Origin of the sequence: Actinoplanes sp. NPDC048796 (assembly GCF_040650035.1) — a bacterium.
GTDB lineage: Bacteria > Actinomycetota > Actinomycetes > Mycobacteriales > Micromonosporaceae > Actinoplanes.
Map to the genome: position 1 here is coordinate 547,655 of NZ_JBEZGO010000002.1, position 57,671 is coordinate 605,325.

Below are 57,671 nucleotides of genomic sequence, written 5' to 3' on the forward strand. Positions count from 1 at the left end.
GCCCGGCACTGCTTTACCGGCCCGGCACTGCTTTACCGGCCCGGCACTGCTTTACCGGCCCGGCACTGCTTTACCGGCCCGGCACTGCTTTACCGGCCCGGCACTGCTTTACCGGCTCGGCGCTGTTTACCGGCTCAGCGCGTCAAAGGCTTTGCCGTACGGCGTCGACCTCGGCCAGCGCGGCATCGTCGCCCCCGCCGGCAGCGAGCAGATCGTCGGCCACCACTCGCAACTGGTCGGGCAGAACCAGGTCAGACTCACGCGGCACGGTACGCCGCGGCCGCCCTTCGGCGTCGGCCCCCAGATCAGCCAGCCGCTGCACCAACGCGTAAACCCGGTCCCCGCGCCCTTCGGCCCGCCACCGCGGCGCCTCCCAGTGCCGCACCTGGTTGAGCAGCCGCTCGATCGACGTAGCGAAGTCAGTCACCGCACGAGCCTAAAGCGTGCCCCGAACTCACAGCCCACCCTCCCAAGGGGGCCCCCGTCCTGCCCCAGTGTTCCGGAAAACCGAAGGCCACGCCCAACCCCCTGTGGACAACGTTCAGCCTGTGGATAAAGCCAGACCACGGCGCGACACGTGACAGGAGAGACGCCCGGAACGCGGAAACGCGCTGAGCCCACAACGCGAAGCAGCGCGGCGCGGAAAGCTGCGCGGCGTAGAACGGAAGCGGAGCGGCGCGGCGTAGAACAGGAAGCAACGCGGAGCGGCGTGGAGCGGAAAGCGGAGCGGAACAGAAAGCGGGGCGGAACCAAGAGAGCGGAGCTGCGCCGAACGGGAAGCGGCGCGGAACCAAGGAAGCGAAGCGGCGCGGAACCAAGGAAGCGAAGCGGCGCGGAACCAAGGAAGCGAAGCGGCGCGGAACCAAGGAAGCGAAGCGGCGCGGAATGGCGCGAACCGGGAAGCGGCACCGCACGGAAGCGACGCGGAACGAAAGCGGCGCGGAACGGGGATGGACCGCGCGGAGTGGGTGGAGGGCCAAAAAACAGCGCCCGGGCCGAGGGGAGTCGGTCCGGGCGCTGTCGGTCAAGCGTGGAGATCAGTCGTCGCCCTGTAGGAAGCTCAGGAGGCGCAGGATCTCGAGGTAGAGCCAGACGAGGCTGACCAGGATGCCGAAGGCGGCGACCCAGGAGTAGCGCTGCGGAAGACCCATCCGCACGCCCTCCTCGACCTCGTTGAAGCTCAGGATGAAGCTGAGCGCGGCCACCACGATGCAGACGAGGCTGAAGATGTAGCCGAGCGGGCCGTTGTCGCGCAGGCCGGTGTTGAAGCCGAACAGCGACAGCACCAGGTTGATCAGGATGACGGCGAACAGGCCGCCCATGACCGCGATGAGGCCGCGGGTGAATTTCGGCGTCGCCCGGATGACCCGGGTCTTGTACAGCACCGCCATCAGGAAGAAGACGCCGAACGTGGCCGTCACCGCCTGCAGGATGATGCCGTCGTAGCCGAAGAACTCCTGGTACGTCTTCGAGACCATGCCGACGAAGACGCCCTCGACGACCGCGTAGGTCACCACGAGCGCCGGGTTGGCCATGCGCGAGAACGAGATGACGAAGCCCAGGATGAGGCCGACGATGGCGGCGCCGATCCAGGCGGCCCCGGTGGCCGAGTCGGGCACCACGTTCCACGCCACGACGGCGGAGATGCCGGTGATGCCGAGCAGCGTCACCGTCTTGACGACGACGTCGTCGACCGTCATGGGGCGCACGGCGGGCGGAGCGGCGGGGTAATCCGGCGTCGTCGGGTACGGCTGACCGTAACCCGGGGCGCCGGCGGGGCCGTATGCCCCGTACCCGGCCGTACGCTCGCGCTCGGCCGCCTGGCCGAGGCGTGAGAGCACCGGGTTTGAAGTCTTCACTGTGTCCAGCCTCCCTTGAGGTTGAGGCACGAGGTAATGGCACCTTGACGTGCTCTTCCAGGGTACGGGCAAGAGTCACTTCTCGGCGCGGCGCGAGCCTGTGAACCAGCTGAAGGTGAAACTGTGAAGTTACTGAAAGCGGTCGATGGCAGACAGGGCGAGTTCGGTGAAACCGTTCGTCAGGAGCACGACGGCGATGGCAGTCAGCAGGATGCCGGCGATCCGATCGAGGATGCCGGCCGCGGCCCCGGAGATCCTGCGCTCGACATGGCCGGCGGCATAAAGAGTCAGACCCGTGACTATTGCGTACGCCAGGGCGGCGACCGACAGGAACAGGCGGCCCGTGACACCGCCGACGTCGGCCGAGGCCGCCACCCCGAAAGCGAAGGTCGTCCCACCGACGGTCAGCGGAAACGTGATCGGCGTAAACAAAACGGACTTAAACGATTTGTCCGGCTGGGAAGCAAGGGCCGAGGCGGGCGCGGCGGACACGGGCACGGCAGAGATAGGCGAGGCGGACGCGGGGGCGGCGGACGCGGAGGTAGACGCGGCCGAGGTAGGCGAGGCGGAGGTAGGCGAGGCGGAGGTAGGCGAGGCGGAGGTAGGCGAGGCGGAGGTAGGCGAGGCGGACGCGGGCACGGCGGAGGTAGGCGAGGCGGACGCGGGCACGGCGGAGGTAGGCGCGGCGGAGGTGGCGGCGATGGAGCTAGGGGCGGCGGCTGGGGGCGGTGGTGTGGCTTTGCCGGTCATCAAGGGGACGGCGGCCAGGATCAGGGCTATGCCGCCGGTCGCGGTCAGGGCCGCCGTGCTGATGCCGAGCAGCTCGAGCAGCGGCTCACCCACCCAGATCGCCAGCAGGACGAAGACGGCCACGTTGACGACCAGGCCCAAAGCGAGCCGCAGCTGCTCGGCGTGCGAGAACGGGCGGACGATCGGCAGGTACGACGACAGCGCCGCCACCGGGCTGTACAGGGCGAACAACGCCAGGAACAGGACCAGGGCGTCGTACTTGAAGGACATGTCAGAAGTCGACCGCGTCGCGGATCAGCGGGCAGGTCATGCAGTGCCCGCCGCCCCGGCCGCGGCCGAGTTCGGCGCCGACGATCGTGATGACCTCGACGCCGGCCTGGCGGAGCAGGGTGTTGGTCTGGGTGTTCCGGTCGTAGGTGAAGACCACGCCCGGCTCGACCGCCACCGCGTTGTTGCCGCTGTCCCACTGCTGGCGTTCGGAGGCGTACACGTCGCCGCCCGTCTCGATCACGCGCAGCTGTTTGAAGCCCAGCGACTCGGCCACCACGTCCACGAAGCGCTGGCCCTCGTTGTCGATCACGTCGACGCCCCAGGAGCCGGGCACCAGCGTGAACGGGTGGATGCCGTCGACGATGTTCGGGTAGAGGGTGACCACGTCGCGGTCGGCGAAGGTGAACACCGTGTCCAGGTGCATCGCGGCGCGCAGCTTCGGCATGCCGGCCACGACGACCTTCGAGGCCGCGCCGTTGGCGAACAGCGACTGTGCCACCTGGGTGATCGCCTGCCGTGACGTGCGCTCGCTCATGCCGACCAGCACCACGCCGTTGCCGACCGGCATCACGTCGCCGCCCTCGAAGGTGGCCAGGCCCCAGTCCTTCTCCGGGTCGCCCCACCACACCTTGGAGCCCACGTAGTCCGGGTGGAACTCGTAGATCGCCTTCATCAGCAGGGTCTCGTCGTGCCGGGCCGGCCAGTAGAGCGGATTGAGCGTCAACCCGCCGTACAGCCAGCAAGTGGTGTCTCTGGTGTAAAGGGTGTTGGGCAGCGGTGGCATGAGGTATTCGCGGACGCCGGTCGACTCGCGGGCCAGCGACACGTAGGCCGATTTGCGGAATTCCGGTGGCAGGTCCGACGTGGCGAGCCCGCCGATCAGGAACTCGGCCAGTTCGCGCGGCTTCAGTTCCTCCAGGAAGGCGCGGGTGTCGTCGAGCAGCCCGAGACCCACCTCGTTGGCGATGATCTTGCGGTCGAGCAGCCACGTGCGGGCTTCCGGGATCGTCATCGTCGCGGCCAGCAGGTCGTGCAGCTCGACCACCTCGACGCCGCGGTTGCGCAGCTTGTTGACGAAGTCGGCGTGGTCGCGCTGGGCGTTCTCCACCCACATGACGTCGTCGAAGAGCAGGTCGTCGGCGTTGCCGGGGGTGAGCCGGCGATGCGCCAGCCCGGGCGCGCAGACGAGCACCTTGCGCAGCCGGCCGACCTCGGAGTGGACGCCGTGTTCCATGACAACTCCCTGGTGAGTTAGATGGAGATCCAGCCCGCCGCGAGCGCCACGACGCCGAGGACGGCGCCGAGGACCGAGACGGCCAGGATGACGAGCTCGCGGCCGGAGAACAGCTGCCGGCCCTGCTCCCGGCGCGCTTTGATGAACAGCAGGGTGGCCGGGGCATAGATGATCAGTGAGACCAGCACGAACTTCGGGCCGGCGGCGAAGAGCAGGAAGAGGGTGTACGCCACGGCGAGCACCCCGACCACGAGCTCGCGCCCGTGTCCGCGCGGCTGCTCCACATAGGTATCGCGGGTCAGGGCCAGTTTCAGGGCGTACGCGGCGGCGAGCAGGAACGGGATCAGGGTGAGCGCGCTCGTGAGGTCGAGGGCGAAGTTGAACGCGTCCTCGGAGAAGTAGGTGACGATCAGGACGGCCTGGATCAGGATCGAGGTCAGCAGCAGCGCGTTGAACGGCACGTCGCCGCGCTTGGTGCGCCGCAGGAAACGCGGCATGTCGTCGTCGGCGGCCGCCACGAACAGGACCTCGGCCGCCATCAGGGTCCAGGCCAGGTAGGCGCCGAGCACCGAGATGATCAGGCCGACGCTGACGAAGACCTTGCCCCAGGTGCCGACGGCCGCCTCGAGCACCCCGCCCATCGACGGCTGCCGCAGTTCGGCGATCTCGGAGCTGGGCAGGATTCCGTACGACACGATGGTGACCGACGCGAAGATGGCGAACACGCCGAGGAAGCCGAGGATGGTGGCCCGGCCGACGTCCTGCCGGCGCTTCGCGTGCCGGGAGTACACGCTGGCCCCCTCGACGCCCAGGAACACGAAGACGGTGACCAGCATCGTGCCCTTGACCTGCTCGAAGAGCGAGCCGTAGTCGGCCGGTCCACTGAGGTTGTCGGCGAACACCTTGGGGTCGAGCAGGAACAGGGCGATGAGGACGAAGACGATGATCGGTACGACCTTGGCCACCGTGACGACCCGGTTGAGCGCGGCCGCGTCCTTGACCCCGCGCTGGATCAGGTAGAAGAACAGCCAGATCCCGGCCGTGGAGACGGTGACCGCGAGCAGGGTGTCGCCGTCGCCCATGGCCGGCCAGATCGTGCCGACGGTCGACATGATCAGCACCCAGTACGTCACGTTGCCGACGCAGGCGCTGGCCCAGTAGCCGAAGGCGGAGAAGAAGCCCAGGTATTCGCCGAAGCCCGCTTTGGCGTACGCGTAGACCCCGGCGTCCAGCTCCGGTTTGCGCAGGGCGAGGGTCTGGAAGACGAAAGCCAGCATGAGCATGCCGGTGCCCGCGATGGCCCACGCGATGATCGCGCCGTAGACGCCGGTCTCCTGGGCGAAGCGCCGGGGCAGCGAGAAGACACCGGCGCCGACCATGCCGCCGATGACCATCATGGTCATCGTGGCCAGGGTGAGCTTCTGGGCCGTGGACGCGGTGGTCGTGGTGGTGCCGGTTCCGGTCACGTCGTCGCCTTCCTCCCGCGGATCAGGGTTCGGTCACCGGTACCCGGACGTTCTGGGCGGCGCCGCCGCGGCTGAAGCGGACGTCGACCGTGTCGCCGGGCTTGTGGGTGCGGATCGCGACGAGCATCTGGTCGGTGCCGTTCACCGCGGTGCCGCCGATCTGCGTGATCACGTCGCCGGTGCGCAGACCGGCCCGGGCGGCGCCGAAACCGGGCACGACCTGCTCGACCAGGGCGCCGCGGGGCAGGCCGGTGGCCCGGGCGATCTCGTCGGTCACGCTCACCGACATGACGCCGATGACCGGGTGGGTGGCCTTCTTGCCGGCGATGAGCTGCTCGGCCACCGAGACGGCGAAGTCGATCGGGATGGCGAAGTTGAGGCCGATGCTGCCGCCACCGCCCTCGGGCGGCTGGGCGCCGGCCGAGTTGACGCCGACCTGCCGGCCCGCGCAGTCGGTGAGCGGACCGCCGCTGTTGCCCTGGTTGACCGCGGCGTCGGTCTGCACGGCGTTGACCAGGGCGGCCGGTTCGGCGCCCTGGCCGACGTCGATCCAGCGGTTGAGCGCGCTGACCACGCCGGCCGTGATGGTGCTGTTCAGGCCGAGCGGGGAGCCGGCCGCGACCACCGGCTGACCGACGACAACGGCTGAGGAGTCGCCGATCGCGATCGGGGTGAGGGTGGCCGCGGCCGGGTCCACCCGCAGCACCGCGAGGTCGGTGGCGGGGTCTCGGCCGACCACGGTCGCCGGAACCTCGGAGGCGCCGCGGGCGAAGTCGACGGTGATGGTGGCGGGGGTGGTACCGGCTCCGAAGGCCGGGGCGATCACGTGGTCGTTGGTGAGGATGTTCCCGTCCCGGTCGAGCACCGATCCGGAGCCGAGGCCGCCGGTGGCCCCGCGCCGCACATTGACCGTGACCAGGGACGGGAAGACGGTGGCGGCCACCTGGGTCACGTCGCAGCCGGTCACGCCGGCGGCGGCCGCGGCCGGACGGCCGTCGCCGTCCGAACCGGACGCGGCCGCGCCGAGCAGACCGCCGGTGATCCCCGACAGCAGCGCCAAGGCCACTGCCCCAGCGACCAGACGTCCCGGCGTGAGTCGCATGCCGCCAACGTAGGTAGCCGTCGATCCGGGGAGCGTCACCCGGAACGGATGAACCGGCGGATCACCCCGAGTGGGATGATCCGCCGGTGAGACGAGGCCCGGGTCAGGAGATCTTGCGCTGGTAGGCCCGCATGGCGAACGCGTAGGCGACGACGGTGATGCCGGCGCACCAGGCCAGGGCGATCCAGATGTCGTGGCCGACCGGCTGCTGGTCGAGCAGGGCCCGGATCGAGTTGACGATCGAGGTGACCGGCTGGTTCTCGGCGAACGCCTTGACCGGGGCCGGCATGGTGTCGGTCGGCACGAAGGCCGAGGAGACGAAGGGCAGGAAGACGATCGGGTACGAGAAGGCCGAGGCGCCGTCGGGTGAGGAGGCGGACAGGCCGGCCAGCACCGCGATCCAGGTCAGGGCCAGGGTGAACAGCAGCAGGATGCCGATCACGGCGAGCCAGGCCAGCACGCCGGCCGAGGAGCGGAAACCGATACCCAGTCCAATGAGGACAATCAGGGCACAGGAAAGTGCGTTCGAGACCAGCGACGTGAGTACGTGACCCCACAACACCGAGGAGCGGGCGATCGGCATCGAGTTGAACCGCTCGAAGATGCCGCCCTGAAGGTCGTTGAAGAGGCGGAAGCCGGTGTACGAGATGCCGCTGGCGATGGCGATCAGCAGCACGCCGGGCATCAGATAGTTGGTGTAGTTGTCGGTGTTCGCCTGGATGGCGCCACCGAACACGTAGCGGAACAGCAGCAGGAACGCGATCGGCATGATCGTGACGGTGATGATCGTGTCGAGGCTGCGGGTGATGTGCCGCATCGAGCGGCCGAGCATGACGTTGGTGTCGCTCAGGACGTGCGTGGTCACGACTGACCCTTCTCTCCGACGATGGCCAGGAAGATCTCTTCCAGGGTGGGCTGGCGCTCCACGTACTCGACCTTGGCCGGCGGGAGCAGCTTGCGGAGCTCGGCCAGGGTGCCGTCGACGATGATGCGGCCCCGGTGCAGGATCGCGATCCGGTCGGCCAGCTTCTCCGCCTCGTCCAGATATTGGGTGGTGAGCAGGACCGTCGTGCCGCCGTCGGCCAGTTTCTCGATCACCTTCCACACCTCGATGCGGGCCTCCGGGTCGAGGCCGGTGGTCGGCTCGTCCAGGAAGATGATCGGCGGGTCGCCGATCAGGCTCATCGCGATGTCGAGCCGCCGCCGCATGCCGCCGGAGTAGGTGCCGACCCGGCGCCCGGCCGCCTCGGTCAGCCCGAAGCGGTCGAGCAGGCCGTCGGCGACCTTGCCCGGGTCGTCGACCCGCCGCAGCCGGGCGATCATGACGATGTTCTCGCGGCCGGTGAGGATCTCGTCGACCGCGGCGAACTGCCCGGTCAGGCTGATCGACTCGCGCACCCGCTGTGCCTCGGTGGCGACGTCGAAGCCGTTGACGACGGCGGTGCCGTCGTCCGCTTTCAGGAGCGTGGCCAGGATCCGTACGGTCGTGGTCTTGCCGGCGCCGTTGGACCCGAGCAGCGCGAAGATGCTTCCCCGGGCCACCTCGAGGTCGACACCCTTGAGCACCTCGACGTCCTTGTACGACTTGCGGAGTCCGTGCACCCGGATCGCGGGGTTCTGTCCGTCCATGGTCGCCAATACCCTTCAGGAGCGGTGGATGAGGATGTCGCCGAAGCCGGTGCGGCCGCGGACCTCGACGGTCTCGGTGGCCTCGCCCGGACTGGAGGTCTGCTCCATCGAGTTGAGGACCTTGCCGAAGCCGGTGGTGACCTCGAGCCAGGCGGCGGTTCCCTCGGCGATGCCGATGTCGAGGGCGCCGGCGGCGGTGCCGAGGGTGATCGAGCCGCGGACCACCTCACCGAGCCGGATCTTGCCGTTGGCCGTCTTCACCTCGGCGCCGGAGCCGGCCCGCTCGATATCGATGTCGCCGTTGGCGTTCTTGACCCGCACGTCGCCGGTGACGACGTCGATCGCGGTGTCGCCGTTGGCGTTCTTGAGCACGGCGGCGCCCTCGACCTCGCCCAGCTGGATGTCGCCGGAGCCGGTGGAGACCTCGGCGTCACCGAGCACGCGGTCGACGGTGATGTTCCCGAATCCGGTGTGCAGGCGCAGCGAGCCGGTCTGCTCGAGCCGCATGTCGCCGGTACTCCTGATCCGGGTGTCGCCGAGCCGGCCGGTGACGTGGAAGGCGCCCATCACGAGGTGGGCGTCGAGCCGCGAGCCGCTGGGCACCTCGATGTCGACGGCGACCGCCTTGGACTTCTTGGAGAAGTCGAAGGTGCGCTTGGGGCCGGTCACCCGGAGCTGGCCGTTGCTGTAGTCGACCTTGAGCTGCTGGGCCGCCTGCACATCGGACTCGTCGTGCTCGTCGTTCGGGCGGACCTCGACGACGGTGTCGGCGCGGTCGCTCGCGATGATCCGCACGTCGCCGACGTAGTAGTCGAGAGTGACGCTGATCGATTCGGGAGTGTCGAAAATAGGCATGGTTGTCCCCGCTTCCTGAGTCAGTGAGGCGTTCTAGCAGGTCAGAGGGTTAGCGGACCCATCCGGTGAAACGCTGCGCGGCTCGCTTGCCGCCGTCGCGGGGCTCGGGCCGCTGGGCCCGGTCGGGCTGCTGCAGGGCGGCGGCGGCGGCCCGGACGAGCCAGGCGTTGACCGAGCGGCCCTCCTTGGCCGCGGCCTCCTCGATGGCGGCCTTGAGCGGCTCGGGCATGCGGACGTTGATGCGGGCGGCCGGGCCGTCCTCGGCGAACGGGAGGTCGCTCTCGGTGGCGTTCTCCACGGTGTGGTCGGCCGTGGTGGGCGCCGCGCTCACCACGAACTCGGGGTCGCGGCCGCGAAGGCGCAGCTCGACCGAGCCGGGCGCCAGGTCACGGGTGATCTCGTCGGCGGCGCCGGACAGCGCCTCGAGCAGGGTCATGCGGATCGCCGACTCAAGGGAGCCGGTCAGGCGCTCGACCAGCGCACGCGACTCCTCGCCGCCGGCCTCGGCCAGTGTGGCGAACTCACGTCCGAGGTTGTTCACATACGAGGTCAAGTCCATGGCACCATGGTGGCACACACATGGCACCGCTCACAAGAGCTTTGGCACCATCAGTGTGCCATCGTGGCACCATGCAGTGGCGCGAGAGACGCGCTATGGCCTTGAGCTGCGGAAACGCCGCGATGAGCTTCTGGGGGCGAGCGTTGTGCTTCTGGGCTCGAGGAGAAGACGTACCTATGAAAAAGACGCCGCGGACCGAAGCCTGCGGCGTCTTTTCAACGAACTGTGTGCCCGGGGCGGGTCTCGAACCCGCACGCCTGCGCGAGGCAGCCGCTTTTAAGGCGGCCGTGTCTGCCATTCCACCACCCGGGCGGCACTGGAGACACCGTATCGGTTGCCGGCCGGGTGGCGGAAACGGAGATTACCTCAGTGGGTGCCGGCGCTCACCGTCTCGCGCTCCTCCGGCTTGCGGACCGGCGGCGTGACCTCGAGGAACTCCTCGCGCGGGTGATGCAGCTGGCCGAGGGCGATGGTCTCGCGGCGGAGCACGAAGGCCAGCGTCCAGTCGGCGATGACCCGGACCTTGCGGTTGAACGAGGGGATCCGGCTCATGTGGTACGAGCGGTGCATGAACCAGGCGGGAAGGCCACGGACCTTGATGCCGTAGACGTGCGCCACGCCCTTGTAGAGGCCGAGGCCGGCGACGGAGCCGACGTACTTGTGGCGGTACTCCTTGGGCAGGCCGCCCAGGACGACCGCCTTGATGTTGTCGGCGAGCACCTTGGCCTGGCGGACCGCGTGCTGGGCGCTCGGCGAGCACCAGCCACCGGGGTTGGTCAGGTCGGGGACCTGGGCGCAGTCGCCGGCCGACCAGGCGCCGTCGAGGACGTTGCCCTCGTCGTCGGCCACCTGAAGCGTGGGCAGGCAGTTGACGTGGCCCTTGGGACCGCGCGGCAGGTCGGTGACGTCGAGCATGGGCGACGGCTTCACGCCCGCGGTCCAGACCACCGTCTCGGCGCGGAACTTGTCGCCGTCGGACAGCTCGATGTTGCCGTCGACGCAGGACTTCAGGAACGTCTCGAGGCGGATCGAGATGTCGCGCTTGGCCAGCTGACGGGCCGCGTACGCGCCCATCTTGGCGCCGACCTCGGGCAGGATCCGGTTGCTGGCCTCGACCAGGACGAACTTGACCTCTTTCTGGTCGAGCTCGGGGTAGTACTTGAGGGCGTCGCGGACGACGTCCTCCATCTCGGCCATGGCCTCGACGCCGGCGAAGCCGCCACCGACGAAGACGAAGCTCAGGGCCGCCTTGCGGATCTCGGGGTCGGGCGTCACGGCCGCGACATCGAGCTGGTCCATGACGTGGTTGCGCAGGTAGATGGCTTCGCCGATGGTCTTGAAGCCGATACCGCGCTCGCTGAGGCCGGGGATCGGAAGGGTCCGCGAGACCGAGCCGGGCGCCACGATGATGTGGTCGTACTCCATCTCGGTGGCCGGGCCCTCGATGGGCTGGACGGTGACCGTCTTGCGCGCGTGCTCGACCTTGGTGACCTCGCCGACGATGACGCGGCACTTCTTGAGCTCGCGGCGGAGCGGCACAACACTGTGCCGCGGCTCGATGTTGCCGGCCGCTGCCTCGGGCAGGAACGGCTGATACGTCATGTGGGGCTGGGGGTCGATGACGACGATCTCAGCCTTGCGGCGGCTGAGCTTCTTCGACAGACGCAGGGCGGCATAGAGCCCGACGTGACCTGCCCCTACGACGACAATGCGCTGCGGATTCACGCCTTATATTGTCGCTCTTCGCGGCTCGCAACGCCTCTCGGTGTGATCTATCCCAAGTCCATATGTCAAGTGCTGTGACGCACATATTTCGAGGACATTTACACGCGACGAACGAGGCGTGCTATGAGGAGCGTGGCACCCGCGGCACCAGCCAATCCGACCAGAGTAGCCACCAAAAACGCGCTTCCCGCCAAATCAGCGGTGAGTCCCAGAATGGCTACCGTCAGTACGGCGGAGATAAGCACCACAGTAAGCGCCCGCGCCAACCAGACACCGACGACGTCGACATTGACGACCGCGTCGTACGGCAGAACGGCCGCCAAAGCCGTCAGTGAATGTCCAAGATAGAGGGCCGTGGCGATGGTCAGCACCCGCCACAGCGAGACGGCCGCGTCCTCCATCACGGTGTCGACCAGCCAGCCGGCCACGACGGCCAGCGCGGCGAAGGTGGCGCCCCGGCCGCGCGGCGCCACCGCCGGGTAGATCGCGACCAGAGCCAGCGGCACGAAGAACTGCGAGCCGAGCATCGCCTGCGGCCAGGCGACGGCCATCGCGACCAGACCGCAGAGCGCGATGCCGCACCGCACCAGGAACGGCAGGATGGTGGCCCGGGTCAGCACGGTCTTGGCGCCGGCCAGCTTGCGGGCGAACAGGGTGAACATGTCAGTGCCCCCGGGGCGCCGAGGCGAGGCGGGAGACGTCCCGCAGCACCAGGTCGAGGCTGCCGGCGCCGGCCCAGGCGACGACCGGCACGCCGTGCTCGCGCAGGCGGCCGAGGACGTTCTCCCGCTCGACGCGCCACAGCCGGGTGGCCAGCGGGGTCCACTGGTCGCGGACCTCGGGGGCGGCGCCGGCGGGCAGCGTGTCGACCGCGACGACATAGCGGCCGGACTGGGCCAGCGCGGCCAGCATGTCGGCCGACCGCGGGTCGATCAACGGGGTCAAGACCATGACCAGCGCGTCCGGGGAGACGTGGTGGGCGCCGAAGTCGTGCTCGTGCGCCTCCATCGGGTCCGGGCGCACGTCGAGCAGCCACTCCAGCACCGTCAGATATTGACGCCGGCCGGTGGCCGGGCGCAGCCGGCGGGCGGCGGCACCGTACTCGAGCAGGGAGACGCGGTCGCCGCGCTGAAGGTAGTGCTCGGCGATCGCGGCCGAGGCGCGGACGGTCGTGTCCAGCACCGAGGCGCTGCCACCGACGCCACCGGAGAGGCCCACCTCGCCCAGCACGTCGAGGAGGAGGACGACCTCGGCGTCACGGTCGGAGAGGGTCGAGGCGACATGCAGGTCCCGCGTACGCAGCGAGACGCGCCAGTCGATGCGGCGCAACCGGTCGCCCGGGGCGAACGGGCGCACCCCGGCCAGCTCGCCGCCCTCGCCGGGCCGGCGCGACCGGTGGTTGCCGACGAGTCCGGCGGCGGCCGGCATGGCCTCGATGGCGTTGAACGGCTCGGTCACCGGATAGACCCGCACGTCGCTGCCCTGGGTGATCACCGGGCGGCAGGCGAGCAGGCCGCCGCAGGTGGCGACCCGGGCCGCGGCCGGGCCGACATCCTGCCGGCCCCAGCGCCGGGCCTCACCGCTCAACTCGACGGCGGCCCAGCCGTCGGCGCCCACGGTGATCGCGAACGGCCGGTCCGACTCCTCCAGCTTCAGCCAGCGTGAGGTGCGGACCCGGACCACGACCAGGTCGTACGAGATCTCGTCCGGGTTGCTGACGGTCACCGACGCCTCGACCTGGCCGCCCTCGACCAGATACTCCTGATCGGACTGCACGGTCAGCTCGGGGAAGGATTTCGGCATGCGCCGCAGGCCGACGGCGACGCCGATCGCGAACGGGGCGGCCAGCAGCACCAGGTCGACGCGGCCGAGCGCGACGCCGAGCACCAGCAGCAGGCCGGTCAGCAGCACAGCCCGGCCCAGCGCCCGGGTCGGCACCCAGGCCGGACCGGCCGTCACGTCGGCCGGCGACGGCGGCGGAACGGCGCTGCGCAGCCGCGGGCCCATCAGCCGGCGGTGTATGTGGGCAGCGCGCCACTGGCCGGCGCGGGCGTGGCCTGCAGAACCTCGTCGACCACGAACGACGGGTCGACGCGGCGCAGCCACATCTCCGGGCGCAGCGTGATGCGGTGGGCGAGGGCCGGGACGGCGACGTCCTTGACGTCCTCGGGAACGACGAAGTCACGGCCGGCCATGGCGGCCCGGGCGCGGGCCAGCAACAGCAGGGCCAGCGAGCCACGCGGCGAGGAGCCGACCAGAACGGAGGCGTGCTCGCGGGTGGCGGCGGTCAACGCCACGATGTACCGGCCGATCGAGTCCTCGACGGCGATCGACTCGCAGGCGGCCTGCATCGACTGCAGGGTGGCGGAGTCGACGACCGGCGTCAGGAAGGCCTCCTCCTGCCGGCGGGACATGCGGCGCTGCAGAACGTCCCACTCCTCCTCGGCGGTGGGGTAGCCGAACGAGACGCGCAGCAGGAAGCGGTCGAGCTGCGCCTCGGGAAGCGGGTAGGTGCCCTCGTACTCGATCGGGTTGGCCGTGGCGAGAACGTGGAACGGTGGGTCGAGGCGGTAGGTGACGCCCTCGACGGAGACCTGCTTCTCCTGCATGGCCTCGAGCAGGGCGGCCTGGGTCTTGGGCGGCGTCCGGTTGATCTCGTCGGCCAGCAGCATGTTGGTGAACACCGGGCCGGCCCGGAAGGCGAAGTCGCCCTTGCGCTGGTCGTACAGGAAAGAGCCGGTGACGTCGGCCGGCAGCAGGTCGGGGGTGAACTGGAGCCGGCGGAAGTCGAGACCCAGCGACTGAGCGAAACAGCGGGCGGTCAGCGTCTTGCCGAGACCGGGCAGATCCTCCAGCAGGACGTGGCCGCCGGCCAGGATGCCGGCCAGGACCAGCTCCAGCGAGTCACGCTTGCCGACCACGACGCTGCCGACCGAGTCGAGGACGGCATTGGCCAGTCTGCCCACCTCGTACGGGGGAAGGGCCTGCACGCCTGTCTCGGTCACCGGGGCACCTCTCGTCACAGTTTTTCCAGGGCGTCGACGTAGCTCTCCAGCTCCCGCGTCTTGGGCGCGCGGCGGCCGCGGTCGTGCAGTGCCGCCCAGAGCGGATCGCCGAGCAGTTCACGGGCGCGCCGCGGGTCCGATTGACGGGTGATCCCGTGTCGCAGCCGCAGCCGCTCGTCGGTGAGCTCGGCCAGCACCGGCAGAACGTTACGCGAGTAGAGATCCGGGTCGTCGTGCGCCCTTTCCAGGGTCTGCTCCCACCGCCGGACGGCGGCCCGCAGAGCGTCCCGGCCGGCGCGGTCGCCGGACCCGCGGCCGCGTCCGGAGCGCTTGGGGAGGGCCGGGGCCTGGACCCATTGGACGGCGAGCACGACGAGGCGGAGCGCGACCAGCGCGGTCACCACGAAGACGACGGAGATGTCGACGTCGGACGACCGGAGCGCGGCCACGATGACGACGGTGAGCAGGGTGACGACGACGAGGTTGACGAGGATCCAGGAGAGCAGCGACCGCCGCTTCTCGACCGGCGTCTGCTCCTCGGCCGCCGCCGGCTCCTCGCGGTAGCCAAAGAGATCGTCCAGGCTGCCGTCGGGCATCATCGGGCCGCCACCTCCGACGGGGCGCCCAGGTCCGCGCGCAGGCGTTGCAGGGCCTCGCGGGCCTGCCGGCGCATCCGGTCGTCGACGGTGTGCGTGGCGTAGCGGGCCTCGCGGTAGACCTCGAGGAGAGCGGCCAGCACGGCGGCGTCGACCTGCTGCTCGTTGAGAAGGCGGCCGACCAGGTCGGTGGGGCTGTCGCCGGGATGCCGCGGGGTGCCGGCGGCCGCGGCGGCCTGCTCCAGGCGTACCCAGCACGCGATCACGGCGCGGCGGGGGTCGCGGTCGGTGTCGGACAGCTCCTCCAGGCCGGCGTCGAGAGCAGCGACAAGTTCCTCGGCCGTACCCGGCTGGCCCTTCGCGCGCTTGCGGCTTTTCGGGTTTTTTCCCTTTTTCGTACGACGATCGCGGATCAGCGCGTAGACGACCAGTCCGACGAGGACGGCGGCGATGACCCCGAAGACGACCAGGGCGACCGTGCCCACCCAGTCGGGCAGCCCGCGCGCCGGCTCCGGCTCGGGCGGCGTGGTCGCCTGGGCCGACGGCACCGTGGTGGGCAGGATCGGCTGGTCACCGACCGGTTCGTCACGCACGATCTCGTCGAGCTGGGCCTCACTGCGGGTGGCGGCCAGCGAGGTCACGAAGAGCAGCACGAGGACGGCGGCCAGAGGCCACCAGCGACGCACCGCAGCGAGATCCACGTCTTGTCTCCATCACAAACCGGCCAGCTCTTTGGCACGCGCGAAGACGTCGTCCAGCATGGCCGGGGTGAGCTTACCGGTGAACGTGTTCTGCTGAGACACGTGGAAGCACCCCAGCAAGTCGGGCACTCCCGGCAGGCTGACATGCGCCCCGTGCCCGAACTTCGGCCGGGGCACCGGCGGCCGTACGCCGTAGACCGCCCTCATCGCAGGCCACCACGCCTGCCAGGCGAAAGCACCGAGCGCCACCACGACCCGCAGGGTCGGCCGAATCAGGCTCAACTCCCGCTCGGCCCACGGCGCGCAGGTGTCCCTTTCGTCGGGAAGCGGTTTGTTGTCCGGAGGTGCACAACGCACCGCGGAGAAGATCCGCAGATGCCGCAGGGCCAGCCCGTCGTCAATGGACACGCTGGTCGGCTGATTGGCCAGCCCCGCCCGGTGCAGAGCCGCGAAGAGCACATCTCCCGACCGGTCCCCCGTGAAGATCCGCCCCGTCCGGTTTCCCCCGTGCGCGGCCGGCGCCAGCCCGAGAATCGCGATCTCGGCATCGGCGTTGCCGAAGCCCGGGACCGGCCGCCCCCAGTAGTCCCAGCTCCGGAAGGACGCACGCTTGGTGGCGGCCACTTCCTCCCGCCAGGCCACCAGCCGCGGACAGGCGAAACAGTCCGAGATCTCCTCATCGAGCACGCCGAGAGACGCGGCCCCCGCCGCACACCGCACAACGTCTTCCCTAGTACGCGCGTTACTCACCCACCCAGCACAGCATCCGCCGCGCGGCCGCCGCACCCGGGGTGGCCGCCGGCGGTGTCAGGCCTTGGCGGGACGCAGGCAGAGCAGGTAGCCGCCGTCCTCGCGGCTGCCCAGGACCAGGAAGCGCTCGCCCTCCTTGAAGAACTTGTCGCAGGAGGTGGACTTGGGGTCGCTCTCGCCGTCGACGCGGGCCACCACCGAGTAGGCAGCGTCGGAGGAGGCACAGTCGACCACGTCGGCGCGGGTGCGCTCGGTCTTGTCCTCGGGGATGTCGGTGTCGGCGGAGACGCAGTCGCCGGCCTTGGCTTCCTTGGCGTCGTCGCCGCCGAAAAGGGCGGAGACGATGCCGCCCTTGATGATGCCGAAGACGACGACGGCGACGAGCGCCAGGCCGATCCGGAGGATGAGCTTGCCGGCGCCGCGCTTCTTCTCGACCGGGACGGGAGTGAGGGGCGGCGGGGCTTCACCGGCGTTCGGCGGCGGGTAGCCACCGGCGTTCGGCGGCGGAAAACCGGGCTGGCCCCCGGCCGGCGGGTAGCCGGGCTGGCCACCGGGCGGCGGGTAGCCGGGCTGGCCACCGGGCGGCGGGTAGCCGGGCTGGCCACCGGGCGGCGGGTAGCCGGCTGGCTGGTAGCCGGGCTGGGTTCCGTCCGGGGCGTAGGCGGGCTGCCCTGCGGGGGCGTAGCCGTGCTGGCCGCCGGCGGGCGGGTACCCGGGCTGGCGTTGAGCACCGGCCGGCGGGTAACTCGGCTGGCCCTGGGCGGCGGCGGGCGGGTAACCCGGCTGGCCCTGCGCGGCGGCCGGCGGGTAGCCGGGCTGGCCCTGCGCGGCGGCCGGCGGGTAACCGGGGTGGTTCCGGGGTGGCGGGTAGCCGGGCTGGCCCGGGCCGGGCGGCGGGTAGTCGCCGCCGAACGGCGGGACGGGGTTGCTCACTGGGGTGGTTCCTTTCCGGGGGCCGGCCGAGGGGGTCGACCGATCGCAGAGGGACCCTAACGATCGGCCGGGACCCGACGCGACCCCGTTACCCAGCTTTCATCGGGGGCTTCGGCTGCTCGGAGCAGGGGTGGGCGAGGCCGAGGCGCCGGACGGCGCCGGGGCGGCGGCAGGCGTCCGGCCGGGGCTGGGGTCCGTGGCGCTGGGGCCGGTGGGGCTGGGATCGGTGGGGCTGGGATCGGCGGGGGCCGGCTCGCCGTTCTCCAGGAAGCTCGGGCGGGGGTCGGCGGACGGGGCCGGGCCGAAGGGCGCGTCCTGCGGGCAGTACGGGTAGCCCAGGTTGCGGGTGTGCCAGGTCTCGCCGGTGTTCGGGTCGGTGCAGTAGCCGCCGCCGAACTGGACCGCGTTGCCGTTCTGGTCGAAGACGCGCGCGTTGGGGACCAGGGTGCCCTTCTCGTCGTACACGAAAAGGTCATTGATCGTGTTGTACGGGTTGCTCTCCTGGTAGCTGGACACGTCGCTGAAGCCGGGGCCACGAACGCCGTTGTCGGCCGCGGTGAAGCCGGCCAGGCCGAAAATCACCAGGACGGTCGTCCCCGAATAGAGTGCCCACCGCGGCCATTGCGACAGCTGGACGCCCCTCTTGCCCAGCAGGATCGAGCCCGCCACGCCGACCGCCAGCAGCATCAGCGCGATGACGTTGCTGCCGCCGACCCGGGGCAGCAGGCCGGGACTGCCGCCGCTGCTGTCGAGGATCATGGCCAGGGCCATCGCCACCAGGTAGCCGCGCAGCACCCACCAGGCCGGGCGCAGCAGGGTCAGGAACTCGCTGGCCCTCGGGTAGCCGATCAGCGGGCCGACCTTCACGTCGGCCCGGTCGAGGACCGGCATCACCTTGGCCCGGATCTCGGCCGCCGTCACCCAGGCGCCGCGCGGCGGGTCGGGGAAGCCGCCGACGAAACCGGCCGTGGCGCGCAACTCGGCCGCGTACGCCGCCGGGGTGCCCAGCCGCTCGGTCAGCGTGCCCGTGCCCTCGGCCCGCACCTCGGCCAGGTGTTCCGGAAGGTCCTCGAGGAGCTCGTCGCGGGTCGCGTCGGGCAGGTCGGCCAGCGCCTGCCGGACCCCGGCCACGTACTCGGCAATCTCGTCCTGCTCGGTGATGTTCACGCCGCTCCCCGCTCGCGAAGAAGATCGTCCATGGTGGACGCGAAGCCGTTCCATACCTTGGCCGACCGTTCCAGCTCGGCCCGGCCGGCGGCGTTCATCCCGTAGTACTTGCGGTGGGGGCCCTCGTCGCTGGGCACCACGTACGTGGTCAGGAATCCGGCCGCGAACAGCCGCCGCAGCGTGCCGTAGACCGAGGCGTCACCGACGTCGTCGAGGCCGGCGGCCCGGAGCCGGCGCAGGATGTCGTAGCCGTAGCCGTCCTCGTCGCGCAGCGCGGCGAGGACGGCCAGATCCAGCACGCCCTTGAGGAGCTGGGTGGTATCCACGCGGTGCACAGTACTGCGCACTGCGAAATACCGTCAAGAACGCCACCACGCATCGAGCGGCGTCACCGGCACCGCCCGCTTGTGGCGGGTCGCGAGAAACAAGGACTCGACACGGTCCACCACCGCGGCGGACACGTCAGCGCCCTCGAGGTAGTCGTCGATGTCGGCATAGCGGACACCGAGCGCCTCCTCGTCCGGCAGGGCCGGCCGGTCGTCCTCGAGATCGGCGGTCGGCACCTTCTGCCAGCACGAGGCCGGCGCGTCCAGATGACGCAGCAGGGCAGCCCCCTGGCGCTTGGTCAGGCCGGTCAGCGGCGTGACGTCCACGCCGCCGTCGCCGTACTTGGTGAAGAAGCCGGTGACCGCCTCGGCCGCGTGGTCGGTGCCGACGACCAGCATGTTCAGCTGGCCGGCGACCGAGTACTGGATCACCATGCGCTCGCGGGCCTTGATGTTGCCCCGGACGAAGTCGCGCACCGGCTCGCCCAGGCCCGCCGCGGTCTCGGCCGCCACCGCGTCCGAACTGGGCTTGACGTTCACCGCGATCGACCGGTCGGGTTCGATGAAGCGCAGCGCGATCTGCGCGTCGTCCTCGTCGGCCTGCACGCCGTACGGGAGCCGGACGGCCACGAACGTCGCGTCGTGCCCCTCGGCCCGCAACTCGGCCGCGGCCGTCTGGCACAGCTTGCCGGCCAGGGTGCTGTCCTGGCCGCCGCTGATGCCGAGCACGAAACCCCGGGCCGGGGTCGACCGCAGGTAGTCCTTGAGGAAATCGATCCGCTGCCGGATCTCGGCCGCCGGGTCGATGGACGGCTTGACGCCGAGTTCGGCGACGATCTGCTGTCGAAGGTTGGTCATCCCACCAGTTTGTAGGCGATCCCGTCGAGAATGTCGTGTTCGGAGGCGATCACCGAGGTCTGCCCGGCGCGTTCCATGATGATGCGCAGGATCAGCGCACCGCCACCGATCACGTCGGCCCGGCCCGGATGCATCACGGGCAGTGACCGCCGTTCGGCCACGGACATGGCCAGGATTTCGGAGGTGACCGCCGCTACCTGCTCGTAGGTGACTCGGGCGTGGTGGATGCGGGAGGGGTCGTACGACCCGAGGCCCTCGGCCAGAGCGACGACGGTCGTGACCGTCCCGGCCAGCCCGACCAGCGTCTTCGCCTCCTGGCCGGGCACCGCGGCGAGTGCGACGTCGACGGCGGCCCGGATGTCCCGTTCGGCCGCGTCGATCTCGGCGGCGGCCGGCGGATCCCCGTGCAGGTGACGCTCCGTCATGCGGACGCAGCCGATGTCCATCGAGATGGCCCGGTCGACGTCGGTACTGCCCGTGACGAACTCGGTCGAGCCGCCGCCGATGTCGACGATCAGGTAGGGCGGCTCGGCCGACAGCCCGGCCACGGCGCCGGCGAACGACAGCCGCGCCTCCTCGTCGCCGCTGATCACCTCGGGGTCGACGCCGAGCACGCCGCGGACCATGTCGCGGAACTCCCGCGCGTTGTCGGCGTCCCGCGACGCCGAGGTCGCGCACATGCGCACCTTCGCCACATCGTGCGCCTCGATCTCGGCGGCATAACCCACAAGAGCTTTGCGGGTACGGGCGATGGCCGCGTCCGACAGCCGGCCCGTCCGGTCGACGCCCTCGCCGAGCCGGACGATCTCCATCTGGCGCGTGACGTCGGTCAGGCCACCGCCGGCCACGTCCGCGATGAGCAGGCGGATCGAGTTCGTCCCGCAGTCGATCGCCGCGACTCTCATAGGTGCAGCAGCATTCTCGTGTTTCCCAACGTGTTCGGCTTGACCCGTTCCAGATCGAGGAATTCGGCCACACCCTCGTCGTACGACCGCAGCAGTTGCTCATAGACGGCGTGCGGCACGGGGGCGCCGTCGATCTCGGTGAACCCGAACGAGCCGAAGAAGCTGGTCTCGAACGTGAGGCAGAAGACGCGGGCCACGCCGACCTCGCGGGCCACGTCGAGCAGCCGCTCCACGATCCGGCGGCCGATCTTCTGCCCCCGGGCCGACGGGTCGACCGCGACCGTGCGGATCTCGGCCAGGTCCTCCCACATCACGTGCAGGGCGCCGCAGCCGTACACCCGGTCACGGTCGTCGACGGCGACCCAGAACTCCTGGACCGACTCGTACAGGGTGACCGTCGCCTTGCTCAGCAGCCGGCGATCGGTCGTATAGGTGTCGACGAGATCGCGGATGGCCCGCACGTCCTTGGTCCTCGCGCGCCGGATCTCCACGCTAGGAATCCTTGCGCACACAGGGCCCGTCGGCCCACCACGGCTCCACCGCGTCGCGCACCTCGTCACCGAACGGGTTGATGCCGCGGCCCACGGCCAGCGCGTGACCGAGGTGCACATGCAGGCATTTCACCCGATCGGGCATGCCGCCGGCGGCGACGTGGGCGATCTCGGGCACGTCCTGGATCGCCGTGCGGCGGGTCACGTAGTCCTCCGCCGCCTTCCGGTACTGCTCGGCGAGCTCGGGGTCGGTCGACAGGCGCTCCTGCATGTCGCGCATGACCCCGGCCGACTCCAGCCGGCTGCACGCGGCGGTGGCGTGCGGGCAGGTCAGGTAGTACAGCGTGGGGAAGGGGGTGCCGTCCTCCAGTCGGGGCGACGTCTCGACGACGTCGGGATTTCCGCACGGGCAGCGGTGCGCGATGGCACGGGTGCCCCGGGGACGGCGGCCCAATTGGGCCTCAACAATATCGAGATCGTCTTCCAACGGTTTTTCATTCTGTTTTCCGCTGCGGGGAAGCTCAGTCATGTTATTCAGAAGACTCCGCGTCAGCGGCTCGAACGCTGTTCCACATGGTGTCGTACCAGGGGCCGGATGCGGCCGCCGGATCTTTCTGCCCGGCCTCGGCGGCGGCGCCGGCCGGGTCGTTCAGCACGAGCAGGGGCGTCTCCCCCGGCCGTACATAGAAAAGCTTCTCGCGGGCCTGGGCCCGCACATACTCCGGGTCGCTCCATTTCTGGAGCTCTTGCGACGTCTGTGCGATCTTTTCGCGCTGGGTGGCCTGATCGGCCTCGAGCTGCTCGATCTGCGACCGTTGCGCGAGGTAGACCCGCAAGGGATAGGTGTACGCCAGGGCCAGCGCGATCAGCACGATGATCAGCACCGTGGCCCGGCCGGTGAGCGCGCGCGGGCGCGGCGCCACCGTCCGTTTCGTGGTGCCCCGGCTGACCGTGACCGTGCGCCGGGAGGCCGACGGCCGGTTGCGCTGGATACGGGTGGAGCCGGTGGTCCGCACGCGCGCCGAACCGGGGCGGCGGGCCGGGCCCTGACCGCTCGGTGCTCGTCGCTGTGTCGTCACCCTGCTCCCCCGCTCGGCTGTGGGTTTGTGGCGCCCGCTCGGAGAAACCTATGCCCCGCAAAGCGGGCGCCACAACTCCATGATCTAGCGGGCGTTCGTCACGCCGTGCGGTAACGCGGGAACGCGCCCGCACCGGCGTACCGGGCCGCACTCTCCAGCTGCTCCTCGATGCGCAGGAGCTGGTTGTACTTGGCGACGCGGTCGGAACGGGCCGGCGCGCCGGTCTTGATCTGGCCGCTGCCCACCGCGACGGCCAGGTCGGCGATCGTGGTGTCCTCGGTCTCGCCCGAGCGGTGGCTCATCATGGTCGTGAAGCCGGCCCGGTGGGCCAGGTCGACCGCGTCGAGCGTCTCGGTGAGCGAGCCGATCTGGTTGACCTTGACGAGCACCGAGTTGGCCGCGCCCTCGGCGATGCCCCGGCCGATGCGGGTCGGGTTGGTCACGAACAGGTCGTCGCCGACGATCTGGATCTTGCTGCCGAGCTCGGAGGTCATCGCGCTCCAGCCGGCCCAGTCCTCCTCCGACAGCGGGTCCTCGATCGAGACGATCGGGTAGTCGGCGGCGAGCTTGGCGTAGTAGGCGATCATCTCGTCGGTCGACTTCGGGTTGCCCTCGAAGACGTACGACCCGTCCTTGTAGAACTCGGTCGCCGCGACGTCCATGGCCAGCACGATGTCGGTGCCCAGCGAGAAGCCGGCGGCCTGCACGGCCTCGGCGATCAGGTCGAGCGCGGACGCGTTGGACGGCAGGTTCGGCGCGAAGCCGCCCTCGTCGCCCAGGCCGGTCGAGAGGCCCTTCTTCTTCAGGACCGACTTGAGAGCGTGGTAGACCTCGGCGCCGGTGCGCAGCGCCTCGCGGAACGTCGGCGCCCCGATCGGCGCGATCATGAACTCCTGCACGTCGACGTTCGAGTCGGCGTGGGCGCCGCCGTTGAGGATGTTCATCATCGGCACCGGCAGGACGGCCGCGTTGGGCCCGCCCACGTAGCGGAACAGGGGAAGCTCGGCGGAGAGCGCGGCGGCCTTGGCCACCGCGAGCGACACGCCGAGGATCGCGTTCGCGCCCAGCTCGGACTTGTCGGCCGTGCCGTCCAGGTCGAGCATCTTCTGGTCGATCAGCCGCTGCTCGCTCGCCTCGTAGCCGAGGAGCTCGTCGGCGATCTTGTCTTCGACGTTGGCGACGGCCTTCTCGACACCCTTGCCGAGGTAGCGGCCCTTGTCGCCGTCGCGCAGCTCGATCGCCTCGAACGCGCCCGTGGAGGCGCCCGAGGGGACCGCGGCGCGGCCGACCGTGCCGTCGTCGAGCCCGACCTCGACCTCGACGGTCGGGTTGCCCCGGGAGTCCAGGATCTCGCGGGCGACGATCGCTTCAATGGTGGCCATGTGTCGTGTCGCTCCCTTTGTGTAACGCTGCCGTTCACCGACCGCGACCCTGCGGCCGACCACGGCAATGAGCGTATCGAGCCCGGATGGCGGGCGTACGCGCGGTGGGTGAAAAGGCTAAGGTCGCCGCCCGGCCTGCCGATGACACCGGCACTATGAGCGCACCCCTGCTTCCCGCCGACGGGTCGTACGTGGAGATGACCTCCTTCGGCGAAACGATGCCCGAAGTCCGCGTCGTGCAGTCGGCGGGGACGGTGATCACACTGTCCCTGGCGGTGGCCGACCTCCCGCCGGCCCACTCGACGGTCACGCTGCGCTGGGCGGCGGCTCCGCGCGGTCGCTACGCGCTGTCCGCCCAGGTGATGGCGATCGACGGAAACCGGGTGGACCTGCGCTTCTCGGGCGAGCCGGCGATCGAGCAGAGCCGCGACTACGTGCGCGGCGGCGGCGGGGAGCCGATCGTGCTGCTGCTGGAGGGCCAGGAGCCGGCGCAGGGCCAGGTGCACGACCTGAGTGAGCACTCCGTACGGGCCCGCTTCACCGACGTCACGGTCCGCCCCGGCGACGAGGTGACGCTCCGCATCCAGCTGGACGACGAGATCGTCGTCATTCCGGCCCAGGCCACCAAGGTCAGCTCCATGCGTCAGCAGGTGCCGGCCCGGGGGCCGCTTCAGGTGGAATTGGTGGCGATTTTCCCGGAAATCGGCGAGCATCAGGCCACAATCGTCCGTCGATACATTTTGCAGGCCCAGCTGCGGGCCCGCGCCCAATACTGATTTGCGGCGGGTTGCACGCGTAGGCCAAGGTGTCAGTCGTGCCTGATGTTCCGCGCCTTACCGTCGCCGGCCTGCTCGCCGCCGGCGCCCTGCTGCTCGGCACGACCGCCTGCACCGGCCTCGACGAGGCGAGCGCGGCCGGCCCCACCCGAGACGACCTGATCTCGGAAACGGCGGCCCAGCTCGCGGCCGGCGACACCCTGACCTACACGGCGACCTACCACCTGACCGGCGGCGACACGGCGACGATCACCCAGGAGCCCTCGCGCTCCTCCTACGTCTATCCGGGCGGCCGCCTCATCGTCACCCCGACGGCGACGATCAGATGCCAAGGCGTTTCCTGTACGAGGTCGGCGCCCGACCCGGCCGCGGCGGCCACCCTGACCGGTGCCCTGGTGACCCCCGAGGCCGCCCAGTCGATGCTGACCACGGCCGCCCTCGATCCCGAGGTCGTCTCCACCCAGCGCGACACGACCATCGCCGGCCGCCACGCCACCTGCCTGTCCCTCAAGGAGGTGTCGGGCACCCCCACCAGCGCCTTCGACCTGTGCGTGACAAACGAGGGAGCCCTGGCCAGCTTCGCCGCCACGATCGCCGGCAAAAAGGCCGACATCACCCTGACCTCCCTGACCGACGACACCGACGCCACCGCCTTCGCCGTCCCGCCCAAGGCCAGGCTCACCGCCGACCGCTGACGCCCGGCCGCGGTGATCAGTTCGGGGCGCAGAGCACGTCGTCGATGAGGCGGGTGGTTCGCTGCTGGACGGCCTGGGCCGTCTCGTCGGAAGCGGGCTGGGTGGTCAGCGAGAGCACCACCACACGGGTGCCGGTACGGCTTACGGCGTTGGCGGTGTGGGAGCCGGGGACGTCACCGCCGTGGGACCAGTAGCCGCCGCAGCGGTTGGGGGTGAACTCGATGCCCAGGCCGTAGCGGGTGCCGTCCTGCCACGTCTCGGCGGGGACCGTACGGTGCATCTCGGCCATCTGGCGTGGGGGCAGCAGGCGGCCCTGCTGCAGGGCCTGCCAGAAACGGGCCAGGTCGGCGGGGGTGGTGACGAGGCCGCCGGCCGAGGCGGCCACGGTCGGGTTCAGCACTGTCGTGTCGTGCCGCGGGCCGTCGGGGGTCCACTGCTGGTAGGCCGTGGCGTGCGGGGACGGCAGGGTGGCCCGGTCGCCGGGGTAGAAGGTGTGCCGCAGGTTCAGCGGGCCGACGATGCGCCGGTGGACTTCCGACGACCACGTACGGCCGGTGACCCTCTCCACGATCATGCCGGCCAGGATGTAGTTGGTGTTGGAGTAGTCCCAGCTCGCGCCGGGGGCGAAGACGGGCTCGTGCTTCATCGCGACGGCGACCAGATCGGCCTGGCCGTAGTGGTCGAGGCGGTGCGCCAGATAGCCCTCGTACGAGTCCAGGCCGGCCAGATCGTTCGTGTAGTTGTAGAGGCCGCTGGTGTGCTGCAACAGCTGCCGGACGGTGATGCGGCGGCCGTCGTTGCCGTTGCCGGTGACCACGCCCGGCAGCCAGCGGTCGACCGTGTCGTCGAGGGCGAGGCGGTGTTCGGCGGCCAGCTGGAGCACGACCACCGCGACGAAGGTCTTGGTGTTGCTGCCCATCCGGAAGTAGCCGTCGGCCGGCGCGTCGCCGGCCCGGGCGCGGTCGGTGTCGCCGCCGGCCCGGCTGAGGGCCTGCACCCCCGTGATGCCGATCCGGTGCAGATCGTCGGCGGCGGACTGGAGCCGGTGGTTTCCCCTCGCGGCGGCGGCCGGGGCGGCGGCTCCGGCGACGAGGGTCGCCACCAGGGCGGTGGCGACACCCCACTGCATATGACGTTTACGCATGACTCGACCGTACGAACGCTATCGACGCCGCCCTATCCCGTAGGCCCCCCGACGACTGGTGGTGCTACGTCTACCTGGTCAGGCGGAAGCTCTGGGCGGCGGTGCCGTTGCAGGCGTACTGGACGAGCTGGACGCTGTCGGCCTGGGAGGCGGCGGGGACGTCCAGGCACTTGCCGCTGTTGCGGTTGACGAAGTGGTAGTAGCCGCCGCCCTCGCTGACGGGCTGCCATTGCTGGTTCGCTCCACCGCCGTACGACCAAGTCTGAATCTTGGCATTGTCGGCTGTGGACACATCGGTCACGTCGAGGACCTGGGCGGCGGCGGCACGGTGGGCGATGCGCACGTAGCCGCTGTCGGCCGGGGTGAACTGGTACTGCTGGGCAGTGCTGGCGTTGCAGGCGTACTGCTGAATCGCCGTGCCGTTGACCGTGCCGGCGGAGCGGGCGTCGACGCACTTGCCGCTGTTCTTGTTGACGACCGGATACCAGGCGGCGGGGTCGATGGGCTGCTCGGCCGGAGGCTCGCCGCCGCCGCTCTGGCCGGCCAGCCACAGGATGCTGTTGATGAGCCACTGGTTCTGCTGAGGACTGGCGAAGGTCGAGGACGTACGGGTGTTGGTCTCGTAGTTCATGCCGTTGTGCCCGAAGTTCGTGTAGATCATCTTGTAGTTCCGGTTGGACCAGATCAGCGGGTAGTAGCCGGAGCGCCACTGCTGATTGGGATCGGTGCCGACCGGGAAACTCGACGCGTCGATCGAGGCCAGGATGTCGATGTCCGGGTTCTGGCGCAGGTCGCGGCTCCACGAATACCACTCGCTGACCGACGACGGGATGGTGGCGGGCAGGGACGCGGTGGTGGGGTGCGTACGGTCGTCGATGCGCAGCGTCTCGGCGGTGGGCCCCCAGGTGTTGGTGGCGAAGTTGCCGGAGCCGAGGAACGTGTTGTAGTACCAGGACCACTCGCCGGCGTTGGTCGTGAAGGCGCTGACGTGGAAGCCGAGCCAGGCGCCGCCGTTCTGCATGTACTGCTGGAAGGCGGCCCGCCGGTCGGCCGGCGGCGCGTCGTCCAGGAACATGACGACCTTGTAGCCGGCCAGGCCGGTCGCGCTGAGCCGGCTCCAGTCGGTGGTGGCCTCCCAGGTGAAGCCGTTCTGGGCGCCGGCCTGCGGGAACCATTCCCGCGCTTCCTTGTCGAAGTCGATGTGCGCGGCATCCCACGTTCCGTTGTAGAACGCGAGCACCTTGAACGGCGCCGCCGCCCGGGCCGCGGTGGGCACGACAAGCACGGCAGCGGCCGCGAGCAGAGCGATGAGGACACGTCTGAGCAGACTCATGTCAGATACCTCAGGGTTCTCGGGGATGTCGGGGACGCGGCCGCTGACACCCATCCTGGAGCATCGACAGAGGTTGATTCAAGGAATAGTTAATGTAATTTTCTATTCGTCGACGCCGTCCGGCTCGACGAACGAGCGGTCGGCGGTGGTCACTGAAGGCGATGGCCTGCCGGGAAGTCAGCTCCTTGGTCGTGATGACCACGTCGATCGAGGTGATATTCCCCCGCCCATCGGCTGCGACGGTGCACCCAACGGAAGGTAGCCGGACTTCGCCGGAAGCCCTCGTACCGTGAGTGGCGCGCTCGACGAAGGTGACGTGCCGGGTGAAGGTGCCCAGACCCGGGGGATCCTGCTCGTCGCGTGGTCGATGGTGGCGTAGTCGGCGCTGACGGGAGTCCACGGTTCGCAGCCGCCGCAGCGCGGCCCGGCACTCGTCCTTCGCGTCCGGGCCGCTCGTCGCCGGCGTGCGTGCTTACGGCTCAACTCCTCCCCGTCGCAGGAGGTGCAGCCGGTCAGCAGCGGGCAGTGGTTTCACCGCACGACACTCCACTGTCGACAGCGATCGTAGGGGGCCGGCGGCCGGGGTCAGACGCCGAGGAGGGTGCGCAGGTGGCGTGTGGGTGGGGAGCCGTGGGCGAGCATGGCGTCGTGCCAGGCCTTCGGGGTGGCGCCGAAAGGACGGGCGGCGGCCAGGGAGGCGACCTCGGTGTAGCCGACGAAGTAGGTGGAGAGCTGGGTCGACGTGAGCAGCGCGCGGCGCCACTTGCCGGCGGCCTCGCCCTCCTCCTGGAAGCCCGGGCCGGTCATCAGGGCCATGGCCTCGGACTCGGGGAGTTCTTCACAGTGGACCAGCTGGTCGATGATGGCGTTCAGGCTCATGCGGAGCTGCATCTTGAGCTGCTGCAGCCGCACCGGCAGGCCGCCGAAGCCCAGGTCGGCCATCACCTCCTCGGCGTACACGGCCCAGCCCTCGACGAACGGGCCGGACCAGCCCATCGAGCGGACGCGGGTGGCGGCCCGGAAGCGGCGGGCGTGCGCGAGCTGCAGGAAGTGGCCGGGCATGGCCTCGTGAACCGTGAGGTCGCGGATCATGTGGTCGTTGTACTCACGGTAGAACGACTCGACCCGCTCGGCCGGCCAGTCGGCGGGGGCCGGCGAGATGCAGTAGAAGGTGGGTACCTCGGCGGTCTCCAGCGGGCCGGGCGGGTCGCAGTAGGCCACGGCGACGCCCCGGGCGAACTCGGGCATCTCCTCGATGACCAGGGGGTCGTCGAGCAGGGTGAGGACGTCGTGTTTGCGGACGAACTCGGTGGCCTCGTCCATCGTGACGCGGGCCAGCCCGACGATGGTGTCGTCGGCCGGGTGCTGGGCGGCGAGGCTGTCCAGGGCGCGCCGGACGGTCTCGTCGGTGGCCGGGCCGCCGACCAGCTCGGCCGAGGCCCGGCGGAGCTGCTCGCCGACCCGGGCCAGGTTTTCCCGGGCCCGGGACAGGACCTCGGCGGCGGGCAACTCGGTGTCGAGCGTGTGCCAGAGGCGGGCCTCCCAGAGGCGGCGGCCCAGGCGGGGATCGCGGCCGGGATCATTGCTCTCGAGGCGGGCGCGGAGCCAGCCGTCGAACTCGGCCAGCGCGGCCAGCGCGGTGGCCGCGGCCGGCTCGACGGTCGCGGCCAGGCCGGGCTCCTGCTCGAGCAGGACGGGCAGCTCGTCGCGGATCAGGCCGGCCGTGCCGGCGAACTGGCCGACAGCGGTCTCGGCGTGGATCCGCGGGACGTCGCGCAGCACGGCCCGGGCGGTGGCCAGGGCGTCGGGGATCGCGGCGAGACGGCCGGCCACGCTGGCCAGGCGCTCCTCGGCGGGGGCGAACTGGCGCGACAGAAGGGCGTGCAGCAGCGGGCCGGGGTTGTGGTGCAGCGGGTTCCACTCGTGTTCGCGGACGTCGGTCGCCTCGAACAGGCCCCGCTCCACGATCGCGGACAGGATCGCGTGGTCGACCTGCTCCTCGGGCTCGAGACCGTCGGCGTCGACACCGGACAGGGCGTCGGCCGCGTCGCGCAGCATGGCCACCTTGGCGCTGACGGCACCCGGCGACAGGTCGGGCATGCGGTCGTCGAAGCGGTGGTCACCCGTCTCGGTGGCGAGCCCGGGCTCGGACTCGAGGATGGCGTCGACGATGCGCTCGGCTAGCGGTACGAACTCCGGCATGGTCTGAAACTTACTCGGGGGGTACGACGTTTTCGCGCGCCCGCACCGCGTCGGCGTAGGCGAGGGCGGCCTGGCGCAGAAGGTGTTCGGCGTCGGGCGACTCGGCGACCAGGCGGAGCAGGCGCGAGCCGACATCATCGCCGGTGGGCAGCGGCACATCGAGGCCGGCTCGTCGCGTACGGGAAAGGATTTTGGCACTCAAAGCCAGAGCCGGCTGGGAGAGGGCGACGCCGTCGAGCACGGACTGGCGGGATTTCTCGGCTTTCTTGATGCGTTCCCAGTTGGCGGTGATCTCTTCGATGCCGTCCACCGCCTCACCGGCGAAGACATGCGGATTACGGCGGATCATCTTCTCGACGAAGCCCCCGGCGACGTCGTCGATGCTCCAGCGCTCGTCCTCGGGATGCTCCTCGGCCAGGCGGGCATGAAGGAGAATTTGCAGGAGTACGTCGCCGAGCTCCTCCCGGAGCGCATCGGTGTCACCGGCCTCGATGGTGTCGTAGGCCTCGTAGCTCTCCTCGAGAAGGTAAGGCGCCAGGGTCTGGTGGTTCTGCTGCCGCTTCCAGGGATCACCACCGGGCGAGACAAGCTGATCCATGACCGCGACGGCGTCGAGAAGCCGGGCGCCGGGCGGATCCCAGGAGCCGTACATGAGCTCAAGCTCGGCCAGCCCGGGCTCACGAGCGAGACGAAGCCCAAGCATACGGGCAAAGCTCTCGTCCCCATCCGGCCCCGCGAGCCAGACGACGGCGCTTCGCTCGTCCACCCCGCCCGGCTCCCCGTCGTGCCCCACCACCCGCTCGCCGCCAGGTCCGACCACCCGCTCGCCCGCAGACCCCGGCCTCCGCTCGCCATCAGGTCCGACCACCCGCTCGCCAGCAGACCCCGGCCTCCACTCGCCGCCAGACCCCGACTCCCACTCGCCGCCAGACCCCGACTCCCGATCGCCGCCAGACCCCGACTCCCACTCGCCGCCAGACCCCGCCACCCGCTCGCCAGCAGGCCCCGACCCGCGCCCGCCGTCAGATCCCACCACCCGCTCGCCGCCAGACCCCGAACCCTGTTCTGCGACCGACATTTCGGGAATGTCCGAAGAGGAAGGGAGTGTGGTTTCGGCGAACGCGGGATTCGGCGTCACACCCCCGGAGGCAGAATCCGGCGTGATGCTCGCGGAGGTGAGGTTGAGCGCGTTGCCAGTGGAGGTGGACGCGGTCCCCGCAGGCACAGGGTTGGCCGCGACGCTCGCAGAGGAAGGGGTGGCCCCGACTCCCTCAGGCGCAGGGGCGGACCCGACGCCCTCAGGCGCAGGGGCGGACCCGACGCCCTCGGACGCAGGGGTAGACGTAATCCCCACCGAGGCGGGGGCCGGCGCGGCACCCGTCGAGGCGGAGGTCGGCGCGGCACCCGTCGAGGCGGAAGATGACGCGGCACCCGCCGAGGCGGAGGTTGGTGCGGCACCCGCTGAGGCGGAGGTTGGTGCGGCACCCGCCGAGGCGGAGGTTGGTGCGGCACCCGCCGAGGCGGAGGTTGGTGCGGCACCCGCCGAGGCGGAGGTTGGTGCGGCACCCGCCGAGGCGGAGGTTGGTGCGGCACCCGCCGAGGCGGGGTTCGGGGCGGGGCCCACCGAGGTGAGGGCGATAGGGGCGCCCAGGAAGGTGGGGACGCCGGTCGGTGAGGCGGTGACGCCCAGGGTGGCGAGCAGCGTCTCCGGGCTGGGGTCGATGACCGTTACCGGGACGCCGCTTGCTCGTAGGGCCGCGGCCTGGGGGGACTCCGCGGCCGTGAAAACCGGGTGGGTGCGGACGGTGTCCCACGCGGCGGCTGTCAGTAAACCCGCTGGTAGGCGGGGGGACGTGACGAGCAGGATGATCCGAGCGGTCATGCCGCCAACTCTGCCAGCGGGTCAGGGCAGGTCGGTCACGGGGGCACCGGCGTCGGCCGCGCCCAGGGGGACCGTGACCAGCGGGCGGAGTTCGCCGTTCTGGGTCTGGAAGTCGAGGACCGAGATCTGCAGCGGCTGGTAGCGGGGGTTGACCTTGATCTTCAGGTCGCCGGCGGCCGAGGCCACCTCGTTGCGGACCGCGGCCGAGGTGGAGACCAGCTGCTGGTTTTCGGCCGGCAGCTGGGTTTTGAACTGGTCGTACGTCATGGCCGGGTCGACCTCGCCGGCCGCCTTCAGCGTGTCGTACACGGTGCGCAAGTCGTCGTCGCCGGGCCGGGCCGACGCCGAGCCGGCGCGCTCGCGGAGCAGGCGGATCAGCGCGTCCGACTCGGCGTAGAGCCGCACGTACTCCGCCTGCTCCGGCAGTTTCAGCTGGGTCGCGTAGTCGCCCAGCGGCAGGTTCGTCGGCAGCGTGACGTTCTCGTTTTTCGCCACCTGGCTCATCACGTCGACGCTGACCAGCGCCTTCACGATGTCGCCGCGCGAGATCGGCACGGCGCCCTTGGCCCCGGCGTCGGTCAGCGCGGTCTGCGCGTCGTCCCAGATCTGCTGGACGCGCTTCTCGGTGATGCGGCCGGAGTCCCCCACGTACGCGGCCACGGAGGGCTCGCTGCGGCAGGCGGAGAGGCCGGCCACGGTCAGGGACGCGACGACGGCCATGGATGCGAGTCGGCGGGCACGCTGCATGGCCAAGACTCTCTCACGCCTCGTATGACCCACGTCACCCGCCCCGCCGATACATCACACCTTTGCCGGCACGGGCTCTCCCAGGACGTCGGTCAGGAGCTGGGCGCACCACTCGAGCAGGGCCTGGTCGCGCAGCGGCTCGCCGCCCAGCCGGCGGGTGCTCGGGCGGGGCACGCTCACCTGGTCGTTGGCCGGCTTGTAGACCGAGTCGGGGTGGTAGCGCTTCAGGCGCATCTGCTTCGAGTCGGGCAGGGGCAGCGGGGAGAAGCGGATGTGCTTGCCCTGCATCGAGACGTCGGTCAGGCCGTACTGCCGGGCCCGCTGACGGAAGCGGGCCACCGCGATCAGGTTGGCCACCTGGGCCGGCGGCTCGCCGTAGCGGTCGGTCATCTCGGCCACGACCTCGCGCAGCTTCTCCTCGTCGCGGGCCTCGGCCAGCTTGCGGTACATCTCGAGGCGCAGGCGCTCGACCGCGATGTACTCGACCGGCAGGTGCGCGTCGACCGGGAGATCGATCTTGACCTCGGGCTCCTCCTCGGGGCGTTCGCCCTTGAAGGCCTGTACCGCCTCGCCGACCATCCGCACGTACAGGTCGAAGCCGACGCCCTCGATGTGGCCGGACTGTTCGCCGCCGAGCAGGTTGCCGGCGCCGCGGATCTCGAGGTCCTTCATGGCCACGTACATGCCGGCGCCGAGCTCCGTGTGCTGGGCGATGGTGGCCAGGCGCTCGTGGGCCTGCTCGGTGAGCGGTTTCTCGCCCGGGTAGAGGAAGTAGGCGTACGCCCGCTCCCGGCCCCGGCCGACCCGGCCCCGGATCTGGTGGAGCTGGGCCAGGCCGAGCAGGTCGGCCCGCTCGACGATCAGCGTGTTGGCGTTCGGGATGTCGATGCCGGACTCGACGATCGTGGTGCAGACCAGGACGTCGAACTCCTTCTCCCAGAAGCCGACCATGACCTTCTCGAGCTGTTCCTCGCTCATCTGGCCGTGGGCCACCGCGACCCGGGCCTCGGGGACCAGCTCGCGCAGCTTGCGGGCCGCCTTGTCGATCGACTCGACCCGGTTGTGCAGGTAGAACACCTGGCCGTCGCGGAGCAGTTCGCGGTGGACGGCCGCGGCCACCTGCTTCTCGTCGTGGGCGCCGACGAACGTGAGCACCGGGTGGCGTTCCTCGGGCGGGGTGGCGATGGTCGACATCTCACGGATGCCGGTGATCGCCATCTCCAGGGTGCGCGGGATCGGCGTGGCCGACATGGTGAGCACGTCGACCGAGGCGCGCAGGGCCTTGAGCTGTTCCTTGTGCTCGACGCCGAAGCGCTGCTCCTCGTCCACGATGATCAGGCCGAGGTTCTTGAACTTGGTCGAGTTGGCCAGCAGCCGGTGGGTGCCGATCACGATGTCGGCGGTGCCGTTGGCCGCCTGTTCGAGGGTCAGCCGGGCCTCGGCCGGCGTCTGGAAGCGGGACAGCTGCTTGATGGTGAGCGGGAACTGCGACATGCGCTCGGTGAACGTGTTGTAGTGCTGCTGGGCCAGCAGCGTGGTCGGCACGAGCACGGCCACCTGCTTGCCGTCCTGCACGGCCTTGAAGGCGGCCCGTACGGCGATCTCGGTCTTGCCGTAACCGACGTCGCCGCAGATCAGCCGGTCCATCGGAACTGACAGTTCCATGTCGTGCTTGACCTCGGAGATCGCGGCCAGCTGGTCGGGGGTCTCCTGGTACGGGAAGGCGTCCTCCAGCTCGCGCTGCCAGGGCGTGTCGGGGCCGAAGGAGTGGCCCTGGGAGGCCTGCCGCGCCGCGTACAGCTGGATGAGCTGGGCCGCGATCTCGCGGACCGCCTTGCGGGCGCGGGCCTTGCTCTTCTGCCAGTCGGCGCCGCCCATCTTGTGCAGCGCCGGCGACTCGCCGCCGACGTAACGGGAGAGCTGGTCGAGCTGGTCGGTCGGCACGTAGAGCCGGTCGCCGGGCTGGCCCCGCTTGGACGCGGCGTACTCGAGCACGATGTACTCGCGGTCGGCGCCGTTCACCGTGCGCTGCACCAGCTCCACGTACCGGCCGATGCCGTGCTGCTCGTGCACCACGAAGTCGCCCGGCTTGAGCTCGAGCGGGTCGATCGTGTTGCGCCGCCGCGAGGGCATCTTGCGCATGTCCTTCGTGGACGCGCCGCGGCCGCCGGTGATGTCGTTGCCGGTGATCACCGCGAGCTGCGAGGTCTCGTCGATGAAGCCGTGGTTGAGCCCGCCGCAGGTGACGATCAGCTGTCCGGGCTCGATCGGCTCCTGGAGGGAGTCGGCCGGGGTGACGCCCAGGCCGGCGTCGCGCAGCACCTCGGTGGCGCGCTGGGCGGTGCCGTGCCCCTCGAAGACCAGCGCGATGGCCCAGCCGGCGGCGGACCAGTCGTGCAGGTCGGCGGCGAGCTTGGCGGTGTCGCCGTGGTAGAGCGGCACGGGCTGCGCGGCCAGCGCGATGGCGTCACCGGCGTCGGGCGTGACCTCGACCGCGGGCGTCTCCAGCCACGGTTGGTCATCGACCGAGGCGTCGGAGGACTCGACCAGGCCGAACGGCGACACCGTCCACCAGGGCTGACGCAGGGTCGCGGCGTGGGCCCGTACATCGGCAAGGGTTTTGAAAGCCGCGGCGCCGACATCGATCGGCGCCTGGCCACCGACGGCGGCCGCGGCCCAGGAGGCTTCCAGGAATTCCGCTGATGTACGGGTGAGGTCGTGCGCCCGCGTGCGGATGCGCTCGGGATCGCAGAGCAGCACGTGCGTGTCGGCGGGCATGCAGTCGAGCAGGAGCTCCATGCTGTCGGTGCCGTCGAGCAGCGCCGGCGCGAGGGACTCCATTCCTTCGACCGGGATGCCTTCGGCCAATTTGTCCAAGATTTCCGACAGTTCGGGATGTTCAGCGGCCAGCGCGGCCGCTTTCGCGCGGACCGGCGGCGTCAGCAAAAGCTCACGACAAGGGGGCGCCCACAAACGCTGAACCGGGTCGATGGTGCGCTGGTCGGCGACGGCGAAGGTGCGGATCTCCTCGACCTCGTCGCCCCAGAACTCGACCCGGGACGGGTGCTCGTCGGTGGGCGGGAAGACGTCGAGGATGCCGCCCCGGACGGCGAACTCGCCGCGCTTGGTGACCAGGTCGACCCGCGCGTACGCCATGTCGGTGAGGCGGCGGGCGACCCCCTCGAGCTCGGCCTCGCCGCCGGTGGTGAGCTCGACCGGCTCGAGATCGCCCAGGCCCTTGAGCTGCGGCTGGAGCACCGAACGAACGGGCGCCACGACGACCTGGATCTCCTCGCCGGCCGCCGGGTGGGCCAGGCGGCGCAGCACGGCCAGGCGACGGCCGACCGTGTCGGAGCGCGGGGAGAGCCGCTCGTGCGGCAGCGTCTCCCAGGACGGGTAGACCACGACCCGGTCGGCCGGCAGCAGGCAGCCGAGCGCGTCGGCCAGGTCGTCGGCCTCACGGCTGGTGGCGGTGACAGCCAGAACGGGGCGGCCGGCGCTGCCGGCCACCGTGGCGACCAGGAACGGCCGCAGCGAGGCGGGCGCGGTCAGGTCGAGCGAATCGGAGTCGACGAAGCCCTTACGCGCCAGGTCACGGGCGCGCGCGAGGCCACGGTCGCGGAGGGCGGCCGGGATCAAACCGGAAAGCTGCATGACGGAGTTCCCCACGTCGAATAACCCCAACGCCCAGGAGGGGCGGGGGTACGCCGACAAGTCTAGTCCGCGGGTCCGACATTCGATGGACGCACAATATGTCCGACAAATCTGTCTATGCCGGGAGAAGGCTGAGCGAGCACAACTCTCAGGGAGGCCAACGTGCGAATCCTCCTGCTCGTTACGGCGTTCAACGGCCTGACCCAGCGTGCCTGGTGCGCCCTGCGCGAGGGCGGACACGATGTCGGTGTGCAGCTCGCGACGAGCGCGGCCGACATGATCGAAGGGGTCCGGCGGGCCGCCCCCGAGCTCATCATCTGTCCCTTCCTCAAGGACCGGGTGCCGGCCGAGATCTGGCGGCACTGGCGCACCGTGATCATCCACCCCGGCCCGGTCGGCGACCGCGGCCCGTCCTCGCTGGACTGGGCCATCGCCGAGGGCGCCCGGTCGTGGGGCGTCACCGCGCTCCAGGCCGTCGAGGAGATGGACGCCGGGCCGGTCTGGGCGACCCGGACCTTTCCCATGCCGGCCACCCCGCCGCGCAAGTCGTCGCTCTACAACGGGCCGGTGGCCGACGCGGCCATGGAGTGCGTCCTCGAAGTCGTGGCCAAGGCGGCCGCACCCTCCTTCACCCCCGCGCCGCAGGACACGGGTCGTCCCCGGCCTCTGATGACCCAGGACGACCGCGCCTTCGACTGGAGCGACCCGACCGAGCGGATCCTGCGGGCGATCCGGGCCGCCGACGGCGCGCCCGGGGTGCGCACGGAGGTCGGTGGCCTGCCGGTCTTCGCGTACGACGCCACGCCGGGCCTCGGCCGCCGCGCCGACAAGCCGGGCCAGATCCTGAGCCGCCGGCAGGGCGCCGTCCTCGTCGGCACCGGCGACGGCAGCATCTGGCTCGGCCATCTGCGAGCGGCCGACCCGGCACACCCCCGGGCCCGGATCAAGCTGCCGGCGACGACGCTGCTCGGTGCCCGCCTGCGCGGGGTGCCGCACTCACCCCTTCCGGTCGGCGCCGAGCCGGAGTCCCCGGCCGCGTACCGGCAGGTGCGCTACCGCCGGACCGCGCGCGTCGGCTGGCTCACCTTCGACTTCTACAACGGCGCGATGGCGCCCGGGCACTGCCGCCGTCTGCTGGCCGGGCTGCGGTACGCGGCCGCGCAGGACACCGGCGTGCTGGTGCTGCGGGGCGGGACCGACGCGTTCAGCAACGGCATCCACCTCAACGTCGTCGAGGCCGCGCCCGACCCGGCCGGCACGGCCTGGGCCAACATCCGGGCGATCAACGACGTGTGCCGGGAGATCATCGGCTGCACGCGGCAGGTGGTCGTCGCGGCGTACGCCGGAAGCGCCGGCGCGGGCGGGGTGATGCTCGGTCTCGGCGCCGACATCGTGGCGGTCCGCGAGGGGATCGTCCTCAACCCCTATTACGACATCGGGTTGTACGGGTCGGAGCTGCACACTTTCACGCTTCCCCGCCGGGTCGGAGCCGACCGGGCCCAGCAGCTCGTCGAGGGCAAGCTGCCGGTCAGCGCGGCCCGGGCGGTCACCCTCGGGCTGGCCGACGAGGCCGGCCCCCGGCACCCCGACGCGTACGGCGAATGGCTGACCGCCCTGGCCGAGCGCGAGAGCGACCCGCGCACCAGCCGCCGTCGCCGCCAGGCGAAGGCGCGCCGCCTGGCCGCCGAGCGCGTGCCGCTGGAGGTCTACGAGGCCCGTGAGCTGGCCGAGATGAGCCGCGACATGTTCGCCGACCGGTCTGGCTTCGCCGCCGCCCGGCACGCCTTCGTGCACAAGACCCGCCCCTCGGACACCCCCGCGCGGCTCCAGTTCGAGCCGGTCGGCCGGCCGCGCCGCCGCCTTCTGCGCCCCGCGATCCCGGTCTCGGCCTGATCCCGGTTCCATTCCGGCAAGAGGAGGTGAGACTTCCCTCAGTTTGCCCGGCGCTGGGGTGGCGCCGATACGATCGGCGAAGTCGGGACAGCGCTGTCCTGGAGCACCTTGAGGCGAAGGAGCGCCCCCCGATGACAGACCAGCATGGCCACCTCGATCCCGAAGGTCCTGACGCGGCCCTACGCGCGGACATCCGGAGGATCGGCACGCTTCTGGGCCAGACCCTGGCTCGCCAGGAAGGACGCCCCCTGCTCGACCTGGTCGAGGAGGTACGCGCCCTGGTCCGCCAGGACGCGCAGGCCGCCGCCGACCGACTCGCCGCGATGGACATCACCACCGGCACCAAGCTGGCCCGCGCGTTCTCCACGTACTTCCACCTGGCCAACATCACCGAGCAGGTGCACCGGGCCCGCGACCTGCGCCGGCGCCGCGCCCGCGACGGCGGCTGGCTCGACCAGGCGGCCAAGCTGATCGCCGAGAAGGGCGTGCCGTCGGACGAGGTGGCCGCGGCCGCCCGCCGGCTCGCGGTGCGCCCGGTCTTCACCGCGCACCCGACCGAGGCGTCCCGGCGCTCGATCCTGTCGAAGCTGCGCCAGCTGGCCGACACGCTGGACGCCGAGGCGTCGGACGCGATCCTGTACGGCCAGGCCGACACCACCGCCTCGACCCGCAAGTTCGCCGAGCTCATCGACCTGCTGTGGCAGACCGACGAGCTGCGGCTGGACCGGCCGGAGCCGACCGACGAGGCCCGCAACGCCGTCTACTACCTGCGCGACCTGTACGCCGAGGCCGCCCCGCAGGTGCTCTCCGACCTGGCCGAGACGCTGCGCCAGCTCGGCGTCGAGACCGCGCCGACCTCCCGGCCGCTCACCTTCGGCTCGTGGATCGGCGGCGACCGCGACGGCAACCCGTTCGTCACGCCCGCCGTCACCCGCGACGTCCTGCTGATCCAGCACGAGCACGGCATCCAGGCCACCGAGGCGGCCATGGACCAGCTCATCGACGTGCTGTCGGTGTCGCGCCGGCTGCGCGGGGTGTCGCTGGACCTGTCGGCCTCGCTGGCCAAGGACCTGGACAACCTGCCCGAGGTGGCGCCCCGCTTCCGCCGGACGAACGCCGAGGAGCCGTACCGGCTCAAGGTCCGCGCGATCAAGGCGAAGCTGGCCAACACCCGCGAGCGCCTGCGCAACGGCACCGCCCACGTGCCCGGCCGCGACTACCTGGGCAGCGACGAGCTGATCAGCGACCTCGAGCTGATGCGGGCCTCGCTGGCCCGCAACTCGGGTCAGCTCACCGCGGTCGGCGTGGTCGCCACGACCATCCGCACGGTGTCGGCCTTCGGCCTCCAGCTGGCCACGCTCGACGTGCGCGAGCACGCGGAGAAGCACCACGAGGTGCTGCAGCAGATGTACGCGCAGGTCGGCGAGGTCGATGACTACGCGGCGCTCGACCGCTCGGACCGGACCAAGCTGCTCGCCACCGAGCTGGGCGGCCGGCGGCCGCTGGCCAGCGCCGACACCCCGCTCACGGACTCGGCCCGCAAGACGTTCGACGTGTTCAACACGATCCGCGAGGTGCAGGACCGCTTCGGCGCCGACGTCATCGAGACGTACATCATCTCGATGACCCTGGGTGTCGACGACGTGCTGGCCGCGGCCGTGCTGGCCCGCGAGGCCGGCCTGGTCGACATCCACACCGGACGGGCGCGGGTCAACATCGTGCCGCTGCTGGAGACGCCGGCCGAGCTGGACGCGGGCGGCGACCTGCTGGACGAGATGCTGTCGCTGCCGGCCTACCGCGAGATCGTCCGGGCCCGGGGCGACGTGCAGGAAGTCATGCTCGGCTACTCCGACTCGAACAAAGAGGGTGGCATCACCACCAGCCAGTGGGGCATCCACAAGGCGCAGCGCAAGCTGCGTGACGTGGCGGCCCGGCACGGCGTGCGCCTGCGGCTGTTCCACGGCCGGGGCGGCACGGTCGGCCGTGGTGGCGGTCCCACGCACGAGGCGATCCTGGCCCAGCCGTACGGCACGCTGGACGGCGCGATCAAGGTGACCGAGCAGGGCGAGGTCATCTCCGACAAGTACACGATCCCGGCTCTGGCCCGGGAGAACCTCGAGCTCACGGTGGCCGCGGTCCTGCAGGCGACGCTGCTGCACACCGAGCCGTCGGTGGACCAGGAGCGGTTGGCCCGCTGGGACGCGACCATGGACTGCGCCTCGGACGCGGCCTTCCGGACGTACCGCAGCCTGGTCGAGAACCCGGACCTGCCGGCCTACTTCTGGGCGGCCACGCCGACGGAGCTGCTGGGCGCGCTGAACATCGGCTCCCGCCCGTCGAAGCGGCCGAACGCGGACGCCGGCCTGGGCGGCCTGCGGGCGATCCCGTGGGTGTTCGGCTGGACCCAGACGCGGCAGATCGTGCCGGGCTGGTTCGGTGTCGGCTCCGGCCTCAAGGCGGCCCGCGAGGCGGGCAAGACCGAGGTTCTGGCCGAGATGTACGGCGACTGGCAGTTCTTCAAGACGTTCCTGTCGAACGTCGAGATGATGTTGACCAAGACCGACCTGTCGATCGCCAAGCGGTACGTGGAGACGCTGGTCCCGGATCACCTGCACCCGATCTTCGAGACCATTCAGGCCGAGTACGAGCTGACGGTGCGCGAGGTGCTGGCCATCACCGGCACGTCGGCTCTGCTGGAGGGGCAGCCGGAGCTCAAGCGCACGCTGGGCGTCCGGGACACGTACCTGGAGCCGCTCCACCACCTCCAGGTGGCGCTGCTGCGGCAGTACCGCGACCTGAACGAGGCCGAGCGTCAGCTTCAGGTGGGCCCCGGTGCGCGGCGGGCCCCGTCCGACTCGACGGCCCTGGAGCGCGCGCTGCTGACCTCGGTCAACGGCATCGCGGCCGGCATGCGTAACACCGGCTGATCTTCAGAAAGGCGATGGCCGGGCACCCCCGCGGGGGTGTCCGGCCATATTTACATGGGTAACTTTCCATGCCATGGTGGGAGCGCTCCCAACCCCCTCACTGGAAGCGAATCCCCATGCGAAAACTCATCCTGGCCGGAGCGACCCTGCTCGCGGCCGCCGCGACCGTGCTGGTCGCGGCCCAGCCGGCCAGCGCCGCGACCGCCGCCTTCACCGTGGTCAGCTCGTGGAACAACGGCTACCAGGGACAGGTCGCGGTCACCAACAACACGTCGTCGACGATCACCACCTGGCGGGTCGAGCTGACCTTCCCCGCCGGCACGACCGTCGCCCAGTCGTGGAACGCGACCCAGTCCGGCACCGTGTTCACGCCCGTGAGCTGGAACGGCACCCTGGCCCCGGGCGCCTCGGCCAGCTTCGGCTTCATCGCCAACGGCTCCGGGCGGCCGACCGCCTGCACGATCAACGGGGCCTCGTGTGACGGCTCGACTCCCCCGCCGACCACCCCTCCGCCGACCGGCTCCACCCCGGTGGCGATCAACGGCCAGCTGCGGGTCTGCGGCGTGCACCTGTGCAACTCGTCGGGGCAGACGATCCAGCTCAAGGGCATGAGCACGCACGGCCTGCAGTGGTTCGCCGACTGCTACAACGACGCCTCGCTGGACGCGCTGGCCACCGACTGGCAGGCCGACCTGCTGCGGATCTCGATGTACGTGCAGGAGCAGGGCTACGAGACCAACCCGTCCGGCTTCACCTCGCGGGTCAACAGCCTGGTCGACGAGGCCGCCGAGCGGGGCCTCTACGCCATCGTCGACTTCCACACGCTGACGCCGGGCGATCCCAACTACAACCTGGCCAACGCCAAGACGTTCTTCGCCAACGTGTCGGCCCGCAACGCCGCCAAGCCGAACGTCATCTACGAGATCACCAATGAGCCCAACGGGGTCAGCTGGGCCGGGATCAAGTCGTACGCCGAACAGGTCATCCCGGTCATCCGGGCCAACGACCCGGACGCCGTGATCATCGTGGGCACCCGCGGCTGGTCGTCGCTCGGCGTCTCGGACGGCTCGACCTCCAGCGAGATCGTGGCCAACCCGGTGAACGCGTCGAACATCATGTACGCGTTCCACTTCTACGCGGCCTCGCACAAGGACAACTACCGGGCCGAGGTGCAGCGGGCGGCCGCCTCGCTTCCGCTGTTCGTCACCGAGTTCGGCACCGTCACCTACACCGGCGGCGGCGCGGTCGACCTGGCCAGCACGGGCACCTGGCTCGATCTCCTCGACCGGCTCCAGATCAGCTACGCCAACTGGACGTACTCGGACGCCGACGAGAGCAGCGCCGCCTTCAAGCCGGGCACCTGCGGCGGCCCGACCTACGCCGGCACCGGCGTTCTGACCGAGTCGGGAACCTACCTGCGCAACCGCATCCGCAACTCCTGACCTTCAGGGCTCCGGGCGTTCTCGCCCGGAGCCCTTCTGTCTGACCTGCGTGTAGCATTAGCTTGTATAACAACTAATGATCTTGGCAGGTACGGGCATGACGGTGATCGAACGCGAGGCCATGAGCCCCGCCCAGATCCGGCTTTCGTCGACACTTCTGGTGTCCTCGCTGATCGGGCGGCTGCCGCAGGCCATGTCCTCGCTGGCACTGCTGCGCGTCGTGCTCGACGCCGGCGGCTCCTACGCCTTCGCCGGCGCCCTGACCTCGATCTACATTCTCGCCGGTACGGTCGGAGCGCCGCTGATCAGCCGCACGATCGACCGCACCGGGCGCGCGCGGCCGACCCTGCTCGGCGCCGCCGTCGCGTCCGGGCTCGCCTTCCTCGGCATCGCGGTGACCGCACCCGGCCACCACCTGGCGGCCGTCGTGTTCACCCTGATCGCCGGCCTCGCCGCGCCGCCGCTCGAGCCGGTCCTGCGCAGCCTGTGGCCCCGCGTCATGCGCCCCGGCGCACAGCTCACCAAGGCGTTCAGCGCCGACGCGGCCGTACAGGAACTGATCTTCGTCCTGGGTCCGCTCGTCAGCGCGATCAGCATCGCCGTGCTGGGCGCGCCCGGCGCGGTCGCCGTCATGGGCGTCCTCGGGCTGGCCGGCACCGCGCTGTTCTGCCGACACGGCCTCCTCGAACGCACGGCACCGGTGCCGCACACCGGCAAGCGCGGTTCGCCGCTGCGGTACGCGGCCATCCGAACCCTGGTCCTGACCCAGGTCGCGGCCGGCCTCCCGGTCGGCGTCCTGGCGATCACGGCCACCGCCCACGCGACCAGCGCCGGCAACCCGGCCCTGTCCGGCTGGGGTCTGGCGGTCAACGGCATCGGCGCGTTCGCCGGCGCCGTCCACGTCAGCCGCCGTCCCTTCCGGACGGCTCCCGAGCGCCTGGTTCGCCCCGCGCTCCTGCTGGTCGCTCTCCTCTACGCGCCGACCGCGTTCGTGCAGACGCCACCCGCGTACTGGCTGACCGCCGCCTTCGTCAGCGGGATCTGCCTGGCGCCGTACCTCACCCTGATCTTCCGGGCGACGGAGGCGAGCGCCCCGGCCGCGCTGGCCACCGAGGCCAACGCGTGGATCGTCAGCGCCTTCAGCGTCGGCATCGGCGCCGGCACGTACCTGGCCGGCCTGCTGACCGACCATGGCGGTTTCACCGGCACCACCGTGGCCGTCCTCGGCGCGTCGGCGGTCGCGGCCCTGGGAACGCGGTTGCCTACCATACGGTGACTATGACCGACCGCCTCTCCTTCCTGGCGGCGCCGCTCGCCCGCGACGCCGGCGTGCCGCTGCGCGTCCAGGTGCACAGCCGCATCCTCGACGGCATCCGCACCGGCGTGCTCACCCCCGGCTCGATGATCCCGACCGAGACCGAGATCGGCCGCCTGCTCGGCGTGAGCCGCACGGTCGTCCGCGAAGCCCTGATGCTGCTGGACGAGGACGGCTTCATCGTCTCCCGCCGCGGCATCGGCCGGTTCGTGGCCGACGCCGTCCCCGAGGCCGGGCTGGAACGCCTGCGCCCGCTGGAAGATCTGCTGAGTGTGCCCGGCAGCGTCCTGGAACTGCGCCGCACCCAGGCCGAGCTGCAGGAGACGACCTCGACCTACATAGCCGAGGAGCTGTCGATCCCCGCCGACTCGGCGGCGTGGTTCTTCGAGACGGTCGTACGGCGGGACGGCCAGCCGATCGCCCTGAGCCAGGAACACCTGCCGGCCGACGCCCCGCTCGACTCGCTCTCCCCCGGCGAGACGGCGCTGTCCGCCCTGCTCGACCGCCTCGGCTCCGGGGTCGTCCGTTTCACGGCCGGCCTGCTCGGTGAGTCACGGGCGGCGCCCCTGGACGCGGACCCCGGCGAGCCCGTCCTGATCGTCACCCAGACGGCGAAGATGGACGGCCGCCCCATCTACCTCGCGAAACACATGCTGCGGGCGGGCGCCGGCCAGCTTTCCGTTCGCCAGCCCGGCCAGTAACCGCCTTGCCATACTCGGTTCATGATCCGATCGGCGCTGCTCGCCGTCGCCCTGAGCCTCGGCCTGGCCGCCTGCGCCTCGGAAAACAGTCCCGAGCCGGCGCCATCCCCGTCGCCGTCGCCGTCGCCGTCGATCGGTCTGACCGAGATCCTGGCCGGCGAAGGAATCACGAACGACCTGGTCTCGCACGCCTTCAACGACGGCGTGGTCCAGGTCGGCGTCCGGGGCGCCCGCGCGACCATCGACGAGCGGCTGCGCCTGTGCGACCGCCTGGCTGACGAGTTCCGCGACAACCCGGCCGTCCACCAGATCCTCGTCACCGCGGCGCCGGCCGCCGCGCTGGTCCACTGGAACGCCCCCGACGCACACTGCACGGCCGACCGCACCTGACCACGGATGCCGGCTCTCGGCCCGGACAGCGGCCACACCGCATACGGATCGCAGCCCGCGTCGCCCTCGTGCAGCAACGCCTCGAAGAAGCCGGTCGCCGCTCGGTGCTCAGTTCGGGAGGGAGCGCCACAAACACGTCGGCGATCAGTCCCCATCGCGGTGCCGAATTTTCGCCGGCGATCTCGGGGCTCATGCGGGCCGGCGCTACCGCCACCGGCCGCACCCTGGATCACGGGAGGCCGAGGACAGGCCTGCACTCCCCGACGCCGGTGAGGGTGATGTCGGGGCGGCGGTGGGTGAGCCAGGCGGCGCGGGTCAGGCGCCAGCGCTGCAGTTCGGCGGGCTCGCCTCGGCGGGTGGCCCAGTCGGAGCCGTTGCGGGTGTAGCCGAGGGATTCGGAGATCCGGTTGGAGGCGTGGTTGTCGGTGAAGGCGCCGCTGGCCGCCTCGCGGGCGCCGAAACCGTCGAAGGCCAGGTGCAGGATCGCCGCGCGGGCCTGTTTGCCCAGGCCTCGGCCCCGGGCGGCCGGGGCCAGCCAGGAGAACGTGGTCACCGTGCCCAGGGCCGCGAAGTCGCGGCCGACCAGGTCCTGCATGCCCAGTGGTTCACCGTCGGCGACGATCACGAAGTAGAGACGCCAGTAGTCCGCGCTGACGCGGGAGCGGCCCGACCAGATGCGGCGGAGCCAGTTCCATTCGCGGGCGGGGCTCTCGTCGTACAGCGACATCGGGTCGTCGAACGGCAGTGGGGTGCCCTCGGTGACCACTCCGGCCCGGACGATCGGCGCCAACCGGTCCAGGAGGTCGTCGGTGGCGGCGGCCAGGGTGAGCCGCGGGGTGTGTACGGCCAGGTTCAGTGGTGGGTACGTGGACGGCACCAGCGCACCGTACCCCGAACCTGAGAGTGGGCTGAGAGACCCTGTAGGCGCTCTCAGGGTTCCTCCGGATCCGGTCGGGTGCGCGGGCTTCCTAGGCTGAGGCCGTGACCATCATCGCGACACAGTCATTGACGAAGACGTACGGGGGCGGGGTGACCGCTCTCGGCGATCTCACCGTCGACGTCGAGGCGGGCGTGATCGGGCTGGTCGGCGCCAACGGCGCCGGGAAGAGCACGTTCATCAAGATCATGCTGGGGTTGATCGCCCCGACCAGTGGGAGCGTGCGGGTGTTCGACCTCGATCCGGTCGTGCAGACCGATCAGGTGCGGGCGCGGGTCGGCTACATGCCGGAGAACGACTGCCTGCCGCCGGACGTGTCGGCGGCCGAGTTCGTCACGCACCTGGGCCGGCTCAGCGGGCTGCCGAAGACGGCCGCGCGCGAGCGGGCCTCCGAGACCCTGCGGCACGTCGGCCTCTACGAGGAGCGTTACCGGCAGATCGGCGGCTACTCCACCGGCATGAAGCAGCGGGTCAAGCTGGCCCAGGCGCTCGTGCACGACCCGGACCTGCTGCTGCTCGACGAGCCGACCAACGGCCTCGACCCGGCCGGCCGCGACGCCATGCTCGCCCTGGTGCACCGGATCGGCACCGAGTTCGGCATCTCCGTCGTCGTCTGCTCCCACCTGCTCGGTGAGGTCGAGCGCATCTGCGACTCGCTCATCGCCATCGAGGGCGGCCGGCTGCTGCGCGCCGACCGCATCTCGGCGATGACGGCGGCCTCCGATGTGCTCGCGGTGGAGGTTTCCGAGGGCACTGATGAACTGTTCGACGCCCTGACGCAGTTGCGGCTCGCCGTGACCCGCGAGGGGCGGCAGCTGCTCGTCCCGCTGGAGTCGGAGAGCTCGTACGACGAGATCCTGCGCGCCGTCGCCGAGCTCGACCTGCCGCTGCACCGCCTGGACCAGCGACGCCACCGGGTGGCCGAGCTCTTCACCACGAAGGAGACGGCCGATGTCTGACGCCGGCGTCATTCACGACATCGGATACCAGCGGTACGAGGGCCCGCGTCTGGGCCGGGCCGCGGTGTTCGGCGCGCTGTACCAGCACGGGCTGCGGGCCGCGTTCGGGATGGGCCGCTCCATCAAGGCCAAGATCTTCCCGTGGCTGGTGGTCGGCATCGTGCTGCTGGTCGCGGTGATCAACGCCGCCGCCCGGGCCCAGTTCGACGTCATCCTGTTCGACTACTACGAGTTCGACGACACGATCAGCTGGCTGATCATCTTCTTCGTGGCGATCGTCGCGCCGGAGCTGATGTCGCGGGACATGCGGGCCGGTGTGCTGCCGCTGTACTTCAGCCGGCCGCTGCGAGCCTCCGACTACGTGGGCGCGAAGGTCGCCTCGCTCGTCACCGCGGTGTTCCTGCTGCTCGGCGTGCCCCAGTTCATCATGTTCCTGACCGCCGCCTTCACCATCGACGGCGGGATCAGCAAGGTCTGGGAGGAGTTCTACGGCGCGCTGCTGCCCGGTTGGGCGTACAGCCTGCTGTGGGCCGTGCTCTTCGCCGCGATCAGCCTGCTGATCGCCTCGCTGACCGGCAAGCGCGCGTTCGCCGCCGGTGGCATCGTCGCCTTCTTCCTGATGACCACCCCGGTGGTCGGCGTGCTGAGCATCCTGCCGTCGCAGACCGCACAGGAGCTGGCCGGCCTGGTCAGCCCGATGACGCTGATCAGCGGCGTGCAGATCTGGCTGCGCGACGGCGTGGACCTCGGATTGGACGTCGGCCGCTTCGGCCCGATCTACGGCATCGAGGCGTTCTGCCTGCTCGCTGCCGCCCTCCTGCTGTTGCTGGCCCGCTACCGGAAGGTGGCCGCGCTGTGAGCGTCGTCGAACTTCAGAACGTCTCCCGCTGGTACGGCAACGTGGTCGCGGTGAACGACATCAGCATGACCCTCCAGCCCGGCGTGACCGGTCTGCTGGGCCCGAACGGCGCGGGCAAGACCACCGTGCTGCACATGATGGCCGGCTTCCTCGCCCCGTCGAAGGGCGCCGTCACCATCGACGGCGCGCCGACCTGGCGCAACCCGGGCGTCTACCGCACGCTCGGCCTGGTCGCCGAGCGGGAGGCCGTGCACGGCTTCCTGACCGCCCGCGAGTTCGTGGTGGCCTGCGCCAAGATGCAGAAGCTGCCCGACCCGGCCGGCGCCGCCACCCGCGCGCTGGAGCTGGTCGAGATGACGAGCGCCCAGGACAGGCGGATCGACACCTTCTCCAAGGGCATGCGCCAGCGCACCCGGGTGGCCGCCGCCCTCGTGCACGAGCCGCAGGTGCTGCTGCTCGACGAGCCGTTCAACGGCATGGACCCGCGGCAGCGCATGCACATGATGGAGCTGCTGCACGGGCTGGGCGACCGGGGCCACACGATCCTGTTCAGCTCGCACATCCTGGAGGAGGTCGAGCAGCTTTCCGGCCTGGTCCAGGTGATCGTCGCGGGCCGGCTGGCCGCCTCCGGCGACTACCGGCGGATCCGCCGGCTGATGACCAACCGCCCGCACGTGTTCGCCGTGCAGAGCTCCGACGACCGCCGGCTGGCGGTCGCGCTCATCGGGGAGAAATCGGTGAGCGGGGTGGAGATCGAGGCGGGCGGCTTGACCGTACGCGCCTCCGACTACGGCAGCTTCACCCGCGCGCTGCCGCGCATCGCCCTCGGCGAGGGCATCCGGCTGCGCAAACTGCTGCCGTCCGACGAGTCGCTGGAGAGCGTCTTCTCCTACCTGCTGGAGGCATGATGTCCACGGTCGCCTACATCACCGCCCGGGGCCTGTTCGGCCGCCGCCGGGCGCTGCTCCTGCTGCCGCTTCCCCTGCTGCTCATCGGTCTCGCGCTGATCTGCAAGGCGTACGACGTGAGCCCGTCGGACTGGGGTCAGCCGGTCGTGGTCGGGCTCGGCCTGGCCGTCGTGCTGCCGGTGACGGCTCTGATCGTCGGTACCGGGGTGCTCGGCTCCGAGGTCGACGACGGCACGATCATCCACATCCTGACCAAGCCGCTGCCACGCCGCGACATCATCCTGGCCAAGCTTCTGGTGGCGGCCGGGGTGACGGCGCTGACGGCCGCGGTCCCGCTGTTCGTGGTGGGCGCGCTGGTCGAGTCGGTGAAGTTCGGTTTCGCCCTGGTGATCGGCTCGGTGGCGGGCGCGCTCGCGTACTCGGCGCTCTTCCTGCTGCTGAGCCTGCTGACCCGCCGGCCGGTGCTGGTCGGTCTCGCGTACATCCTGGTCTGGGAGGGTCTGCTCGGCCGTTTCATCACCGGCACCCGGGTGCTCTCGATCGAGCAGTACGTCATCGGCATCGCCGACAAGATCGCGCCGAGCTATGTGCTCGAGGGCAAGGTGTCGCTGCCGGTGGCCGTCGTGATGAGCCTGATCTTCCTGGTCGGCGGCACGCTGTACGCGATCAACCGGCTCGGTTCCTTCAGCATGGCGGGCGAGACCAGCTGAGGCAAGGCCGGCCGAAGTATGGCTGAACGGGCCACTGCGGACGGTGACGGTCATCGTTTGGATGTGTTGCGTGATCGCTCCCGCGCCAGCATCCGCACCATCGCGATGGCCGCGCGTCCTCGGTGGCTTCGTCGTCCTGGCCGTCCTGGCCGCCGCCGCTCTCCTGATCTACGCCAAGTGGCGCGAGCGCGACGACGGTGAAGTCCTCACCACCGAGGGCGGCCAGCTCAACATCGCGGTGGTCGACGGCCGGTTCATCTTCCGGGTGACGGCCGTGCGCTGCCGGGTCGGCTCGCTCGGCGAGGGTTCGGTCGACCTCGAGCCCAAGGGTTCGTTCTGCCTGGTCGACATCGTCGCCCGCAACGGCTCCGCCAAGCCGGTCACCTTCGACGGCACGGCCCAGAAGGGGTACGACGCGGCCGGCGCCGAATACTCCACCGACATGCAGGCCGAGGTCATCGTCAACCCCGACCGGAACTTCGTCGACCCGATCGCCCCCAGCGCGGAGGCGAGGGGGACGCTGGTCTTCGACCTGCCGAGGGGCGGGACCTTGGCGTCGGTGGTGCTGCACGAGTCGTTCCACACCACCGGCGCCAAGGTCGCCCTCACTTAGCGGCGCCCACCAGTTCCGGGGTCTGCTCGCGGGTGACCAGCTTCTCGCCCTCGATGTCGACGTCGGGCAGGGCCCGGTCGAGCCAGCGCGGCAACCACCAGGCCGACCGGCCGAGCAGCGAGAGCACGGCGGGCACGATAGTCATCCGTACCAGGAAGGCATCGACCGCGACGCCGAAGGCGAGCGCGAAACCGAGCGACTTGATGATCGCGTCGTCGGCCAGAATAAAGCCGGCGAAGACGCTGATCATGATGAGGGCGGCCGCCGTCACCACCCGGGCGCCGTGCTTCACGCCGGTGATCACCGCCTCGTCCGGGGACGCGCCGTGCACGAACTCCTCGCGGGCCCGGGTGACCAGGAAGACCTCGTAGTCCATGGCCAGGCCGAACAGCACGCCGATCAGGAAGATCGGCATGATGCTGACGATCGGCCCGGTGCTGTCGAGCCCGAGCAGCCCGGAGAGCCAGCCCCACTGGAAGACCGCCACCACCGCGCCGAACGTGGCCGCCACCGACAGCAGGAAGCCCAGCGTGGCCTTGACCGGCACGGCGATGCTGCGGAAGACCAACATCAAGAGCAGGATCGCCAGACCCACGACCACGGCCAGGTACGGGATGAGCGCGTCGTTCAGCTTCTCCGACACGTCGATGTTGACGGCGGTGGTGCCGGTGACCGCCAAGGTCGCCCCCGGCACCGAGTGGTCCCGGATCGCGGTCACCAGATCCTGGGTCGCCGCGCTGCTCGGCCCGCTGCCCGGGATCACGGTCAGCAGGGCCGTGTCGCCGGCCTTGTTCACGGTCGGCGGGGTCACCGCGACGACGTCGTCCAGGCCGCCGATGACCTTGGTGGCCTGCTGGGCGGCGGTCGTGGCCTGACCGGCGGCGGCCTCCACGACGACGATCAGCGGCCCGTTGAAGCCGGCCCCGAACCCCTCGGCGAGCTGGTCGTACGCCTTGCGCTGGGTCGAGTCGACGGCCGCGGTGCTGTCGTCGGGCAGGGCCAGCCGCAGGCTCGTGGCCGGGACGGCGATCAAAGCCAGCACACCGGCCGCCAGCAGCAGGGCCGGTACCCGGCGGCGGACCACGAGCCGGGCCCACCGCTCGCCGAACGTCATGCCGGTGCTGACCCGGCGGCGCTTCCGGGCCAGAATCTTGTCGCCGGCGAAGCCGAGCAGCGCCGGCAGCAGGGTGAGGGTGATCAGTACGGCGACCGCCACGGTGCCCGCGGCGGCCAGGCCCATGCTGGTGAGGAAGCCGATGCCGACCACCGACAGCGCGGCCAGCGCGATGATCACGGTGAGGCCGGCGAAGACGACAGCCGAACCGGCGGTGCCGATCGCGCGGCCGGCCGCCTCTTCCTTGTCACGGCCCTCGGCCAGCTCGTGGCGGTAGCGGGAGACGACGAACAGCGCGTAGTCGATCCCGACGGCCAGGCCCAGCATCGTGGCCAGGGCCGAGGTCGAGCCGCTGAGGTCGAAGAAGCCGGTGGCGATCTGGATGCCGAGCATGCCCACGCCGACGCTGAGCAGGGCGGTGAGCAGCGGCAGCCCGGCCGCGACGAGCGCCCCGAACGTGATGACCAGGACCACCGCGGCCACCACGACGCCGATCGCCTCGGTGGCGCCGCCGGCCTCGGCGGCCTGGGTGGCGGTGCCGCCGTACTCGACCTCGACGCCGGCCGTCTCGGCGGTCTCCCCGGCCGCGTACAGGGCCTCCCGGTCGTGCTCGGTCAGGTCGCCCGGGGCGACCCTGTACGTGACCGTCGTGTACGCGGTCTGCTTGTCGGCCGAGACCGTCGGCTCCCCGACGGCGGCGACCTCGGGCGCGCCGCGCAGCGCGGTCACCGCCCGCTTCAGCGCGGCCTGCTGATCGGTGTCGGTCAGCGTGCCGGCCCCGCCGACGGTGAAGACCACCTGGGCCGACGCGGTGTCCCCGCCGCCGCCCATCTTCTCCTTGATCACCTCCAGGGCGCGGGACGACTCCGTACCGGGAATGGAGAAGGCGTTGCTCGTCGGGCCGGACAGAGTGGCCGCGCCGACGCCGAGGAGGGCGAACAGCAGCAGCCACATGACGGTCACCCGGCGCCGCCGCCGGAACGAGAACCGGCCGAGCCGGTAGAGGAGAGTCGCCACCTGAGATGTCCTCCGAGAGGTAGAAGAAGTGACCTCTCCAAGGTCGCGGGAAGCGCGCGGAATAGCGTCGTCCGAGCGCGGTCGGCCGGTACCGCGTCCGCGGTATTTCGGTTCTCCGGTGGCTACTACGCGGAGACGACGCCGGGGCGGGACGGCGGCGCCTACCGTCGAGGGCGATGATGACCGAAGTCGAGGCGTGGGCGCGCCGGCGCCAGACCCTGCTGTGGGATCTGCTCATCGCCGTCCTGCTCGGCTGGGCCACGATCAAGCTGGAGGAGGCGCAGGGCGAGCGGCGCTACGTCCTGCTCACCACGATCGCCGTCGTGGCGGTGTTCGCCCGCCGCCGATGGCCGCTGCCGACCCTCGCGGTGGTCACCGTGGCCACCCTGGTGACCATCGCCGTCAAGGCGCCCTCGGGCGGTCTGCTCCTGGCGGCCGGCGTGGTCATGTACGCGGTGCCGTTCCGGCCGCGGGAGTACGCCTGCGCGGTGTCGGCGGCGATCTTCGTGACCGGGCTGATCGCCGACACCCACAGCTGGTGGAACATCCAGTCGCTGGCCGCCTTCTCCTGGATCTTCGGCGGCGCCGGGCTCGGCCTCGGTGTGCGCTCCCGGCGGGCGTACATCCTCGAAGTGACCGAAAGGGCCCGCCAGGCGGAACAGACCCGCGAGGAGGAGGCCCGGCGGCGGGTGATGGACGAGCGGCTGCGCATCGCGCGCGAGCTGCACGACGTGGTGGCCCACCACATCGCGGTGATCAGCGTCCAGGCCGGCGCGGCCGGGCACGTGCTGCAGAAGCATCCCGAGCAGGTCTGGCCGGTGCTCGGGCACATCCGCGACGCGGCCGACACCGTGCTCCGCGAGATCCAGTCGGTGATCGGCGTGCTGCGCGACCCGGACGAGGCCGACACCACCGAGCCCACCTCCGGCCTCGACCGGCTCCCGGACCTGCTGAGCGGTCTGGGCACGGCTGGTTTCCGCGTACGCCTCTCGCGCAATGGCGAGGCAAGGGCCTTGCCCGCGATGACGGACCTCGCCGCCTACCGGATCGTGCAGGAAGCCCTGACGAACGCCCATCGGTACGGTGACGGCTCGGCTTTTCTGAAAATTTCGTATGAATCCCACGCGATCACCCTCGACGTCACCAACACGATCGTCCCGTACCGGGTGAACACCCGCTCCGGCTCCGGCTTCGGCCAGATCGGCATGCGGGAACGGGCCGCGGCCGCGCACGGCACCCTGACCACCGGGCCGGACGGCGACGGGCGCTACCGGGTGCACGCCGTGCTGCCCTTGAAAGGACACACCGTTGACCATTCGCGTGCTGCTCGCTGACGACCAGGCGCTGATCCGGGCCGGCTTCAAGATGATCCTCGACGCCGAGGACGGGCTCGAGGTGGCCGGCGAGGCCTCCGACGGCAAGGAGGCGGTCGAGCTGGCCCGCTCGGCCCGCGTCGACGTCGTGCTGATGGACATCCGGATGCCGCACATGGACGGCCTCGAGGCGACGCGGCACATCTGCGCCGACGACCACCTGGCGGGCGTACGGGTCCTGGTGCTCACCACGTTCGAGAACGACGACAACGTCGTGCTCGCCCTCCAGGCCGGCGCCAGCGGCTTCCTCGGCAAGAACGTCGCCCCGGCCGACCTGGTCACCGCGATCCGCGTGGTGGCCGGCGGTGAGGCCCTGCTCTCCCCGCGGGCCACCCAGGGCCTGGTCGGCCGCTTCCTCGACCAGCTGCGCCCGCCACCGGCGCAGGCCCTGGCCGCCCTCGACGTCCTCACCGACCGCGAACGCGAGGTCCTGGTGCTGGTCGCGCACGGGCTGTCGAACGACGACATCGCGGCCCGCCTCTACGTCTCCCCACTGACCGCCAAGACCCACGTCAACCGGGCCATGGCCAAGCTGAACGCCCGCGACCGGGCCCAGCTGGTCGTGCTGGCCTATCAGAGCGGCCTGGTCCGGCCGGGCGACCCGCTCCCCTAAAGATCCAGGACTATGTCGCCCCGGGGTCGCGACGAGCAGATCAGGACGTTGCCCTCGGCCGGCGGATCGACCGGGTCGGTGGTGTAGGTGACCTCGCCCGACAGCAGGCCGGACTCGCAGTTGTGGCAGACGCCGACCCGGCACGACCAGCGCACCGGCACGTCGCACGCCTCGGCCAGCTCGAGCAGGCTGGTCCCGTCGCCCGGCCAGGGGACGGTGAGGTCGCTGCGGACGAAGGACACCGACGGCCCGGTGCCCGGCTCCCCGTCGGGCGCGTGAGGCGGCCGGGACGGCTTGGCGCTGATGCCGGGGGTCAAGGCGGCCCGCGCGCCGAAGACCTCGGTGTGAACCTTGCCGGCCGGGAAGGCGGCGGCGACGGCCTCCTCCATGGCGGTCGGGCCGCAGAGGTAGACGTCGGCGTCGGGCGGCAGATCGAGCGTGCGCAGCAGAGCGGGCGTCAGGTGGCCGGTGACGTCGTAGTCGGTGTCCTGCGGCCGGGGGCGGCTGTAACAGACGTACGACCGGGCCTGGGGTAGTTGCGCCAGCAAGGCGGCGGCCTCGGCGGCGAAGGGCCGCTCGTCGCCGTTGCGCGCGGCCTGCACCCACCAGATCCGGCGGGTGGACCGCTGCTCGGCCAGCGCGTGCAGCATTGCCAGCACCGGCGTGGCGCCGACCCCACCGCTGATCAGCACGACCGGCGACGATCCCGGCGCCAGGACGAAACTCCCGCGCGGCGCGGCGACGTCGACGGTGTCGCCGGCACGCAGGTGGGTGTGCAGATATTCGCTGCCCACCCCGTGCGGCTCGCGTTTGACACTGATCCGGTACGCGGCGTCGCCCGGCCGCCCGGAGAGCGAGTAGCTGCGGACGAGCCCGGACCGCAGCCGTACGGTCAAGAACTGCCCGGCGAGCGCGGCCGGCAGCGGAACGCCGTCCGGATCGGCCAGCCGCACCGAGGTGATCGTGCTGCTCTCCCGCTCGATGGCGGTCACCCGCAACGCCCGGAACCCGGCCCAGGCCGGCGGCGGCGCGGCGCCGGCCAGCCCGGCGTTGCCACCCGCCGACTCCGGCTGGTCGAGCATCGCCCGGAACGACCCCTGCCAGCCCGGGCTGAGCGCCGGGATCCGCAGCGCCCGCTCGATCGTCGCGCGGTCGTGCCCCGGCAGATAAAGCAGCCCGTCCACTTCGGACACGGTGAGCCCTTCCGGCCCGTCGGCGACCTTGACGATCTCGTCGCCGGCCCGGACCTCGCCCTCCTCGAGCACCCGGAAGTAGAACCCCGGCCGCCGATGCTGAACGAGCAGCGCGGGCATCCGCGGCTCGTTCATCCGGATCCCGACCCGGTAACAGGTCACCCGCGGCTGCGTGACCTCGAACAGCGCCGCCCCGATCCGATACCGGTCACCGATGTGCACCTCGTCGTCGGCCAGCCCGTCGACCGTGAAGTTCTCCCCGAACTGCCCGAACTCGAAGTCGTCACGACCCAGGAACTCGCGCCAGTACTCGTACGACTCGAGCTGGTACACGAACACAGCGCGCTGCTCCCCGCCGTGCCCGCCGAGATCCCCCTGCCCATCCCCGTCGATGTTGAGCCGCCGCACCATGGCCGCCCCGTCGACAGGCGACTTCCAGACCCCCGTGTGAACGGTCCGCCCCCGCCACACGACATCCTTGGGCAGGCCGACGTTCACCGATCGCAGCATCGCCATCTCCACATCTTGCGACCCTCCGAGCCTGTTCACGCCGGTGACGCCTGTCACTCGGCCCGCTCAGGCCGCTGACACCGGGCCGGGCAGGTCGCGGCGGTCGCGGATCGGGCCGGTGAGCAGGATGCCGGTGGAGAGCACCAGGGTGGCGGTCATCAACCAGAGCGTCGGGCGCAGGCCCAGCGAGGTGCCCAGGAAGCCGCCGAGCAGCGCGCCCAGCGGGATGGCGCCGTAGTTGACCAGTTGCATGGCGGTGATGACCCGGCCGAGGAGCGGGCGCGGCGTGTACAGCTGGCGGAAACTGTCCTTGATGATGTTCCCGGCCACGATGCCGGCGCCGACCACCACGCCACCCACCACGACGAAGGCCAGCCGGGGGCCGGGACCGGCGAGCGGGATCAGCAGGGCGAACGGCGCCGCGCCGATCTGACAGGCCATCATCGCGTACGCCGTACCCAGGCGCCGGGCCATCGCGCCGGCCGCCAGCGCGCCCAGGACGCCACCACAACCCGTCGCGGCCACCACGAGGCCGACCGTGCCCGGCTCGGCCCCGATCTCGCGGACCAGGAACACGACCAGGATCGACTGGTAGCCGATCAGCGCCAGGTTCGCCGCCGCCCCGAACATCGCCATGGTCCGCAGGTACGGGTCGCGCGCCAGGAACCGCAGCCCCTCGGCGATCTCGGACCGCAGCGCCCGCCGGGGAGCCGCCGGGCGCGGTGGTTCCCGATGCCGCAGGCTGACCAGGCAGACGATCGAGACGAGGAAGCTGACCGCGTCCACCAGCAGCCCGGTCACGGCCCCGAAGACCTGCGCGATGAGGCCGCCCACGCCCGGCCCGGCGACCTGCGCGGCGGCCTCGCTGCCCTGAAGCTTGGCGTTGCCGTCGGCCAGCCGTTCGGGGCCGAGCAACGAGGGCAGGTAGACCGGAGCCGCCGTCTCGGCGAAGACCGACGCCACCCCGGCCAGCAGGGCCACACCGAGCAGATGCCCCATGGTCAGGGCGCCGAGCCCGGCCGCCACCGGCACGCCGGCGAACAACACCAGGGAAACCGCGTCACAGGCGATCAGCACCGCCCGCCGGGGCAGCCGGTCCACCCACACACCGGCCGGCAACCCGATCAGCAGCCAGGGCAGCCAGACCGCCGCCTGAAGCAGAGCCACCTGAAACGTCGACGCGTCGAGCACACTCACCGCGACCAGCGGCATGGCGACAGCGGTGACGGCGCTACCGAACCGGCTGGTGGTCTGCCCGAACCACAAAATGCGGAAGTCCCTCAACGGGTGAGGCCCCGCGACTGCATCTCAGCCTCGACGGCCTCCCGCCGGCGCCGCCAGTCACGCCTGGCCTTCGGATTGCGGCCGGGCGACCGGTCGGACCACAGCTCACGCTCCCGGGCCAGCTCCAGCCGCCCCCGCAACTGCTCGTCGGTGAGACCGGCCCGATCAAGGTCCCACGTCTCCACAATCTTCCACCGGGACACAGCACCATCTCAGCGCGCCAAGGCGAGACTCGCACCCGCATTTAGCCGGTCAGGCCTCGTTCATGGTGGTCGAGCAGAGCCCGGGACCCGGTTCACCAGGCCGCAAAGCCGCCACCGCCGGTTCGCGCTGAACAGAACGAGCCACGCCAGAGCCCTGGCTCCGGCGACCACGCCTCCAACCGGGTCTCCGAGTCCCTGGCTATATCCGCAACGGCTCCGACTGAGCTACCCGCCGAGGCGAGCCCGCCGAATCCCAGCGCTGGCGCATGACCCTCACCGGTGCCGAGGAGTACAAGCCCGTCCCCGGGCTGTGACGCCGGGTGGATCCCGTTGGTGGCCGGTCCGCCCTGGACGCTGATCACGATGTGGGCCGAGCCGAACACCGCCGCGGTTGCCATCTTTCCGGTGGTCAGCCTTCTGCCGCACTTCGCCGCGGTGTGGCGGGCCGAGTCAGGTCGTCGCCGGCGCATCACCGCCGGCCGGGAGGATTCCTTTACGCCATGACGGCGGCCGCGATGGTGGCGGCCGGTGATGGCGGATCGCGCGGGCGCCGCAGCCTCGGTGCGGGGCGCCGGCCGGGTCAGCGGCCGAAGGTTTCGGCACTGGTTCGGTATGTGGGGGTGGGGTCGGTCTCG

54 protein-coding genes, 1 tRNA gene and 1 pseudogene (1 of these 56 cut by a window edge) are annotated in these 57,671 nt (G+C 70.8%); 16 read left to right on the forward strand and 40 right to left on the reverse strand.

The features are described from left to right. Positions 1 to 142: 142 nt before the first annotated feature. The 27 genes from AB0C26_RS10840 to eno all read right to left on the reverse strand — a co-directional run bounded on the left by AB0C26_RS10840 (position 143) and on the right by eno (position 23,642). Complete coding sequence (locus AB0C26_RS10840) at positions 143 to 427, reverse strand: hypothetical protein (RefSeq protein ID WP_360245077.1); 285 nt, start codon at positions 425 to 427, stop codon at positions 143 to 145. A gap of 610 nt (positions 428 to 1,037) precedes the next feature. Continuing rightward, entirely contained in the window at positions 1,038 to 1,859 is an 822-nt protein-coding gene (locus tag AB0C26_RS10845) for a Bax inhibitor-1/YccA family protein (RefSeq protein WP_360245080.1), read from the reverse strand. A gap of 129 nt (positions 1,860 to 1,988) precedes the next feature. Next, positions 1,989 to 2,879, reverse strand: coding sequence for a MarC family protein (locus AB0C26_RS10850; protein WP_360245083.1), 891 nt, complete (start codon positions 2,877 to 2,879; stop codon positions 1,989 to 1,991). A gap of 1 nt (position 2,880) precedes the next feature. Next, positions 2,881 to 4,113: an arginine deiminase gene (locus tag AB0C26_RS10855; protein ID WP_360245086.1), complete on the reverse strand. Its 1,233-nt coding sequence runs from the start codon at positions 4,111 to 4,113 to the stop codon at positions 2,881 to 2,883. A 17-nt stretch (positions 4,114 to 4,130) separates the two neighbouring features. Next, positions 4,131 to 5,579 carry a basic amino acid/polyamine antiporter gene (locus AB0C26_RS10860; protein ID WP_360245089.1) on the reverse strand — a complete coding sequence of 483 codons (1,449 nt, stop codon included), beginning with the start codon at positions 5,577 to 5,579 and terminating at the stop codon, positions 4,131 to 4,133. 22 nt (positions 5,580 to 5,601) lie between these two features. Then, positions 5,602 to 6,681, reverse strand: coding sequence for a trypsin-like peptidase domain-containing protein (locus AB0C26_RS10865; protein ID WP_360245092.1), 1,080 nt, complete (start codon positions 6,679 to 6,681; stop codon positions 5,602 to 5,604). A gap of 103 nt (positions 6,682 to 6,784) precedes the next feature. Further along, positions 6,785 to 7,546 (reverse strand): ABC transporter permease, encoded by a 762-nt coding sequence (locus AB0C26_RS10870; RefSeq protein ID WP_360245095.1) that lies wholly within the window; start codon positions 7,544 to 7,546, stop codon positions 6,785 to 6,787. Next, a complete protein-coding gene (locus AB0C26_RS10875; protein ID WP_360245098.1) occupies positions 7,543 to 8,310 on the reverse strand; it encodes an ATP-binding cassette domain-containing protein in 768 nt (255 codons plus the stop codon). Before AB0C26_RS10875 ends, AB0C26_RS10870 begins: the two co-directional genes overlap by 4 nt. A gap of 15 nt (positions 8,311 to 8,325) precedes the next feature. Further along, complete coding sequence (locus tag AB0C26_RS10880) at positions 8,326 to 9,165, reverse strand: DUF4097 family beta strand repeat-containing protein (protein WP_360245101.1); 840 nt, start codon at positions 9,163 to 9,165, stop codon at positions 8,326 to 8,328. Positions 9,166 to 9,214: 49 nt separating this feature from the next. After that, the gene (locus AB0C26_RS10885) at positions 9,215 to 9,724 is read right to left on the reverse strand and encodes a DUF1778 domain-containing protein (RefSeq protein ID WP_360245104.1); all 510 of its coding nucleotides are present in this window, start codon (positions 9,722 to 9,724) and stop codon (positions 9,215 to 9,217) included. A 228-nt stretch (positions 9,725 to 9,952) separates the two neighbouring features. Continuing rightward, positions 9,953 to 10,036, reverse strand: a tRNA-Leu gene (locus tag AB0C26_RS10890). Positions 10,037 to 10,090: 54 nt separating this feature from the next. Continuing rightward, complete coding sequence (locus tag AB0C26_RS10895) at positions 10,091 to 11,449, reverse strand: NAD(P)/FAD-dependent oxidoreductase (protein ID WP_360245107.1); 1,359 nt, start codon at positions 11,447 to 11,449, stop codon at positions 10,091 to 10,093. 98 nt (positions 11,450 to 11,547) lie between these two features. Then, on the reverse strand, positions 11,548 to 12,111 hold the full coding sequence (locus AB0C26_RS10900; RefSeq protein WP_360245110.1) for a hypothetical protein: 564 nt from the start codon (positions 12,109 to 12,111) through the stop codon (positions 11,548 to 11,550). A 1-nt stretch (position 12,112) separates the two neighbouring features. Then, entirely contained in the window at positions 12,113 to 13,456 is a 1,344-nt protein-coding gene (locus tag AB0C26_RS10905) for a DUF58 domain-containing protein (RefSeq protein WP_360245113.1), read from the reverse strand. Further along, a complete protein-coding gene (locus tag AB0C26_RS10910) occupies positions 13,456 to 14,454 on the reverse strand; it encodes a MoxR family ATPase (RefSeq protein WP_360245116.1) in 999 nt (332 codons plus the stop codon). Before AB0C26_RS10910 ends, AB0C26_RS10905 begins: the two co-directional genes overlap by 1 nt. Before the next feature lie 14 nt (positions 14,455 to 14,468). Beyond that, entirely contained in the window at positions 14,469 to 15,053 is a 585-nt protein-coding gene (locus AB0C26_RS10915) for a hypothetical protein (protein WP_360245119.1), read from the reverse strand. Further along, complete coding sequence (locus AB0C26_RS10920) at positions 15,050 to 15,751, reverse strand: DUF4129 domain-containing protein (protein ID WP_360245122.1); 702 nt, start codon at positions 15,749 to 15,751, stop codon at positions 15,050 to 15,052. Before AB0C26_RS10920 ends, AB0C26_RS10915 begins: the two co-directional genes overlap by 4 nt. A 12-nt stretch (positions 15,752 to 15,763) precedes the next feature. Further along, positions 15,764 to 16,501: a uracil-DNA glycosylase gene (locus AB0C26_RS10925; protein ID WP_360245125.1), complete on the reverse strand. Its 738-nt coding sequence runs from the start codon at positions 16,499 to 16,501 to the stop codon at positions 15,764 to 15,766. A gap of 57 nt (positions 16,502 to 16,558) precedes the next feature. After that, positions 16,559 to 17,434 (reverse strand): hypothetical protein, encoded by an 876-nt coding sequence (locus tag AB0C26_RS10930; protein ID WP_360245128.1) that lies wholly within the window; start codon positions 17,432 to 17,434, stop codon positions 16,559 to 16,561. Positions 17,435 to 17,533: 99 nt separating this feature from the next. Continuing rightward, positions 17,534 to 18,601: an HAAS signaling domain-containing protein gene (locus AB0C26_RS10935; RefSeq protein ID WP_360245131.1), complete on the reverse strand. Its 1,068-nt coding sequence runs from the start codon at positions 18,599 to 18,601 to the stop codon at positions 17,534 to 17,536. Next, complete coding sequence (locus AB0C26_RS10940; protein WP_360245134.1) at positions 18,598 to 18,927, reverse strand: PadR family transcriptional regulator; 330 nt, start codon at positions 18,925 to 18,927, stop codon at positions 18,598 to 18,600. Before AB0C26_RS10940 ends, AB0C26_RS10935 begins: the two co-directional genes overlap by 4 nt. Positions 18,928 to 18,960: 33 nt before the next feature. Next, a complete protein-coding gene (nadE, locus tag AB0C26_RS10945; protein ID WP_360245137.1) occupies positions 18,961 to 19,785 on the reverse strand; it encodes an ammonia-dependent NAD(+) synthetase in 825 nt (274 codons plus the stop codon). Next, on the reverse strand, positions 19,782 to 20,690 hold the full coding sequence (locus tag AB0C26_RS10950; RefSeq protein ID WP_360245140.1) for a Ppx/GppA phosphatase family protein: 909 nt from the start codon (positions 20,688 to 20,690) through the stop codon (positions 19,782 to 19,784). The genes nadE and AB0C26_RS10950 overlap by 4 nt, the downstream gene beginning before the upstream one ends. Further along, a complete protein-coding gene (locus AB0C26_RS10955) occupies positions 20,687 to 21,181 on the reverse strand; it encodes an amino-acid N-acetyltransferase (RefSeq protein ID WP_360245143.1) in 495 nt (164 codons plus the stop codon). Before AB0C26_RS10955 ends, AB0C26_RS10950 begins: the two co-directional genes overlap by 4 nt. Before the next feature lies 1 nt (position 21,182). Continuing rightward, positions 21,183 to 21,668, reverse strand: a complete 486-nt coding sequence (locus tag AB0C26_RS10960) for a DUF501 domain-containing protein (RefSeq protein ID WP_360245146.1) — start codon at positions 21,666 to 21,668, stop codon at positions 21,183 to 21,185. Positions 21,669 to 21,711: 43 nt separating this feature from the next. Continuing rightward, complete coding sequence (locus AB0C26_RS10965) at positions 21,712 to 22,260, reverse strand: septum formation initiator family protein (RefSeq protein WP_360245149.1); 549 nt, start codon at positions 22,258 to 22,260, stop codon at positions 21,712 to 21,714. A 98-nt stretch (positions 22,261 to 22,358) separates the two neighbouring features. After that, positions 22,359 to 23,642 carry a phosphopyruvate hydratase gene (gene eno, locus AB0C26_RS10970; RefSeq protein ID WP_360245152.1) on the reverse strand — a complete coding sequence of 428 codons (1,284 nt, stop codon included), beginning with the start codon at positions 23,640 to 23,642 and terminating at the stop codon, positions 22,359 to 22,361. Positions 23,643 to 23,797: 155 nt separating this feature from the next. Here eno and AB0C26_RS10975 point away from each other — a divergent pair, with 155 nt between their 5' ends. Beyond that, entirely contained in the window at positions 23,798 to 24,418 is a 621-nt protein-coding gene (locus AB0C26_RS10975) for a PilZ domain-containing protein (protein WP_360245155.1), read from the forward strand. Positions 24,419 to 24,456: 38 nt separating this feature from the next. Beyond that, positions 24,457 to 25,113, forward strand: coding sequence for a hypothetical protein (locus AB0C26_RS10980; RefSeq protein ID WP_360245158.1), 657 nt, complete (start codon positions 24,457 to 24,459; stop codon positions 25,111 to 25,113). Between the two features lie 16 nt (positions 25,114 to 25,129). Here AB0C26_RS10980 and AB0C26_RS10985 read toward each other — a convergent pair whose 3' ends face one another. From AB0C26_RS10985 to mfd, 7 genes and pseudogenes are all read right to left on the reverse strand, one after another. Continuing rightward, a complete protein-coding gene (locus tag AB0C26_RS10985) occupies positions 25,130 to 26,257 on the reverse strand; it encodes a serine hydrolase domain-containing protein (protein WP_360245161.1) in 1,128 nt (375 codons plus the stop codon). A gap of 70 nt (positions 26,258 to 26,327) precedes the next feature. Continuing rightward, complete coding sequence (locus tag AB0C26_RS10990; protein WP_360245164.1) at positions 26,328 to 27,590, reverse strand: RICIN domain-containing protein; 1,263 nt, start codon at positions 27,588 to 27,590, stop codon at positions 26,328 to 26,330. Positions 27,591 to 28,175: 585 nt separating this feature from the next. Next, on the reverse strand, positions 28,176 to 29,792 hold the full coding sequence (locus tag AB0C26_RS10995) for a DUF885 domain-containing protein (protein WP_360245167.1): 1,617 nt from the start codon (positions 29,790 to 29,792) through the stop codon (positions 28,176 to 28,178). A 10-nt stretch (positions 29,793 to 29,802) separates the two neighbouring features. Then, positions 29,803 to 30,558 carry a MazG family protein gene (locus AB0C26_RS11000; RefSeq protein ID WP_360246514.1) on the reverse strand — a complete coding sequence of 252 codons (756 nt, stop codon included), beginning with the start codon at positions 30,556 to 30,558 and terminating at the stop codon, positions 29,803 to 29,805. Between the two features lie 951 nt (positions 30,559 to 31,509). Next, positions 31,510 to 31,674: pseudogene (locus tag AB0C26_RS11005) on the reverse strand (nucleoside triphosphate pyrophosphohydrolase); the annotation flags it as partial. Between the two features lie 21 nt (positions 31,675 to 31,695). Then, the gene (locus AB0C26_RS11010) at positions 31,696 to 32,394 is read right to left on the reverse strand and encodes a hypothetical protein (protein ID WP_360245170.1); all 699 of its coding nucleotides are present in this window, start codon (positions 32,392 to 32,394) and stop codon (positions 31,696 to 31,698) included. 81 nt (positions 32,395 to 32,475) lie between these two features. After that, entirely contained in the window at positions 32,476 to 36,075 is a 3,600-nt protein-coding gene (gene mfd / locus AB0C26_RS11015) for a transcription-repair coupling factor (protein ID WP_360246516.1), read from the reverse strand. A 162-nt stretch (positions 36,076 to 36,237) separates the two neighbouring features. On the opposite strand from mfd, the gene AB0C26_RS11020 reads away from it, so the two are divergent. From AB0C26_RS11020 to AB0C26_RS11045, 6 genes are all read left to right on the forward strand, one after another. Further along, entirely contained in the window at positions 36,238 to 37,968 is a 1,731-nt protein-coding gene (locus AB0C26_RS11020) for an enoyl-CoA hydratase-related protein (protein WP_360245173.1), read from the forward strand. 131 nt (positions 37,969 to 38,099) lie between these two features. Next, the gene (ppc, locus tag AB0C26_RS11025) at positions 38,100 to 40,895 is read left to right on the forward strand and encodes a phosphoenolpyruvate carboxylase (protein ID WP_360245176.1); all 2,796 of its coding nucleotides are present in this window, start codon (positions 38,100 to 38,102) and stop codon (positions 40,893 to 40,895) included. A 116-nt stretch (positions 40,896 to 41,011) separates the two neighbouring features. Next, positions 41,012 to 42,337 (forward strand): cellulase family glycosylhydrolase, encoded by a 1,326-nt coding sequence (locus tag AB0C26_RS11030; RefSeq protein WP_360245179.1) that lies wholly within the window; start codon positions 41,012 to 41,014, stop codon positions 42,335 to 42,337. A 97-nt stretch (positions 42,338 to 42,434) separates the two neighbouring features. Further along, positions 42,435 to 43,613, forward strand: coding sequence for an MFS transporter (locus tag AB0C26_RS11035; protein ID WP_360245182.1), 1,179 nt, complete (start codon positions 42,435 to 42,437; stop codon positions 43,611 to 43,613). Positions 43,614 to 43,615: 2 nt separating this feature from the next. Next, positions 43,616 to 44,353, forward strand: coding sequence for a GntR family transcriptional regulator (locus tag AB0C26_RS11040; protein ID WP_360245185.1), 738 nt, complete (start codon positions 43,616 to 43,618; stop codon positions 44,351 to 44,353). 21 nt (positions 44,354 to 44,374) lie between these two features. Continuing rightward, entirely contained in the window at positions 44,375 to 44,743 is a 369-nt protein-coding gene (locus AB0C26_RS11045; RefSeq protein WP_360245188.1) for a hypothetical protein, read from the forward strand. Between the two features lie 229 nt (positions 44,744 to 44,972). On the opposite strand, the gene AB0C26_RS11050 is transcribed toward AB0C26_RS11045, so the two are convergent. Beyond that, positions 44,973 to 45,620, reverse strand: a complete 648-nt coding sequence (locus tag AB0C26_RS11050; protein WP_360245191.1) for a GNAT family protein — start codon at positions 45,618 to 45,620, stop codon at positions 44,973 to 44,975. A gap of 104 nt (positions 45,621 to 45,724) precedes the next feature. Here AB0C26_RS11050 and AB0C26_RS11055 point away from each other — a divergent pair, with 104 nt between their 5' ends. The 5 genes from AB0C26_RS11055 to AB0C26_RS11075 all read left to right on the forward strand — a co-directional run bounded on the left by AB0C26_RS11055 (position 45,725) and on the right by AB0C26_RS11075 (position 49,729). After that, on the forward strand, positions 45,725 to 46,639 hold the full coding sequence (locus AB0C26_RS11055) for an ABC transporter ATP-binding protein (protein WP_360245194.1): 915 nt from the start codon (positions 45,725 to 45,727) through the stop codon (positions 46,637 to 46,639). Then, positions 46,632 to 47,498 (forward strand): ABC transporter permease, encoded by an 867-nt coding sequence (locus tag AB0C26_RS11060; RefSeq protein ID WP_360245197.1) that lies wholly within the window; start codon positions 46,632 to 46,634, stop codon positions 47,496 to 47,498. The genes AB0C26_RS11055 and AB0C26_RS11060 overlap by 8 nt, the downstream gene beginning before the upstream one ends. Beyond that, positions 47,495 to 48,406 carry an ABC transporter ATP-binding protein gene (locus AB0C26_RS11065; RefSeq protein WP_360245200.1) on the forward strand — a complete coding sequence of 304 codons (912 nt, stop codon included), beginning with the start codon at positions 47,495 to 47,497 and terminating at the stop codon, positions 48,404 to 48,406. The genes AB0C26_RS11060 and AB0C26_RS11065 overlap by 4 nt, the downstream gene beginning before the upstream one ends. Beyond that, on the forward strand, positions 48,406 to 49,116 hold the full coding sequence (locus AB0C26_RS11070) for an ABC transporter permease (RefSeq protein ID WP_360245203.1): 711 nt from the start codon (positions 48,406 to 48,408) through the stop codon (positions 49,114 to 49,116). Before AB0C26_RS11065 ends, AB0C26_RS11070 begins: the two co-directional genes overlap by 1 nt. Before the next feature lie 70 nt (positions 49,117 to 49,186). Then, positions 49,187 to 49,729: a DUF4352 domain-containing protein gene (locus tag AB0C26_RS11075; RefSeq protein WP_360245206.1), complete on the forward strand. Its 543-nt coding sequence runs from the start codon at positions 49,187 to 49,189 to the stop codon at positions 49,727 to 49,729. Here the strand turns inward: AB0C26_RS11075 and AB0C26_RS11080 are convergent. Continuing rightward, positions 49,722 to 51,860, reverse strand: a complete 2,139-nt coding sequence (locus tag AB0C26_RS11080) for an MMPL family transporter (RefSeq protein WP_360245209.1) — start codon at positions 51,858 to 51,860, stop codon at positions 49,722 to 49,724. The genes AB0C26_RS11075 and AB0C26_RS11080 overlap by 8 nt on opposite strands. A gap of 176 nt (positions 51,861 to 52,036) precedes the next feature. On the opposite strand from AB0C26_RS11080, the gene AB0C26_RS11085 reads away from it, so the two are divergent. Next, positions 52,037 to 53,194, forward strand: a complete 1,158-nt coding sequence (locus AB0C26_RS11085; RefSeq protein ID WP_360245212.1) for a histidine kinase — start codon at positions 52,037 to 52,039, stop codon at positions 53,192 to 53,194. Next, on the forward strand, positions 53,169 to 53,846 hold the full coding sequence (locus AB0C26_RS11090) for a response regulator transcription factor (RefSeq protein ID WP_360245215.1): 678 nt from the start codon (positions 53,169 to 53,171) through the stop codon (positions 53,844 to 53,846). Before AB0C26_RS11085 ends, AB0C26_RS11090 begins: the two co-directional genes overlap by 26 nt. On the opposite strand, the gene AB0C26_RS11095 is transcribed toward AB0C26_RS11090, so the two are convergent. From AB0C26_RS11095 to AB0C26_RS11105, 3 genes are read right to left on the reverse strand one after another with little or no spacing between them, the layout of a single operon-like run. Continuing rightward, positions 53,843 to 55,555: an MOSC and FAD-binding oxidoreductase domain-containing protein gene (locus AB0C26_RS11095; RefSeq protein WP_360245218.1), complete on the reverse strand. Its 1,713-nt coding sequence runs from the start codon at positions 55,553 to 55,555 to the stop codon at positions 53,843 to 53,845. The genes AB0C26_RS11090 and AB0C26_RS11095 overlap by 4 nt on opposite strands. A gap of 60 nt (positions 55,556 to 55,615) precedes the next feature. Then, positions 55,616 to 56,833: an MFS transporter gene (locus AB0C26_RS11100; RefSeq protein ID WP_360245221.1), complete on the reverse strand. Its 1,218-nt coding sequence runs from the start codon at positions 56,831 to 56,833 to the stop codon at positions 55,616 to 55,618. Next, on the reverse strand, positions 56,830 to 57,036 hold the full coding sequence (locus tag AB0C26_RS11105; RefSeq protein ID WP_360245224.1) for a hypothetical protein: 207 nt from the start codon (positions 57,034 to 57,036) through the stop codon (positions 56,830 to 56,832). Before AB0C26_RS11105 ends, AB0C26_RS11100 begins: the two co-directional genes overlap by 4 nt. A 333-nt stretch (positions 57,037 to 57,369) precedes the next feature. Between AB0C26_RS11105 and AB0C26_RS11110 the strand changes: the two genes are divergently transcribed. Further along, positions 57,370 to 57,540: a hypothetical protein gene (locus AB0C26_RS11110; protein ID WP_360245227.1), complete on the forward strand. Its 171-nt coding sequence runs from the start codon at positions 57,370 to 57,372 to the stop codon at positions 57,538 to 57,540. Between the two features lie 76 nt (positions 57,541 to 57,616). Here AB0C26_RS11110 and AB0C26_RS11115 read toward each other — a convergent pair whose 3' ends face one another. Continuing rightward, on the reverse strand, positions 57,617 to 57,671 hold the 3' portion of the coding sequence (locus AB0C26_RS11115) for a hypothetical protein (protein WP_360245230.1). 452 nt of this gene lie beyond the right edge of the window; only the last 55 of its 507 coding nucleotides appear in the window; the start codon falls outside the window, past its right edge; it ends in the stop codon at positions 57,617 to 57,619.

Coding starts and splice junctions, on each gene's coding strand:
- AB0C26_RS10850 (WP_360245083.1), bottom strand. CDS start 2,879: ATGTCCTTCAAGTACGACGCCCTGGTCCTGTTCCTGGCGTTGTTCGCC.
- AB0C26_RS10855 (WP_360245086.1), bottom strand. CDS start 4,113: ATGGAACACGGCGTCCACTCCGAGGTCGGCCGGCTGCGCAAGGTGCTC.
- AB0C26_RS10865 (WP_360245092.1), bottom strand. CDS start 6,681: ATGCGACTCACGCCGGGACGTCTGGTCGCTGGGGCAGTGGCCTTGGCG.
- AB0C26_RS10875 (WP_360245098.1), bottom strand. CDS start 8,310: ATGGACGGACAGAACCCCGCGATCCGGGTGCACGGACTCCGCAAGTCG.
- AB0C26_RS10880 (WP_360245101.1), bottom strand. CDS start 9,165: ATGCCTATTTTCGACACTCCCGAATCGATCAGCGTCACTCTCGACTAC.
- AB0C26_RS10885 (WP_360245104.1), bottom strand. CDS start 9,724: ATGGACTTGACCTCGTATGTGAACAACCTCGGACGTGAGTTCGCCACA.
- AB0C26_RS10900 (WP_360245110.1), bottom strand. CDS start 12,111: ATGTTCACCCTGTTCGCCCGCAAGCTGGCCGGCGCCAAGACCGTGCTG.
- AB0C26_RS10905 (WP_360245113.1), bottom strand. CDS start 13,456: ATGGGCCCGCGGCTGCGCAGCGCCGTTCCGCCGCCGTCGCCGGCCGAC.
- AB0C26_RS10915 (WP_360245119.1), bottom strand. CDS start 15,053: ATGATGCCCGACGGCAGCCTGGACGATCTCTTTGGCTACCGCGAGGAG.
- nadE (WP_360245137.1), bottom strand. CDS start 19,785: ATGACCAACCTTCGACAGCAGATCGTCGCCGAACTCGGCGTCAAGCCG.
- AB0C26_RS10950 (WP_360245140.1), bottom strand. CDS start 20,690: ATGAGAGTCGCGGCGATCGACTGCGGGACGAACTCGATCCGCCTGCTC.
- eno (WP_360245152.1), bottom strand. CDS start 23,642: ATGGCCACCATTGAAGCGATCGTCGCCCGCGAGATCCTGGACTCCCGG.
- AB0C26_RS10975 (WP_360245155.1), top strand. CDS start 23,798: ATGAGCGCACCCCTGCTTCCCGCCGACGGGTCGTACGTGGAGATGACC.
- AB0C26_RS10985 (WP_360245161.1), bottom strand. CDS start 26,257: ATGCGTAAACGTCATATGCAGTGGGGTGTCGCCACCGCCCTGGTGGCG.
- AB0C26_RS10990 (WP_360245164.1), bottom strand. CDS start 27,590: ATGAGTCTGCTCAGACGTGTCCTCATCGCTCTGCTCGCGGCCGCTGCC.
- AB0C26_RS10995 (WP_360245167.1), bottom strand. CDS start 29,792: ATGCCGGAGTTCGTACCGCTAGCCGAGCGCATCGTCGACGCCATCCTC.
- AB0C26_RS11010 (WP_360245170.1), bottom strand. CDS start 32,394: ATGGCCGTCGTCGCGTCCCTGACCGTGGCCGGCCTCTCCGCCTGCCGC.
- mfd (WP_360246516.1), bottom strand. CDS start 36,075: ATGCAGCTTTCCGGTTTGATCCCGGCCGCCCTCCGCGACCGTGGCCTC.
- ppc (WP_360245176.1), top strand. CDS start 38,100: ATGACAGACCAGCATGGCCACCTCGATCCCGAAGGTCCTGACGCGGCC.
- AB0C26_RS11030 (WP_360245179.1), top strand. CDS start 41,012: ATGCGAAAACTCATCCTGGCCGGAGCGACCCTGCTCGCGGCCGCCGCG.
- AB0C26_RS11035 (WP_360245182.1), top strand. CDS start 42,435: ATGACGGTGATCGAACGCGAGGCCATGAGCCCCGCCCAGATCCGGCTT.
- AB0C26_RS11040 (WP_360245185.1), top strand. CDS start 43,616: ATGACCGACCGCCTCTCCTTCCTGGCGGCGCCGCTCGCCCGCGACGCC.
- AB0C26_RS11045 (WP_360245188.1), top strand. CDS start 44,375: ATGATCCGATCGGCGCTGCTCGCCGTCGCCCTGAGCCTCGGCCTGGCC.
- AB0C26_RS11060 (WP_360245197.1), top strand. CDS start 46,632: ATGTCTGACGCCGGCGTCATTCACGACATCGGATACCAGCGGTACGAG.
- AB0C26_RS11070 (WP_360245203.1), top strand. CDS start 48,406: ATGTCCACGGTCGCCTACATCACCGCCCGGGGCCTGTTCGGCCGCCGC.
- AB0C26_RS11085 (WP_360245212.1), top strand. CDS start 52,037: ATGATGACCGAAGTCGAGGCGTGGGCGCGCCGGCGCCAGACCCTGCTG.
- AB0C26_RS11095 (WP_360245218.1), bottom strand. CDS start 55,555: ATGGCGATGCTGCGATCGGTGAACGTCGGCCTGCCCAAGGATGTCGTG.